This is a genomic window from Pseudomonas sp. PI1 (assembly GCF_000812405.1).
In the GTDB taxonomy this organism is placed as follows: domain Bacteria; phylum Pseudomonadota; class Gammaproteobacteria; order Pseudomonadales; family Pseudomonadaceae; genus Pseudomonas; species Pseudomonas citronellolis.
On sequence record NZ_JWMC01000041.1, the window covers coordinates 55,583 to 112,891 of the forward strand.

The following is a 57,309-nucleotide window of genomic DNA, read 5'->3' on the forward strand; positions in this document are numbered from 1 at the left end:
CGGCGAGCCTCAGCGACGCCGAGCTGCTGGCCATCTTCCTGCGCACCGGCGTGGTCGGCTGCAGCGCGGTGGAGCTGGCGCGGCGCCTGCTCCATGAGTTCGGCAGCCTGCGCGCGCTGCTGGAGGCGGACCAGGCCAGCTTCAGCAGCCACCTGGGCCTGGGCCGCGCCAAGTACGCCCAGCTGCAGGCGGTGCTGGAGATGGCCCGCCGCCACCTGGCCGAGCAGCTGCGCCGCGATTCCGCCCTGGAGAGCCCGCAGGCGGTGCGCGACTTCCTCAAGGCGCGGCTGCGCCACGAGGCCCACGAGGTGTTCGCCTGCCTGTTCCTCGACGGCCGCCACCGCGTCCTGGCCTTCGAGGTGTTGTTCCACGGCTCCATCGACAGCGCCAGCGTCTACCCGCGCCAGGTGGTCAAGCGCGCCCTGGCGCACAACGCCGCGGCGCTGATCCTCAGTCACAACCATCCCTCGGGCATCACTGAGCCGAGCCAGGCCGACCGCAGGCTGACGCAGCGCCTGAAGGACGCCCTGGCGTTGGTGGACGTGCGCGTGCTCGACCACTTCATCGTCGGCGACGGCGAGCCGCTGTCGATGGCGGAGATGGGCTGGGTGTGAGGCTCGCCGTGGGGCCGGTATCGCGCCGGCCCCACGTTGAACGACGCCTCAGAGGCTGACCTTGGAGAAATCCTGGCGGCCGAACGGGTTCACGGCGTAGCCCTTGACCTCCTTGCGCAGCAGCACCGAGGCCGTGGGGTGCGCCAGCGGCAGCCACAGGGCCTGGTCGTGGATCAGCTGCTGGGCGTCGTGGTAGAGCGCGCTGCGCTTGTCCTGCTCGCTCAGCGCCTTGCCCTGGCTGATCAGGCCGTCCAGCTTCGGGTCGCAGAAGCGCGCGAAGTTCAGCCCGGACTTCACGCTGGCGCAGGAAAACTGCGGGGTAAGGAAGTTGTCCGGGTCGCCGTTGTCGCCGGCCCAGCCCATGAACAACAGGTCGTGCTCGCCGGCCTTGGCGCGGCGGATCAGCTCGCCCCACTCGATCACGCGGATCCCGGCCTGGATGCCGACCTTGGCCAGGTCGGCCTGCAGCAGCTGTGCGCCCAGGCTCGGGTTGGGGTTGAGCAGGCTGCCGCTGGGGCGCGTCCAGATGGTGGTCTTGAAGCCGTCCTTCAGGCCGGCCTTTTCCAGCAGTGCCTTGGCCTGGGCGGGGTCGTGGGGGTAGCCGGGGATGTCCTTGGCATAGCTCCAGGTGTTCGGCGGGTAGACACCCTCGGCGGCAGTGGCGCTGCCCTCGAACACCGACTTCAGGTAGGTCTGGCGGTCGAAGGCGAGGTTGATCGCCTGGCGCACCTCGGGCTTGTCCAGCGGCGGGTGCTGGCTGTTCAGGGCGACGAAGGCGGTCATGAACGCCGGCGTCTGCTCAATGCGCAGGGCCGGGTCCTTGGCCGCGGCCTCGACGTCCAGCGGCTTGGGCGACAGGGCGATCTGGCATTCGCCGCGCTTCAGGCGCTGCAGGCGCACGTTGGCGTCTGGGGTGATGGCGAACAGCAGGTTGTCCACCGCCGGCTTGCCGGCGAAGTAGTCCGGGTTGGCGGTGTAGCGGATCTGCGCGTCCTTCTGGAAGCGCTTGAAGACGAAGGGGCCGCTGCCGATGGGCTGGGCGTTGAGCTTCTCCGGGGTGCCGGCCTTCATCAGCTGGTCGGCGTACTCGGCTGAATAGATGGAGGCGAAGCCCATGCTGAGCATGGGCAGGAAGGTGGCGTCGGGGTGGCTCAGGGTGAAGCGCACCTGGTGCTCGTCGACCTTCTCCACGGCTTTTATCAGGGCCGGCAGCTGCAGCGACTGGGCGTGGGGGAAGCCGCTCTGCGCCACCTTGTGCCAGGGGTTGGCGGGGTCGAGCATGCGCCGGAAGCTGAACAGCACGTCGTCGGCGCCCAGCTCGCGGCTGGGGCTGAAGTAGTCGGTGTGGTGGAACTTCACCCCGCCGCGCAGCTTGAAGTCGTAGGTCAGGCCGTCGGCGGAGACCGTCCAGCTCTCGGCCAGGCTCGGCACCACCTTGCCCTGCGCCGCATCGAACTCCACCAGGCGGTTCATCAGCACGTCGGCCGAGGCGTTGGTGGTGGTCAGGGCATTGAACTGCACGACGTCGAAGCCGTCGGGGCTGGCCTCGGTGCAGACACTGAGGGTGCTGGCGCCGGCCAGGGCGGGGGCCAGCAGCAGGGCGAGTGGAAGCAGACGCATGACGGACTCCGGAAATGGTGGGAAAATGCCCGTCCCGTGGGCTGGGCGCAGTCATGCAAGGCCGTTGTCGGCCTTGAACCGGCTACCCTAGACCAAGCCGCCGCCGGGGACAACGGTGAAAGTCGACGAACGGCAAGGGCGCCGGGCCGCGGCCGCGCTGCGCCGGCATGTGGATAAGCCGCTTGCTCCCTTGCGACACTAAGCGGCTTTCTGATATAAAGCTGCGCTCTTTTCTGGGGCCCTGCCCCGTCGACTCGGAATCGAGTGGCGGTCGGGCAGGTAAGACCCGGGTGGAAACCAAGTATCAACGAGTTCAAGCAGCCAACCCATGCCGGGTTTGGCATGTGGTTTATAGAGGGCTGAGCCATGTCGAGAGTTTGCCAAGTGACCGGTAAGGGTCCGGTTACCGGGAACAACATTTCCCACGCACACAACAAAACCCGCCGCCGTTTCCTGCCGAACCTGCAGCACCACCGTTTCTGGGTTGAGTCCGAGAAGCGCTTCGTACGCCTGCGCGTTTCCGCCAAGGGCATGCGTATCATCGACAAGCGTGGCATCGAGGCCGTCCTGAACGACCTGCGCGCCCGCGGCGAAAAATTCTAAGGAGCTGCAATCATGCGTGAACTGATCCGTCTGGTGTCCAGCGCCGGTACCGGCCACTTCTACACCACCGACAAGAACAAGCGCACCAAGCCTGAGAAGATCGAGATCAAGAAGTTCGATCCGGTCGTTCGCAAGCACGTGATCTACAAGGAAGCCAAGATCAAGTAATTGATCCCGGCCCTTGCGAAGAAACCCGCCAATTGGCGGGTTTTTTCATGTCTGCGCGGCGGGGCTGGTGGGGCCGTTCGTGCCACCGGGGCGTCCGGCGTGGCCGGCGAATCCCATCGCGGACGAAGCCCGCTCGCCGTCCGCGATTGGGTCCGCCGGACAATCCCCGGCAAAACACGGGCGCCACGCAGAAACAAAAACGCCGCTTCCCCTCACCGGAAAAGCGGCGTTTTTTCGTCAAACAGCTATCAAGCCTTCTGTTCGAAGATCACATAGACCTTGCGGCAAGGCTCCAGCACCTCCCAGGTGCCCTTGAAGCCGGCCGGGATGACGAAGCGGTCGCCGGTGCGCACGGTCTTGGCGCCGCCGTCGGCGTCGCGGATCACCGACACGCCCTGGAGGATCTCGCAGTATTCGTGCTCGGTGTAGTTGATGGTCCAGTGGCCGACCGCGCCTTCCCAGATGCCGACGTTGAACTGGCCGCAGGGGCTGGCGTAGTGGTTGCGCACGCTTTGCTCGGGATCGCCCTTGAGGACCTTCTCCGGCGCCGGGCGGTAGTGCTCGGCGGCGGTGCCGGCCTGGGCGAAGTCGACGATCTGCTCGATGTTCATGCTGACTCTCGTTTTATTGTGGGTTGTACGAGTGCTCCGCCACTGCGGGCGGGCCCGGACGGAGGCGGAATCGATGGAGTCTATGTTTAATAAAACGAACGTGACAAGGCGTTTTGGTGCCAAAGTGTCAAAAATATTGAAAATTCGCCCATCCCGGTTTAGGGTGGCGGACAGCGTGGCCCTCGCGCCGCCTTGCAGAATTTCTGACAGCGCGCCCATCCCCGGGGCGCCGGGACTTCGATAAGTAATTCAATAAGAGGACAAGTTGTCATGAGTACCCTCACTCGCGCCGACTGGGAAGCTCGCGCCCAGAACCTGAAGATCGAAGGCCGCGCCTTCGTCGACGGCCAGTACGTCGATGCCGCCGACGGCGCCACCTTCGACTGCATCAGCCCGGTGGATGGCCGCTTCCTGGCCAAGGTCGCCAGCTGCGACGCCGCCGACGCCGAGCGCGCCGTGCAGGTTGCCCGTGCCGCCTTCGAGTCCGGCGTGTGGTCGCGCCAGGCGCCGGCCAAGCGCAAGAAGGTCATGATCCGCTTCGCCGAGCTGATGATGCAGCACGCCGAAGAACTGGCCCTGCTGGAAACCCTGGACATGGGCAAGCCGATCAGCGACGCGCTGAACATCGACGTCGCCAGCGCCGCCAACAGCATCCGCTGGAATGCCGAAGCCATCGACAAGGTCTACGACGAAGTCGCCGCCACCCCGCATGATCAACTGGGCCTGGTCACCCGCGAAGCCGTGGGCGTGGTCGCCGCCATCGTGCCGTGGAACTTCCCTCTGCTGATGTCCTGCTGGAAGCTCGGCCCGGCCCTGGCCACCGGCAACTCGGTGATCCTCAAGCCGTCCGAGAAGTCGCCGCTGACCGCCATCCGCGTCGCCCAGCTGGCCGTCGAGGCCGGCATCCCGAAAGGCGTGCTGAACATCCTGCCGGGCTTCGGCCACACCGTGGGCAAGGCCCTGGCCCTGCACATGGACGTCGACACCCTGGTGTTCACCGGTTCGACCAAGATCGCCAAGCAGCTGATGGTCTACGCCGGCGAGTCGAACATGAAGCGCGTATGGCTGGAAGCCGGCGGCAAGAGCCCGAACATCGTCTTCGCCGACGCGCCTGACCTGAAGGCCGCCGCCGAATCCGCCGCCAGCGCCATCGCCTTCAACCAGGGCGAAGTGTGCACCGCCGGTTCCCGCCTGCTGGTGGAGAAATCCATCAAGGCCGAGTTCCTGCCGCTGGTGGTCGAAGCGCTGAAGGCCTGGAAGCCGGGCAACCCGCTGGACCCGGAAACCAACGTCGGCGCGCTGGTCGACACCACCCAGATGAACAACGTGCTGAGCTACATCCAGGCCGGCCACGACGACGGCGCCAAGCTGGTGGCCGGCGGCAAGCGCACCCTGGAAGAGACCGGCGGCACCTACGTCGAGCCGACCATCTTCGATGGCGTGACCAACGCCATGCGCATCGCCCGCGAGGAAATCTTCGGGCCGGTGCTGTCGGTGATCGAGTTCGAGGACGCCGAGGAAGCCGTGCGCATCGCCAACGACACCCCATACGGCCTGGCCGCCGCGGTCTGGACCAGCAACCTGTCCAAGGCCCACCTGATCGGCAGGGCCCTGCGCGCCGGCAGCGTGTGGATCAACCAGTACGACGGCGGCGACATGACCGCGCCCTTCGGTGGCTTCAAGCAGTCGGGCAACGGCCGCGACAAGTCGCTGCACGCCTTCGACAAGTACACCGAGCTGAAGGCTACCTGGATCAAGCTGTAATAACGTTCGGAGGGGCTGCGCGTCGGCCATGCTGCGTTGTGATCGGATTCGGCCTGCTCATTTACCGGAGTAAACTGCGCGTCCGAATCCGATCACGCTTTGCCTGGCTCTAGCTCGCGCCCTCCGTGGCGAAGTCCAGAGTCAAAGGCTTACAAGGTCGGCCCCCTCGCCGGGGCCGGCTCTGACAAAGAGCCATACCCGCGGCCGGGTTTCCCTTGGGGAGCCCGGCCGCTTTGCATTGCGCGCCGGGCTCGGCCTCTGGCCCGGAGTGCGCTCCGGATGGAACGGGAGAACGACAATGCGTTGGGGTGCCTATTTCGCTGTCTGCCTGTCGGTCATCAGCATCGGCCTGGCCCTCGGCCTGACCATGCCGCTGGTGTCCTTGCGCCTGGAAAGCTGGGGCTACGGCAGCTTCGCCATCGGCGTGATGGCCGCCACGCCAGCCGTCGGCGTACTGCTCGGCGCGCTCATTTCCGGGCGCCTGGCCGCCCGCCTGGGCACGCCGCGGTTGATGCGCTGGTGCCTGCTCAGCGGGGCCTTTTCCGTCGGCCTGCTGGCGCTGCTGCAGAACTACCCGGTGTGGCTGGTGCTGCGCCTGCTGATCGGCGTGCAACTGACCGTGGTGTTCATCCTCGGCGAAAGCTGGATCAACCAGCTGGCCGTGGAGAAATGGCGCGGCCGCCTGGTGGCCCTGTACGGCACCGGCTATGCGCTGAGCCAGCTGTCCGGCCCGGTGCTGCTGACCTTCATCGGCACCGCCGACGACCGCGGCTTCTGGCTGGGCGTCGGCCTGCTGGTGTGCGGTTCGCTGCTGCTCGTCGGTCGCGGCGGCGCGCCCAGGGTGGACCCGCACAGCGCCTCGGGGCGCGGCCTGTTCGCCTTCTGCGCCAAGCTGCCGGCCATCGCCTGGGCGGTGGTGCTGTTCGCCGGCTTCGAGGCGATGATCCTCACCCTGCTGCCGGTCTACGGCGTGCGCCAGGGCTTCACCCAGGCGGTGGCGCTGACCATGGTCACGGTAGTGGTGGTGGGCGACGCGCTGTTGCAGCTGCCCATCGGCTGGCTGGCCGACCGGGTGTCGCGGCAGACGCTGTTCAAGGGCTGCGGCATCGTCCTGCTGCTGAGCAGCCTGGGCATCCCCCCGCTGCTGCACGGGCCGGCGATCTGGCCGGTGCTGGTACTGTTCGGCGCGAGCGCCGGTGGGCTGTTCACCCTGTCGCTGATCCTCATCGGCGAGCGCTACCGCGACGATGCGCTGGTCCGCGCCAACGCGCACATCGCCCAACTGTGGGGCATCGGCTGCCTGATCGGGCCGCTGACCACCGGCGCGGTCAGCCAGTGGGTGAGTGGCCATGCGCTGCCGCTGATGATGGCCCTGGGCGCCTTCGGTTTCGTCGTGCTGGTATGGCGCAAGGGCTTGCCGCCGATGGAACTGGAGGGCGATGAGCTGCCGGAAGCGAGCGGGCGTTGAGGCCCGCTGCTCTTCGTAGGATGGGTTGAGCTTGCGATACCCATGCGGCCGCGGTGATGGGTATCGCTGCGCTCAACGCCATCCTACGGGGCGACTCCTGCCACGTAGCGGGACTCCGTCCGCGATGGGCCGAGCCCACGCACGGTGATCGCGGATAACGCCTATAACATCCTCTCCAGCCCGATGGCGCCGGCGATCCAGGCGTTGAAGCGGCGCCACAGGCTGCCCGGCTCGTGGTGCAGCACGTGCGGATGGCCGTCGCGCTCGTCCACCCAGGTCAGCCGCGGGCGGCTGCCGCTGTGGTCGATGCGTACCTGGTAGCTGACGCTGGGCGACATCCCGGCCAGCGCCAGCTTGCGCGTCTGCTCCGCCAGTTCCGGGCTGTCGACGATGATGCCGACCTCGGTGTTCCAGATGATCGAGCGCGGGTCGAAGTTGAAGGAGCCGATGAACACCTGGCGCCGGTCGAAGACGATGGCTTTGCTGTGCAGGCTGGCGCTGCTGGAGCCGCGCACCGTCCAGGGCGCGCCGGCCAGGCGCTGGTCCGGCTGGGCGCGCAGTTCGTGGAGCTGCACGCCGTGCTCCAGCAGGGCCATGCGGTAGGGCGCGTAGCCGGCATGCACGGCGGGCACGTCGGTGGCTTCCAGGGAGTTGGTCAGCAGGCGCACGCTGACGCCGTCGTCGGCGCGGCCGGTGAGGTAAGTGACGCCGCTGTCGGTGGGCACGAAGTAGGCCGAGACCAGGATCAGCTCCTTCGACACCTGGCGGAACAGCGGTTCGAGCTGGGTGCTCAGCTGTTGCTGCGGGCGGCTCTGGCCGCGGTCCAGGACCTTCAGCGGGTCGTCCCAGATGGCGCGGCCCGGGGCCCAGACCAGGTCGTCGAGCCAACTGTCCAGGTTCGACGAGGCGCCGCGCAGGTGCAGGCGCTGCAGGTAGGCGGAATGGCGCACCCGGCTCTTCTCCAGGTAGTGGTCCAGGCTGCGCCGGGCGCGTTCGAGGTCGGCGCGCTCGGGCTTGCCCCACAGGTAGTCCTCGATGGGGCGGCTGATGGCGCTGTTCCAGTACTGGTCGAAGCTCTGCCCCAGCTCCTTGGCCACCGGGCCGACGCCGAGCAGGTCGAGGTCGCTGAAGTTCATTTCCGCCTTGGCGCCGAAGTACTCGTCGCCCAGGTTGCGCCCGCCGACGATGGCCACGCTGTTGTCGGCCAGCCACAGCTTGTTGTGCATGCGCCGGTGCTGCTCGGCGAGGTTGAACAGGCGCCCGAGATTGCGCGTGATGCCGGTGCTGCGACCCAGGTGCAGCGGGTTGAACAGGCGCACCTGGATGTTCGGGTGGGCGGCCAGCACGCCGATCTCGTAATCCCAGCCGTCGCTGCTGGTGTCGTCGATCAGCACGCGCACGCGCACGCCGCGGTCGGCGGCCTTGAGCAGCTCGTGGATGAGCGCGCGGGTGGTGAGGCCGTCGTGGACTATGTAGTACTGGATGTCCAGGCTGCGCTGGGCGGCGCGGATCAGCTCGGCGCGGGCGAGGAAGGCGTCGCTGCTGGAGGCCAGCAGGCGGAAGCCGGAGGCGCCGGGGTGCGCCGCCGCGCGTTGCTGCACGGCGTCGCCGAGGGCCGTGCCGCCCGGCGACAGGGCGTGCGAGGGCGTGGGCAGGGGAACGCTGGCGCAGCCGCCGAGCAGCAGCAGCGCCAGCCACAGGAAGCGTGGTAGCAAGCGGGAGTCTCCAGGCCGCCCCGGTTGGCGGGACTGCGGAGATTCTAGCCGCTCAGCGCCTCCTTGAAGCGATACCAGGCCATGCCCAGCGCCAGCAGCGGCGAGCGCAGCAGCTTGCCGCCGGGGAAGGTGATGTGCGGGACCTTGGCGAACAGCTCGAAACCGCTGCCCTGCTGCCCGGCGATGGCCTCGGCGAGCAGCTTGCCGGCCAGGTGGGTGGCGTTCACCCCGTGGCCGGAGTAGGCCTGGGCGAAGTACACGTTGGGCTGGCCGGGCAGGCGGCCGATCTGCGGCAGGCGGTTGGCGCCGATGCCGATCATGCCGCCCCACTGGTAGTCGATGCGCACGTCGGCCAGGTGCGGGAACACCTTGAGCATCTTCGGCCGCATGTAGGCGGCGATGTCCGCCGGGTCGCGCCCGGAGTAGTGGCAGGCGCCGCCGAACAGCAGGCGGTTGTCGGCGGAGAGGCGGTAGTAGTCCAGGGCCACGCGCTGGTCGCATACCGCCATGTTCTGCGGCAGCAGCTCGTGGGCGAGGTCCGCCGGCAGCGGCTCGGTGGCGATGACGTAGCTGCCGGCCGGCAGCACCTTGCCGTCGAGGTAGTTGTTCAGGCCGTTCTGGTAGGCGTTGCAGCCGATCACCAGGGTCTTGGCGCGCACGCTGCCCTTGGCGGTGCGCACCCGCACTTCGGCGCCGTAGTCGATGTGGGTGACCCGCGAGTCCTCGAACAGGCGCACGCCCAGGGACTGCGCGGCGGCCGCCTCGCCCAGGGCCAGGTTGAGCGGGTGCAGGTGACCGGAGCCCATGTCCACCATGCCGCCGACGTAGCAGTCGGCGCCGACGATGCTGCGCATTTCCTCCTGCGGGACCAGGCGCAGCTCGTGGGTGTAGCCCAGGCTCTTGAGCTCCTCGTAGTCCTTGCGGAAGCCCTCGACGTCCGAGGCCTTGTTGGCCAGGTCGCAGTAGCCCCAGGTCAGGTCGCAGTCGATGCCGTACTTCTCCACGCGCTGGCGCACGATCTGCACCGCCTCAAGGCCCATCAGCTTGAGCTGGCGCACGCCGTCCTTGCCGATCACCGGCTCGAACTGCTCGACGCCATGGCCGACGCCGCGGATCAGCTGGCCGCCGTTGCGCCCGCTGGCGCCCCAGCCGATCTTGCGGGCCTCCAGCAGGACCACCGAGAGGCCGCGTTCGGCCAGTTCTATCGCGGTGTTCAGCCCGGAGAAGCCGCCGCCGATGATGCACACGTCGGCCACTTCCTCGCCGGCCAGGGGAGGGCACTGGATGCGACGGTTGAGGGTCGCGGCGTAGTAGGAAGGGGCGTGCTGGTCGGTGTGCACCGGGAGGCGAACGCGGGCGTTCATGTGCGATATCCTGATTATTGTGTTGTTAAAATTTTACGCAGGATAAACGCCGGCTTCCCGCCACGCCAAGGGGGGAAGCCGTAAAAACTCGACAAGCTGTTGCGATCAGTCGGGAATCGGCAGGGTCAGGCTCTCCTTGACCTCTTCCATCACGATGTAGCTCTTCGACTCGCGCACGTGGGGCAGCTTCAGCAGGATGTCGCCCAGCAGCTTGCGGTAGGAGGCCATTTCCGAGATGCGCGCCTTCACCAGGTAGTCGAAGTGGCCGGACACCAGGTGGCACTCCAGCACGTGGGGCAGCTTGAGCACGGCGCGGCGGAAGTCCTCGAAGGTGTCGCCGGACTTGTAGTCCAGGCTGATCTCGACGAACACCAGCAGGCTGGCCTTGAGGTACTGCGGGTTCAGCCGGGCGTTGTAGCCCATGATGATGCCTTCGCGCTCCAGGCGGCGCACCCGCTCGGTGCAGGGCGTGGTGGAGAGGCCGACGCGCTCGCCCAGCTCGGTGAAGGAAATGCGCCCTTCTTCCTGGAGGATGCGCAGGATGTTGCGGTCGATCTTGTCCAGTTCGCGGCGGCTTTGGTGCTGGGTTCTCATGGAGGCTGCTCGGGGGCGGTGCTTATGGTTGGTGATTGTCGCCAAATATAGACGTTAAGCCAGTGGATATCACTGCCCCTTGATCTTCTGCGGGCACGCCGCCAGCCTGTTCCCAGGTCCGCGCCGGATGCGCGGGCCTTCCACTTCGCCGCCGGAGCCTGGCATGCGCTCGACCCGTACCCGAATCCTGCTGTTGCTGGCGCTGCTCATCGCGCTGTTCGCCGTCTGGGCGGGGCAGGCCTGGCAGCGGCTGCTCGCGGAGCAGGGCATCACCGGCCTGGACTGGCAGGGGCCGGGCATTTCATTGGACGGTCTGACACTGCAACGGCTGGCCGTAACGCGGGAAAAGTCCGCTTCGCACCTGGAAATTCAGGCCGATCAGCTGCGCCTGGGCTGGCCGCGGCGTATCGACGGGCGCTGGCGCCTGGGTGGCCTGGAGCTACAGCGCTTGCGCGTGGGTTCCTGGCCCGCCGCCGCGACGACGGAAGAGGCGGGGGAATGGCCGACGCCCGACCAGGTGGGCCTGTGGCTCGGCCTGCTGCCGCAGCGGGCCGTCCTGCAGCGCGCCGAGTTCGAGCTGCCCTGCGCCGGGCAGCAGCGCTGCACCCTGGTCGGCAGCCTGCACTGGCAGCAGCTGCCCGGCAATGCCGCGTCCCTGGCCGCCGAACTGCAGCAGGGCGCTCAGCGCCTGGCCCTCGACGGCACCCTGCACCCGGAACAGGACGCCTGGCGGCTGGCATTGAAGGCCGATCTGGATGGCGAACGCCTGGCCGACCTCGACGCCAGCTGGGCGCCAGCCGAGCGCCACTGGCGCGGCAGCCTGGCCAGCCCTGGAGTGCCACCGCTGGACGCCGTGCGCGCCTGGCTGGCGCCCTGGTTGCCGACGCCGACCCTGCCTGTCTCCCTACCCGAGGCCGGGCGCCTGCGCCTGAGCTGGGACAGCACTCTCGGCGGCGACGGCCCCTGGCCGGACTGGCCCGCACTGCGCGACAGCCTGGGCGAACTGGAACTGGCCATGCAACTGCCGCAGCCCTGGCCGCTGCCGGGCCTGGGCACCTTGCAGGGCGACCTGCAACTGCAGGCGGCCGCGACTGCGCCGGGGCAGTGGCGGCCGCGGGTGCTGGACGGCGACCTCTACCTGGCCGACCTCTACGGCGACTGGCTGCAGGCGCTACCGGTGGGCCTGCGCCCGGCCAACCTGCGCCTGGGCCTGCAACCGGACGACAGCGCTCCCGGCGCGGTACGCCTGGACCTGCGCAGCAAGGGCGCCAGCGACCTGCGCCTGCAAGGCGTGCTGGCGCTGGTGGAGGGTGAAGCCTTGTCGCTGGCCCTGAGTCAGGCCCGCCTGCAGGCCCAGGTAGCGGACCTGCAACTGCCCGGCCTGCGCCTGGGCAAGGCGGCGCTCGACCTGCCGCTGGATGGCGAGATTGGCCAGGCCGCGGCCAGCCTGCGTCTGGGCAAGGGCGCCAAGCTGAGCCTGGGCAGCCTGGCCGGGTCCCAGGGGCTGAAGGCCGCCAAGCTCGGCGCGACGGCGGACAAGGCCAGCCTGGCGCTGGGCTACGCCGCCGGCCAGCCCTTCAGCCTGGGCTTCGACGGCGCCGTGCAACTGTCGGTTGGCGAGCTGCGCCAGGCGCACCTCAAGCCGCTCGCCTGGAGCTACCAGGGCCAGCTCGGCGCCGGTCTGGCGCAGCAACAGCTCAAGGGCCGGCTGCAGAATAGCGGCGGCCTGGCCGCCGACGTCGAGTTGCGCCACCAGGCCGACGGCAGCCTGGAACTGACGGCGCAGCTGCCGGAATTCTTCCTGCGCAGCGGCAATCCGCTGGCGGCCAGCCTGGCCGACTGGCCGGCGCTGCTCAGCCTGAACAACGGCCGCCTGCAGGCCCGCGCGCAGTGGCGCCTGCCACCGGGGCAGGGCGCCCAGCAGCTGGACCTGACGCTGAACGGCCGGGGCCTGGAAGGCGTCTACGACCGCAGCGAGATCCACGGCCTGGACGGCGAGGCGAAGCTGCAACTGCGCGGCTCGCAACTGACGCTGCAGTTGCCCGGCCTGCGCGTGGAACAGCTCAACCCCGGCGTGCTGCTCGGGCCCCTGCAGTTCCAGGGTGGCTACAGCGCCAGCCTGGACCAGCCGCTGGCCGGCCGCCTGGACTGGCGCCAGGCCGAGTTGAAGCTGTTCGGCGGCCGCGCCTGGCTGGACGGCGGCACGCTGCAACTGGCCCGCGAAAACCCCGCACAGAGCCTGCATCTGCAAGGCGTGCTGCTGGAGGAAATCCTCAAGGCCTATCCCGCCGAGGGCCTGGCCGGCAACGGCATTCTCGACGGCGAGCTGCCGCTGCTGCTCGGCCCGGGCGGGCTGCGCATCCAGGGCGGCCAGGTCGCCGCGCGGCTGCCGGGCACCCTGCAGTTCCGCTCGGAGAAGATCCGCGCCCTCGGCCAGAGCAACCCGGCCATGCAACTGGTGGCGACCATGCTCGACGACTTCCGCTACGAGCGCCTGGCCAGCCGCGTGGATTATGCTGAGGGCGGCCGCCTGCTCCTGGCCCTGGCCATCAGCGGCCGCAACCCGGCGCTGGAGCAGGGGCGGCCGGTGAACCTCAACGTCAACCTGGAGGAGAACATCCCGGACCTGCTGACCAGCCTGCAGCTGAGCGACCGGGTCAGCGACACCATCCGCAAGCGCGTGCAGGAACGCCTGCGCAACCAGCCACCTGCCGCGCCCTGATCGCAAGGAGAACACCGCATGCGCCCATGCGCACTCATCGCCGTCCTGGCCCTGCTCGGGCTCAGCCAGGGCTGTACGCCAACGGTACAGCTGGCGGCGCCCAAGGAGCCGATCAACATCAACCTCAACGTGAAGATCGAGCACGAGATCTACATCAAGGTCGACAAGGCCCTGGATGGCATCATCAACGAGAACAGTGGTCTGTTCTGAGGAGCTCTAGATGACACTGCGCAGCAAACTCGGCGTCGCCCTGCTGGCCCTTTGCGTCAGCCTGCCGGCCCTGGCCATGAGCCTGGAGCAGGCCATGTCGGCCCTGGGCGGGGCCAAGGCCCAGGGCCTGGTCGGCGAGCAGCCCGACGGCTACCTCGGGGTGGTCAGCAACAGCGGCCAGGCGGCGGACATCGCCGCCCAGATCAACGCCGCGCGCCGCGCCGAGTACCAGAAGGTGGCCGGCCAGAGCGGCGCCAAGCTCGGCGACGTGGAAGCCCTGGCCGGTAAGAAGGCCATGGACCGCACCCCGTCCGGGCAATACATCCAGCTCAATGGCAAGTGGGTACGCAAGTAAGGGGATTTCCCTGGCGCCGCCGCTTGTCGGGCGGCGCCTGCGACCTGCCGTCGCGGCAGCGCTTATTCCTGTCGGCACTGGCCCTGGCGGGAGTAAATCCCGCGTTCGCCAAAGCGCGCCGAATTAGTTGCTGAAAACCGCGATCCGACATACTTGCATGGCTATGGGTTTTTCAGGTGTTTTTGCTGGTTGTCTGGTGGATACGCCTCCGTGAAAGGCGTTTTCACCAAGAATTTTCTTCAATTACCGCTTGTTAAATAGTGATTATTTCTGCAGTCGAATTCCTATACTGCGCGCAACTGACGTTCAAAATAAGAAACGTCGCGTGCCCCACGCGACGTGGGAGGCAGCGATGCGCGTTCTGGTTCTCGGCAGCGGTGTGATCGGCACCGCCAGTGCTTACTATCTGGCCCGTTCCGGCTTCGAAGTGGTGGTGGTCGACCGCCAGCCCGGCCCGGCCCTGGAAACCAGCTTCGCCAACGCCGGCCAGGTTTCCCCCGGCTACGCCTCGCCCTGGGCCGCCCCGGGCATCCCGCTGAAGGCCATGAAGTGGCTGCTGGAGAAGCACGCGCCGCTGGCCATCAAGCTCACCGGCGACCCCAGCCAGTACGCCTGGATGTGGCAGATGCTGCGCAACTGCAACGCCGCCAGCTACGCGGTGAACAAGGAGCGCATGGTGCGCCTGTCCGAGTACAGCCGCGACTGCCTCGACGAACTGCGCGCCGAGACCGGCATCGCCTACGAAGGCCGCACCCTGGGCACCACCCAGCTGTTCCGCACCCAGGCCCAGCTCGACTCCGCCGCCAAGGACATCGCCGTGCTGGAAAGCTCCGGCGTGCCCTATGAAGTCCTCGACCGCGCCGGCATCGCCCGCGTCGAACCGGCCCTGGCCAAGGTGGCCGACAAGCTGGTCGGCGCCCTGCGCCTGCCCAACGACCAGACCGGCGACTGCCAGATGTTCACCACCAAGCTGGCCGAACTGGCCCAGGGCCTGGGCGTGGAGTTCCGCTTCAACCAGAACATCCAGCGCCTGGACTTCGCCGGCGACCGCATCAACGGCGTGTGGATCGACGGCCAACTGGTCACCGCCGACCACTACGTGCTGGCCCTGGGCAGCTACTCGCCGCAGATGCTCAAGCCGCTGGGCATCAACGCCCCGGTCTACCCGCTGAAGGGCTACTCGCTGACCGTGCCGATCACCAACCCGGACATGGCGCCGACCTCGACCATCCTCGATGAGACCTACAAGGTCGCCATCACCCGCTTCGACCAGCGCATCCGCGTCGGCGGCATGGCCGAGATCGCCGGCTTCGACCTGTCGCTGAACCCGCGCCGCCGCGAAACCCTGGAAATGATCACCACCGACCTCTACCCCGAGGGCGGCGACGTCAGCCAGGCGACCTTCTGGACCGGCCTGCGCCCGGCCACCCCGGACGGCACCCCGATCGTCGGCGGCACCCGCTACCGCAACCTGTACCTGAACACCGGCCACGGCACCCTGGGCTGGACCATGGCCTGCGGCTCGGGCCGCTACCTGGCCGACCTGATGGCGAAGAAGCGCCCGCAGATCAGCACCGACGGCCTGGACATTTCCCGCTACAGCAACGCCTCGGAGGCTCAGAATGGCCATCCAGCGCCTGCACACTAATGGCCGCATGAGCCAGATCGTCGTCCACAACGGCACCGTCTACCTGGCGGGCCAGGTGGGCGACGACATGGCCGCCGGCGTCGAACAGCAGACCCGCGAGGTCCTGGCCAGCATCGAGCGCCTGCTCGAAGAGGCCGGCACCGACAAGACGCGCATCCTCTCGGTGACCATCTACCTGAAGGACATCGACGCGCACTTCGCCGGCATGAACGCGGTCTGGGACCAGTGGCTGCCACAAGGCACCGCCCCGGCCCGGGCCACCGTGGAGGCCAAGCTCTGCGAGCCGGAGATCCTGGTGGAGATGTCGGTGGTCGCGGCCCTGCCGTAAACCCTTTGCGTGGGGCCTGGTCGGATTGCCAGGCCTTTTTTTGCTTCACGGCCTTCGTCGGCGCGGGTTCGCCCGTGGCTGCGCCGTACCCGAATAACAGAGAGTTCCCGCCATGCGTCCAGCCCGTGCCCTGATCGACCTCCAGGCCCTGCGCCACAACTACCGCCTGGCCCGCGAAGTCAGCGGCGCGCGTGCGCTGGCGGTGGTCAAGGCCGATGCCTACGGCCACGGCGCGGTGCGCTGCGCCAAGGCCCTGGAGGCGGAGGCCGACGGCTTCGCCGTGGCCTGCATCGAAGAGGCCCTGGAGCTGCGCGAAGCCGGCATCCGCGCGCCCATCCTGCTGCTGGAGGGCTTCTTCGAGGCCAGCGAACTGGAGCTGATCGAGCGCCATGACTTCTGGTGCGTGGTGCACTCGGCCTGGCAACTGGAGGCCATCGAGCGCGCCCGCCCGGCCAAGCCGCTGACGCTGTGGCTGAAGATGGACTCGGGCATGCACCGCGTCGGCTTCTTCCCGCAGGACTACGCCGCCGCCCTGGCGCGCCTGCAGGCCCTGCCGCACGTGGCCAAGGTGGTGCTGATGAGCCACTTCGCCCGCGCCGACGAGCTGGACTGCGCGCGCACCGAAGAGCAGGTCGCCGCCTTCGAGGCCGTGCGCGCCGGCCTGGGCCAACCCTATGAGGTCAGCCTGCGCAACTCCCCCGGCATCCTCGGCTGGCCGAGCGTGCCCAGCGACTGGGTGCGCCCGGGCATCATGCTCTACGGCGCCACTCCCTTCGAGCAGGCCCAGCCGCTGGCCGACCAGTTGCGCCCGGTGATGACCCTGGAATCGAAGATCATCGGCGTGCGCGAACTGCCGGCCGGCGAGCCGGTGGGCTACGGCGCGCGCTACGTCGCCGAGCGCCCGGTGCGTGTCGGCGTGGTCGCCATGGGTTACGCCGACGGCTACCCGCGCCATGCGCCGGACGGCACTCCGGTGTTCATCGACGGCCAGGCCAGCCGCATCATCGGCCGGGTGTCCATGGACATGCTCACCGTCGACCTCACCGACCTGCCCGGCGCCGGCCTGGGCAGCCGCGTCGAGCTGTGGGGGCCGAACGTCCCGGCCAGCCAGCTCGCCAGCCTGTGCGGCAGCATCCCCTATCAATTGTTCTGCAACCTCAAGCGCGTACCGCGGGTCTACAGCGGCGACTGAGCGACGAACTGCGTAAAGTTTGCGCAGTATCCGAGGCCGATCTGTTGTAAATACTGAACGGTGTTGCCATGATACGGGCACTTCGGAACCCGCTCGCCGCAAGGCGCAGGCGGGTTCCGCCCGTTAGAGCCTGGCAGAACAAGAAATAAGATAAGGAGGACCCCACCCTTGGACGTTGGCGCTCGCCTGCAAGCCATCCGTAAACTCAAAGGGCTGTCCCAGCGTGAACTCGCCAAGCGCGCGGGCGTCACCAACAGCACCATCTCGATGATCGAGAAGAACAGCGTGAGTCCGTCGATCAGCTCCCTGAAGAAGGTGCTGGGCGGCATCCCCATGTCCCTGGTGGAGTTCTTCTCCCTGGACATCGAGCAGGACAGCAACACCCAGGTGGTCTACAAGGCAGACGAACTCAGCGACCTGTCCGACGGCGACATCATCATGAAGCTGATCGGCAAGGCCTACCCCAGCCGCGCCATCACGCTGCTCGACGAGACCTACCCGCCAGGCGCCGACACCGGCGACGACATGTACTCCCATGAAGGCGAGGAGACCGGCGTGCTGGTCGAAGGCCGCCTGGAGCTGACCGTCGGCGACGAGGTGTACGTCCTCGAAAGCGGCGACAGCTACTATTTCGACAGCACCCGCCCGCATCGCTTCCGCAACCCCTTCGATGCGCCGGCGAGGCTCATAAGCGCGACCACTCCGGCAAATTTTTAGAGGCGGCTGAGCCGCCTGCGACCGTATGACGCAAGGCCCTCGCGGGCCCTGCAATTGTTTCAGACGCGCGCTCTTCCGTTATACTTGCGGCCGCCCGCGCTACCTAGACTGCGATGGAAACCGTGCCCGGGCGTACAAGCCACGATGAGGGTAAAAGGGTGAACCTGATAAAGAAAATCCTGGTGGCCCAGGCCGCCGTATTGGCCCTGATGGCCGCTGGCGCCCAAGCCACGACCAATGACGACATCGCCAAGCGCCTGGAACCGGTGGGCAAGGTCTGCGTCCAGGGCAAGGAGTGCGAAGGCGTCGGCGCTGTCGCTTCCGCCGGAGGTGGCGGTGCGCCGCGTTCGGGCGAAGAGATCGTCGGCAAGGTCTGCACCACCTGCCACGGCACCGGCCTGCTGGGGGCGCCCAAGGTCGGCGACAAGGGCGAGTGGGGCAAGCGCGCCAAGGAGCAGGGCGGCCTCGATGGCCTGCTGGCCAAGGCCATTTCCGGCATCAACGCCATGCCGCCGAAAGGCACCTGCGCCGATTGCTCGGACGACGAGCTGAAGGCAGCCATCAAGCACATGTCCGGCCTCTGAGCCACGGGCTGGCAGGAAAAGCCGATTACGGGCCGATGCTGTCCGCTCAAGAAAGAATGCCGTTTCTCTGGTTGGGGAAACGGCATTTTTCATAGGGGGTGGGGCTGGGGCTTGGCTTGCAGAGTGGGGCCTTGGCTCCGCGCGTCGATCCCCACCCCTCATGCTCGCGAACAGACTCCGCTGCGGGGCTCATTCGCGAGCAAGCTCGCTCCTACGCCACCCCACCCACGCCATTCCCCTGTAGGAGCGCGCCCTGCGCGCGAATCGCGGGCAGGGCCCGCTACGGTTCCAGGAAGCACGGTTTTTCGTAGGATGGCGTTGAGCGCAGCGATACCCATCAGCGCAACCGCATGGGTTTCGCAAGCTCAACCCATCCTACGAAGAGCACCTCGGCGCAAGACAGTTGCTCCTACGGTGCCAGGAAGCGCGGCTTTTCGTAGGATGGCGTTGAGCGAAGCGATACCCATCAGCGCAACCGCATGGGTTTCGCAAGCTCAACCCATCCTACGAAGAGCACCTCGGCGCAAGACAGTTACTCCTACGGTTCCAGGAAGCACGGCTTTTCGTAGGATGGCGTTGAGCGAAGCGATACCCATCAGCGCAACCGCATGGGTTTCGCAAGCTCAACCCATCCTACGAAAAACACCTCGACGCAGACAGTTGCTCCTACGGTTACAGGAAGCGCGGGCGTAGGAGCGGACTTTGTCCGCGATTGGATTTACCGGCCACGCCGGACGTCCCGGTTGCACGAACGGCCCCCTCCGCTGAACCACCGCGCCACTTGAATGAAAAGACGCCGGAGCCTCCCCGCCGGTTTCCGGTCCAAACTTGGACAGGCAACCACGGAGGATCGCACCTTGGCGCACCGCTGCACCCTCGACGAAGCCGTCGATCACCTGCTGGCCGGGCTCGATGGCCCGATTCGCCTGGGCCTGCCGTTGGGCCTGGGCAAGCCCAATCACCTGGTCAACCTTCTCTACCGGCGCCTGGGCAAGCAGCCGGCGCGCCAGTTGACGCTCTACACGGCGCTGTCGCTGGGCCGGCCCCAGGCCGGCAGCGAGCTGCAGCGGCGCTTTCTCGAACCCTTCGTCGAACGTCTGTACGGCGACTACCCGGAGCTCGACTACCTGCGCGACCTGCGCCAGGGCAGCCTGCCGCCGAACGTGCGCGTCGAGGAGTTCTACCTGCAGCCGGGCAGCCTGCTGGACAGCGCGCCGGCGCAGCAGAACTACATCAGCTGCAACTACAGCCACGTCGCCCGCGACCTCGACGCCAAGGGCATCAACGCTGTGGCCCAGCTGGTCGCCCGTGACCCGGCGCGGCCCGGCAGGCTGAGCCTGGCGTGCAATCCGGACATCACCCTCGACCTGCTGCCCATGCTGCGCCGCCGCCGCGCGGCCGGTGAGCGCATCCTCTGCATCGGCGTGGTGCACCGCGACCTGCCGTACATGCCGGGCGACGCCGAGGTCGACGAAGATATCTTCGACCTGCTGGTGGAGCAGCCGGCGGACACCAGCACGTTGTTCTCCACGCCCTACATGCCGGTGGGCTGGCAGGACCACTGCATCGGCCTGCACGCCAGCGCTTTGGTGCGCGACGGCGGCACCCTGCAGGTCGGCATCGGCGCCATGGGCGATGCGGTGACCTCGGCGCTGCTGCTGCGCCAGCGTGACAATACCGCGTACCGCGCGCTGCTCGCCGAACTGGAGATCGCCGAGCGCCACGCGGGGTTGATCGACCGCGAAGGCGGCTTGGGCGCCTTCACTCAGGGCCTCTACGGTTGCAGCGAGATGTTCGTGCCGGGCTTGCTGGACTTGGCCGAGGCCGGCGTGCTCAAGCGGCAGGTTTATCCACTGGCGCAGCAGCACCGCGCGGACGCCGACGGCGTCTGGTTGCACGCTGGCTTCTTCCTCGGCCCGCAGGCCTTCTACCAGCGCCTGCGCGAACTGCCGGCCGAGCGCCTGGCCGGCATCGCCATGACCGGCATCGGCTTCGTCAACAACCTCTACCGCGACGAGGAACTCAAGCGCCTGCAGCGCCGCGACGCGCGCTTCATCAACAGCGCCTTCACCGTCACCCTGCTCGGCGCCGGGGTGGCCGACCAACTGGAGGACGGTCGCGTAGTCAGCGGCGTCGGCGGCCAGTACAACTTCGTCGCCCAGGCCCACGAGCTGCACGGCGGGCGCTCCATCCTGCTGCTGCGCAGCTGGCGCGAGAGCGGCGGCGAGGTCAGCTCGAACATCGTCTGGAACTACGGCCACACCACCATCCCGCGGCACCTGCGCGACATGGTGGTGACCGAGTACGGCATCGCCGACCTGCGCGGGAAGAACGATGCCGAGGTGATCGAAGCGCTGCTGGCCATCGCCGACTCACGCTTCCAGGACGGCCTCATCGCCGAGGCCAAGGCGGCGGGCAAGCTGCCGGCGGATTTCGAGCTGGACCGGCGCCACCGCGACAACCTTCCCGAACGCCTGCAGACGCTGTGCGCACAACACCGCGAGGCCTTGCCGGAATACCCGCTGGGTTGCGATTTCACCCCGGAAGAGCGCGACCTGCTGCGGGCGCTGACCTGGCTGAAAAGCAAGCTCCGGCTCAGCGAGATCCTCGAACTGGGCAAGGCCACCCTGGACGCGCCGGAACCGGAGGCCTTCCCGGCGCACCTGCAGCGCATGGGCCTGGAGCAGCCGGACGGCTTGCGCGAAGAGCTCTACCAGCGTTTGATCCTGGCCGGCCTGCACGCCACCCGGGACGGCTTTATGTAGGCGCGAACGAAGGGCATGAAAAAGGCGGGAACCCTTGCCGGGCGCCCGCCTTTTTCACAGCGCAGCCGGATCAGTCGAGGAACTCGACCTCGCCGCCGGCCAGGGACTTCACCCGGGCCAGGGATTCGACGCGGTAGCCTTCGCTTTCCAGCAGCTTGCGGCCGTCCTGGAAGGACTTCTCGATGACGATGCCCAGGCCGGCGATGCTCGCCCCGGCCTGCTGGATCAGGTCGATCAGCGCCTTGGCGGCGTGGCCGTTGGCGAGGAAGTCGTCGATCACCAGCACGTGGTCGGCGGCGGTCAGGTGCCGCGCGGAGATGGCGATGGTGCTCTCGGTCTGCTTGGTGAAGGAGAACACCTTGGAGATCAGCAGGTCGTTCTTCAGCGTCAGCGACTGGAACTTGCGGGCGAAGATCACCGGGATGCCCAGCTCCAGGCCGGCCATGACCGCCGGGGCGATGCCCGAGGCCTCGATGGTGACGATCTTGGTGATGCCCTGGCCCTTGAAGCGTTCGGCGAACTCGTGGCCGATCTGCTTCATCAGCAGCGGGTCGATCTGGTGGTTGAGGAAGGCGTCTACCTTGAGGACCTGGTCGGAGAGGACGACGCCTTCGCTGCGGATTTTGTCTTTGAGGGTGTTCAATTGAGGGCTTCCTGGCGGAGCTGGGGCCGCTGATGAAGCGCGCAATTCTACCTCGTAAGCGCCGGCCTGCGCGACCTTCCGACAAAAGAAGAAGCTGATCGGGTGGACAGCTTCCGCTGGCCGTCGCCGTGGCATTCCATTGTAGGAGCGCGCCCTGCGCGCGAATCGCGGGCAGGGCCCGCTCCTACAGGTTGGTGGCGTATTTCCCGTCCGTGCCAGCATCGTAGGATGGGTTGAGCGAAGCGATACCCATCGCCACGACCGCATGGGTTTCGCAAGCTCAACCCATCCTACGAAGAGCGCGTCGGCGCGCAGGCTCAGCGCTTGAGCAGCGCGCGGATGTCCGCCAGGGCCGCGTTGCCCTTGGCCGCCTTGACCTCCACCGGGGCGTCTTCCTGGCCTTCCCAGACCAGGTCTTCCGGCGGCAACTCGTCGAGGAAGCGGCTCGGCGAGCAGTCGATGATCTCGCCGTACTGCTTGCGCTTGGCGGCGAAGGTCATGGCCAGGTTCTTCTTCGCCCGGGTGATGCCGACGTAGGCCAGGCGCCGCTCTTCCTCGATGCTGTCGGCCTCGATGCTGGAGCGGTGGGGGAGGATTTCCTCCTCCACGCCGAGAATGAACACATAGGGGAATTCCAGGCCCTTGGAGGCATGCAGGGTCATCATCTGCACGCCGTCGGCGCCTTCCTCTTCCTCCTGCTGGCGTTCGAGCATGTCGCGCAGCACCAGCTTGGCGATGGCCTGCTCGATGGTCATGTCGCCGTCCTCGTCGCGCTCCAGGGTGTTCTTCAGCGCCTCGATGAGGAACCAGACGTTGCCCATGCGGAAGTCGGCGACCTTGTCGCTGGAGGCGTTCTGCCGCAGCCAGTTCTCGTAGTCGATGTCCATCACCATGCTGCGCAGCGCGCCGATCGGGTCGGCGCCCGCGCACTGCTCGCGGACCTTGTCGATGAAGCGCTTGAAGCGCTGCAGGCGCTCGACGAAGCGTGCGTCCAGGTGCTCGGCCAGGCCCAGCTCGCCGCTGGCGGCGAACATCGAGCAGCCGCGCTCGGTGGCGTAGTTGCCGAGCTTCTCCAGGGTCGCCGAGCCGATCTCCCGGCGCGGCACGTTGATCACCCGCAGGAAGGCGTTGTCGTCGTCCGGGTTCACCAGCAGGCGGAAGTAGGACATCAGGTCCTTCACTTCCTGGCGGGCGAAGAAGCTGGTGCCGCCGGACAGGCGATAGGGAATCTGGTGGTGCTGCAGCTTCAGCTCGATCAGCTTGGCCTGGTAGTTGCCGCGGTAGAGGATGGCGAATTCGCTGTAGGGCCGCTGGGTCTTCAGGTGGATGGTGAGGATTTCCATGGCCACCCGCTCGGCCTCGGCCTCCTCGTTGCGGCAGCGGATCACCCGGATCGGGTCGCCTTCGCCCATCTCGCTCCACAGCTGCTTCTCGAACACGTGGGGGTTGTTGGCGATAAGGATGTTGGCGCACTTGAGGATGCGGCTGGTGGAGCGGTAGTTCTGCTCCAGCATCACCACCTTCAGCGAGGGGAAGTCGTCCTTGAGCTGCATCAGGTTTTCCGGGCGCGCGCCGCGCCAGGCGTAGATCGACTGGTCGTCGTCGCCCACCACGGTGAAGTGCGCGCGCTGCTGCACCAGCAGCTTCACCAGCAGGTACTGGCTGGCGTTGGTGTCCTGGTACTCGTCCACCAGCATGTAGCGCACGCGGTTGCGCCACTTCTCGAGGATGTCCGGGTTGTCCTGGAACAGCTTCACCGGCTGCAGGATCAGGTCGTCGAAGTCCACCGCGTTGTACGCGCGCAGGGTGCGCTGGTAGTGCAGGTAGACCATGGCGGCGGTCTGTTCCTTGGGGTTGCGCGCCTTGGCCAGGGCCTCCTCGGGCAGGATCAGGTCGTTCTTCCAGCCGCCGATCAGGTTCTTGATCTCGTCCAGGCCGTCGTCGCCGGAATACTCCTTCTGCATGATGTCCGTCATCAGCGCCTTCACGTCGCTCTCGTCGAAGATCGAGAAGCCGGGCTTGTAGCCCAGGGCGGCGTATTCCTTGCGGATGATGTTCAGGCCCAGGTTGTGGAAGGTGGAGACGGTCAGGCCCTTGCCTTCGCCGGGGCGCAGCAGGGTGCTGACGCGCTCCTTCATCTCGCGCGCGGCCTTGTTGGTGAAGGTGACGGCGACGATGTACTGGGCGCGGATGCCGCACTGCTGCACCAGGTAGGCGATCTTGCGGGTGATCACGCTGGTCTTGCCGGAGCCGGCGCCGGCCAGCACCAGCAGGGGGCCGCCGACGTAGTTCACGGCCTCTTGCTGCCGGGGGTTGAGTCGGGACATGGTTCGGGAAGGGTATCGATGGCGAAGCGGGCGGCCATTCTACCAGCCCCGCCCGGGGCTGCGGAAAAACGGCGATCTGTGACGCCGTCGCGCTTCGTCGTTTTGGATAAATTCATACTTGTATTAGGCTTGTGGCTGCATTAGTTGAAGAAAACTCTGAAGAGTTTCTTGGTTCTGCGCCGACAGACGGCCTCGTCCGGGCGCTGGAACGCCAATCCGGATGGCCGGGGCATGGGATGGCGCCCGGGGCATTCCTTTTCTTTTCATGGGGGTCGCTTGGCTGCGTCGGTCGAGTCCACGCGCCTGCTCCTGCTGGCTGAAACGCCGCAGTGGGCCCAGCTGCTGCGCGAGCATCTCGCCGCGCTGGGCAACGCTTATTCGCTGATCACCGCGCCTTCCTGGGAGTCCGCCCGCAGCCTGTTCGACGAGGACGAGGTCGGCCTGGTGCTGGCCACCCCCGGCAAGCTGCCCTCGCGGGACAACTGCCGGCTGCCGATCATCCTGCTGCTGGAGCGCGAGCCCGCGCAGACGCCCGCCGGCGTGGCCGACTGGCTGACGCCGCAACTGAGCAGCGAGGTGCTGCGCCGTTCCCTGCGCTACGCCCGCGAGCGCAGCGGCCTGGAGGCCACTTTGCAGCGCCTGGCCGAGCAGGACCCGCTGACCGGCATCGCCAACCGCCAGGGCTTCCAGACCTTGCTGGCCGCGCAGCTGGACGAGTTCCAGGGCCGCGGCCTGGCCCTCGGCCACCTCGACCTGGACAACTTCCGCCACGTCAACGACGCCCTCGGCCACCAGGCCGGCGACCGCCTGATCCTGCAGGTGGTGGCGCGTCTGCGCTCGCACCTGGAGCACGGCGACCGCCTGGCGCGCCTGGGCAGCGACGAGTTCGCCCTGCTGCTGGACACCCGCCGCGACCCACGGCGCGCCGAGCGCCTGGCCGAGCGCATCGTCGAAGTGCTGGGCGAGCCCTACTGGGTGGAAGGCGAGAGCCTGCTGCTGGGCTGCAGCCTTGGCCTGGCCCATGCCCGTTCCGGCGACAGCGCCGACGCCCTGATGTGGCACGCGCACATCGCCATGCAGCAGGCCAAGATGCGCCAGGGCTGCACCTTCCACCTCTTCGACGAGCGCATCAACCGCGGCGCGCGCAGCCTGGCCGAACTGGAGAGCGAGCTGCGCCGGGCCCTGCGCCGCGACGAACTGGAACTGCACTACCAGCCGCGCCTGGACCTGGAGAGCGACACCATCGTTGGCCTCGAGGCCTTGGTGCGCTGGCGCCACCCCAGCCGCGGGCTGCTCACCCCGGGGGACTTCGTGCCCCTGGCCGAGGAGAGCGGGCTGATCGTGCCGCTGGGCTACTGGGTGATCGCCCGCGCCCTGCGCGACATGCAGTGGCTGCTCGGGCGCGGCCTGCCGCCGCTGCACATGGCCATCAACCTGTCGTTCCGCCAGTTCCAGGACAGCCAGCTGCTGCCCACGCTGCAACGGCTGATCGCCGAGCGCGGCGTGGATGCGCGCTGGCTGGAGTTCGAACTCACCGAAACCGCCGTGATGCGCCGCAGCGAGCAGGTCCTGCAGACCATGCAGACGCTGGGGCAACTGGGCGTGCGCTTCTCCCTGGACGACTTCGGCACCGGCTTCTCCTCCTTCGTCCACCTCAACAGCCTGCCGATCACCCTGCTGAAGATCGACAAGAGCTTCGTCGGCGGCATGTCCGAGCGCGCGGAGAACCGCCAACTGGTGCGGGCCATGATCAACCTGGCGCACAACCTCAACCTGGAGGTGGTCGCCGAGGGCGTGGAAAGCGCCGACCAGCGCCAGCTGCTGCGCCAGTTCGGCTGCGACCAGGTGCAGGGCTACTGGATCAGCCGCCCGCTGCCGTTGCCCGAGCTGGCGCGCTTCCTGGTGTTCGGCGCCGGACGCGCGCTCAGGCAGCAGGACCCGGTCGGCAACTGAAGCCCGGTTCCGCCATCGGCTGCAGCAGCCGCGCGGTGCGCGCCTCGAAGGCCAGGCACAGGCCCAGCGCGGTGCACGCCAGCCCCGCCGCCAATCCCCACCAGACGCCGTGCGGGCCCCAGCCGAAGGGGAAGGCCAGCAGCCAGGCCAGCGGCACGCCCGCCAGCCAGTAGCCGGCCAGGCCCACCAGGAAGGTGGTGCGGGCATCCTTGAGGCCGCGGATGGCGCCCATGGCGATGCTCTGCAGGCCGTCGAACAGCTCGAACCAGGCGGCGATCGCCAGCAGGCTCACGGCCAGTTGCACCACCGCCTGGTTGGCCGGTTGCTCGAGATCGAGGAACAGGCCGATGACCTGGCGCGGCGCCAGCCAGAACAGCAGGGCGAAGGCGAACATGCACAGCGCGCCGAAGCCGATGCCCACCCGCCCGGCGCGGCGCGCCTCGAGCAGGCGCCCGGCGCCGTAGTGCTGGCCGATGCGGAAGGTCACCGCGTAGGAAATCCCCACCGGCACCATGAAGGCCAGGTACACCGACTGGATGGCGATCTGGTGCGCGGCCAGCGCGGTGGCGCCGATCGCCCCCATGCACAGGGTGGCCACGGTGAACATGCCCGACTCCACCGCATAGGTACCGCCGATCGGCAGGCCTAGGCGCAGCGTCTCGGCGATCTCCCGGCGCTGTGGCCGGCCCAGGCCGCGCAGCAGTGGGTAGCCGGCGTAGGCCGGGTGCCAGCGCAGGTACAGCGCGAGGATCAGCGGCAGCAGGTTCATGACGATGGCGGTGACCAGGCCGATGCCGGCCAGGCTCAGGCGCGGCAGGCCGAACCAGCCGTCGAGGAAGGCATAGTTCAGGCCCAGGTTGGCCAGCGCGCCGAGCGCGCTGATGGCCATCACCGGGCCGGGGCGCTCGATGGCGCTGGTGAAACCGCGCAGCACCATGAAGGCCAGGTAGCCGGGCAGGGCGAAGAGAATGCTGTGCAGAAAACTCATGGTGCCGTGCACCGTCTCCGGCGCCTGGCCGAGCGCCAGCAGCAGCGCTTCCAGGTGCCACAGCAGGGCGCCGGCGAGCAGCGCCAGGCCCAGGCCGACCCACAGCCCCGCCTGGGTGGCGGCGGCCGCACCGGCGCTGTCGCGCGCGCCATGGCGGATCGCCACCAGGTTGCCGGTGGCCGCCACCACGCCGCTGCACACGGTGGAGACGAAGGCGTAGGTGGAGGCGCCCAGGCCCCCGGCGGCCAGGGCGTCGGGGCCGAGCTTGCCCATCATCAGGGTGTCGGTGAAGACCATGGCGACATAGGCCAGCTGGGCGGCGATCAGCGGCCCGGCCAGGCGCAGGATGGCCTGCAGTTCGGTGCGGTAGGGGGTGGGCATGGCATGAGTCTGGTTTGGGCGGCGCCTGGCGCCTACCGGGTTCATCGATTCGCCCATTCTGGTGGGCCGCCAGGCCTTCCCACAAAAGGAAAAAAGCGATGCAATGCATGAGTCAGACTCATGCCTGAAGGCCCGCCATGCCCCGTCGCCTGCCCCCGCTCTATGCCCTGCGCGCCTTCGAGGCGGCCGCCCGGCACGCCTCCTTCACCCGCGCCGCCGAGGAACTGGCCATCACCCAGAGCGCGGTAAGCCGCCACGTGCGCACCCTGGAGGAGCACTTCGACTGCCAGTTGTTCCAGCGCCAGGGCCGCCAGCTGCGCCTGACCGAGCCGGCGCGCCTGCTGTTGCCGGGCCTGCGCGATGGCTTCGACGCCCTGGAGCGCGCCTGCGCAAGCCTGCACAGCGACGAGGACGTGCTGCGCCTGAAGGCGCCCTCGACCCTGACCATGCGCTGGCTGCTGCCGCGCCTGAGCATCTTCCGCATGGCCAACAGCGATATCGAGGTGCAGCTGACCAGCGCCTGGATGGACGTCGATGAGGTGGACTTCGCCCGCGAGCCCTTCGACTGCGCGGTGCTGCTCGGCGCCGGGCGCTTCCCGGCGGAATGGGAGAGCTGCCTGCTGTTCCCCGAGTGGCTGATCCCGGTCGGCGCCCCGCAACTGCTGGACGATGGCCCCTGGGACGTCGAGCGGCTGGCCGCCGCGGAGCTGCTGCACCCCACGCCGGACCGCCGCGACTGGCGCCGCTGGCTGCAGCGCGTGGGCCTGGAGGAGCAGGTGTCGCTCAAGGGCGGCCAGGTCTTCGACACCCTGGAGCTGGGCATAGTCGCGGCCACCCGGGGCTACGGCCTGTCCATCGGCGACCTGGTGATGGTCGCCGAGGACGCCGCCGCCGGCCGCCTGGCCCTGCCCTGGCCCTGTGCAGTGGCCAGCGGCGAGAGCTACTACCTGGTCTGGCCCAAGGCGCGGCGGCAGCAGGAGCGCCTGCGCCGTCTGAGGGATTTTCTTCTGGCCGAAGTCAGCGCAATGCGACTGCCGCAGGTTGAAATGCTGGAGTAGGTTGTAGGGCGTTTCCACTGCCCCTGCGACTGGAGCGCGCATGCGACGCCCGACCGTCTGTCTGGCCCTTTGCCCCCTTGCTACGGTCGTGGCGGAGGGGAAACGCCCGGCCATCAACGATGGGCCAAAGCCCGTGTCGCCGCGCCTTCCCCGCCATTCGCAACCGGGGGAACATTCGATGAAAACCTATGGACTACTGTTCGGCATCCTGCTGCTCGGCGGCCTGGCCAACGACGCCGTGGCCGCCACCGAGCTCAAGCACTGGCCGGAGCCCGCGGCGAAGCAGCTCGACGCGCTGATCGCGGCCAACGCCAACAAGGGCGCCTACGCCGTCTTCGACATGGACAACACCAGCTACCGCTACGACGTCGCCGAGGCGTTGCTGCCGTACCTGGAGAACAAGGGCGTGCTGACCCGCGACAAGCTCGACCCTTCGCTGAAGCTGATCCCCTTCAAGGACCTCAAGGGCAAGAAGGAGAGCCTCAACAGCTACTACACGCGGCTCTGCGAATTCGACCACCGCGTCTGCTACCCCTGGGCCGCACAGGCGCTTTCCGGCCTGACCCTGCGCGAACTCAAGGGCCACCTCGACGCCATGATGGCGAGCGGCAAGCCGGTCAAGAGCGACTACTACGACGGCGACACCCTGCGCACCGTCGAGGTGCAGCCGCCGCAGCTGTTCACCGGCCAGCAGGAACTGTTCAAGCGGATGATGGAGAACGGCATCGAGGTGTACATCCTCACCGCCTCCCACGAGGAACTGGTGCGCATGGTCGCCAGCGACCCGAAGTACGGCTACAACGTCAAGCCGGAGAACGTCATCGGCGTCAGCACCCTGCTCAAGGACCGCAAGACCGGCGCGGTGACCACCGCGCGCCGGCAGATCAGCGAAGGCAAGTACGATCCCGAGGCCAACCTGGACCTCGAGTTCACCCCCTACCTGTGGACCCCGGGCACCTGGATGGCCGGCAAGACGGCGGCCATCCAGACCTACATCGATCCGTGGAAGAAGCCCATCCTGGTCGGCGGCGACTCGCCCAGCAATGACGGCCACATGCTGTTCCACAGCACGGCGGACGACGGCATGCGCCTGTGGGTGAACCGCAAGGCCAAGTACATGGACCAGCTCGAAGGCATGATCAAGAAGAACGCCGAGGCCCAGGCCAAGCTGGGGCAGCCGGTGCGCGCCGACAAGAACTGGCTGGTGGTCACGCCCGAGGAGATTCTCTGAGCCAGCGGCGGGCGGCGCCCCCTGCGCTGCCCGCCGCTTCCAGGCATGCCCTGTCGCTCCTGGCCAAGTCCTGGCGCGCAGGCAACGCCCGAGGTCGCGTTCATCGCAGGACTGCAACACGGCTTTGCTAGGGTGAATGCTGGACTAGTCCAGGGAACGGCCCGCGCCGGGTCCTTCCACCCACAAGACCACCTCGGGGGAAACCAGATGAAACCCATGCGCACCCTGCTCGCCGCGCTGCTGCTCGGCGGCCTGGCCAGCAGCGTCTTCGCCGCCACCGAACTCAAGCACTGGCCGGAACCGGCCGCCAGGCAGCTGGACGCGCTGATCGCGGCCAACGCCAACAAGGGCGCCTTCGCCGTCTTCGACATGGACAACACCAGCTACCGCTACGACCTGGAAGAGTCGCTGCTGCCCTTCCTGGAAATGAAAGGCGTGCTGACCCGCGAGAAGCTGGACCCGTCGCTGAAGCTGATCCCCTTCAAGGACGTGGGCGGCCACAAGGAAAGCCTGAACAGCTACTACTACCGCCTCTGCGAGGTCGACGACCTGGTCTGCTATCCCTGGGTCGCCCAGGTGTTCTCCGGCTTCACCCTCAAGGAACTCAAGGGCTACGTCGACGAACTGATGGCCTACGGCAAGCCGATCCCCAGCACCTACTACGAGGGCGATGCGGTGAAGACCATCGAGATCAACCCGCCGAAGGTCTTCACCGGCCAGCAGGAGCTGTACAACAAGCTGATGGAGAACGGCATCGAGGTCTACGTGATGACCGCCGCCCACGAGGAACTGGTGCGCATGGTCGCCAGCGATCCGAAGTACGGCTACAACGTGAAGCCGCAGAACGTCATCGGCGTCACCACCCTGCTCAAGGACCGCAAGACCGGCGCGCTGACCACCGCGCGCAAGCAGATCGGCGAGGGCAAATACGATCCCAAGGCCAACCTGGACCTGGAGATCACCCCCTACCTGTGGACCCCGGCGACCTGGATGGCCGGCAAGCAGGCCGCCATCCTCACCTACATCGACCAGTGGAAGCGGCCCATCCTGGTCGGCGGCGACACCCCCAGCAGCGACGGCTACATGCTGTTTAACGGCACCGCCGAGAACGGCGTCCACCTGTGGATAAACCGCAAGGCCAAGTACATGGACCAGCTCGACGGCATGATCAAAAAGAACGCCGAGGCCCAAGCCAAGCTGGGGCAGCCGGTCACCGCGGACAAGAACTGGGTGATAGTGACGCCGGAGCAGATCCAGTGACCGGCCGGATACCGGCCTGCCGGGTGCGCGCTTGAAGTTCCTAAGGGTAATCCGTTCGTTGTTGCGGATTTGTCCGATCCATAACGTGGGAATTTCTTCGGGGCACTGCTTGTAGCTTCACCTGAATGAGACCGGGCGGGTCGTCCGCCCGGTCTGCACTTCAGGAGAAAGCCCATGTTCGCCGGTTCACCAGCCGTTCGTGCCCTGGCCATGGCCGCCATGCTCGGGCCGATCGGCTCTCTGGCTGCCAGCGAGGATTTCAACGCTGCGGCAGTCGGCTCGTATCAGGAGCCCGGCTTCAACAGCAACCGGCAGTTCGCCGACGGCGAGCAGGTGGACAGCATCGACCCCTTCAGCGGGGCGCTGAAGATAGTGACCAGGGACCTGCTCATTCCAGGCAACGGCGGCCTGGATATCGTGGTGCTGCGCAACTACCAGAGCGTTACCAATCCAGTGGGGCCCTACAGCAACGGCCATATCGAGAGGACGCCGTTCGGTACGGGATGGGACCTGCACTTCGGGCGCCTGTGGGTTTCGGATACCTACAATCGCCTTGTCCAGGCCGACAACAATCGCGGCTGCCAGATCGGTCAGGTGGCCTCCAATCTCAACCCGATACTCGAACTGCCCGATGGCTCACGCCACGTCCTGGCCAATGGCGATGGCAGCGATCACGCGTTCATCAGCAAGGCGCGCTGGATCGGTCGCTGCCTTCCCATCAAGCAGAACAAGGGAGATGGCGGCCTGCTGGTGTTCTCCCCCGACGGCCGCAAGTACGTCTTCGATCTCCTTGGCACGGTCTCGCCTGACAAGCAATTGCGCAGCTACTTCGTCACGCGTATCGAAGATGCCGACGGAAATGCCCTCGACTTCAGCTACAACATTTCGAAATCCAACAAACTGGCCCGGCATCACCTGCTCAAGCGCATTACGGCGACGGATGGGCGCGTAGTCGACTTCAGCTATCACGATGAGAATGGCCCGAGAGCCGTGCTGACGGGCGTTTCCAGCAACGGCGTCAGCATCGGTTATGGCTATGCCGATGCCAACTGGAAGGTCGGGGCCAAGCCCCACTACCTGACCAGCGTGAATTACCCCGACGGCACGCGTTGGACGTACGCCTACAACAACGCGAACTCTTTGGTGGGTACCGTGCCCGGCCGTTTCTCGATGACCGGCATGACCAGCCCGCTTGGCCTGCGTGTCGGCTATGAATACGGCTTTCAGCAGATGGGCATCGATCCTGCGGAAAAGCTCAATGTCGTACAGCGTCGGACTCTCTCCAATATCCTCGGAGTACAGCCCCGTGACCTGGCCTGGGAGTACCAGTACATCAAGGGCTTCGCTCCCAGGAACGACCAGACCCTCGAGCGGGGGCCACTGCAGTGCATTACCTACGAGCACATAGGTACCAATACCATCGCCAACGGCGCCTCGGGTGTCGACCAGGGCTTGTGGAAAGTTGGCAGCCTGGTGCGCAAGGTCGTTGCTGGCCGGGCTGGAGCTGGTTGCGGGCCGACATTGCGTGAGGAGACCTATATCTGGGACCGCCAGGAGATTGCCCCGCAGAAGGAAATGCGTCGCTACAACCTGCTCGTCGAGAACAGGACCCGGGCCCCCGTATTGGTCCAGCGTTCTATCACCCAGGACGGCGCCACCTATCTGACCCGCTATACCCATGATGCCTACGGCCAGCCGTCGACCGTGGCCGAACAGGGGCAAGGCAGCAGGACGGTCCAGTTCCGCTATACCCGTCCAGGTGGGCGCTGGATGCTCGGCAAGGTTTCCCAGCAGTCCATTTCGGGTATTCCCGGCGAGATAGCCAACAGCTACACCGGTAGTGGCCGGCTGGCGCAGAAATCGGTGTTCGGTGTGGTGACGCGCTATGCCTATAGCGCCAATGGCGATCTGACTAGCGAGACCGATGCCAACGGCCAGGTCACCAGTCACGCCGACTACTTCCGAGGGATACCCAGACTGACTCGTCAAGCCGATGGTGGGCTGATCCGTCGCACGGTGAACCCCGCCGGCACCCTGGCGTCGTTGACCGACCCGCTGGGGCGGGTTACCAGCTATGCCTACGATGCGATGAACCGGGTAACCCGCATCCAGTTGCCGAAAAGCAGCTATACCCGCTATGACATCAGCTATTCCTTCGGCCCCACGGGCGTCATGCAAACGGCCGTTCGCGCCGGCTATGCGCTGAACAGGCAATACAACTCTCTGGGCCAGTTCATCGCCCAGATCGAGTCCGGTGGTGCATCGACCATCGAGTCCGCCGCCATCTACCGGGCAGATGGTCAGAAACTCACCCTCTCGCTGCCCGGATACGGTGGGCTGAGTCCCCATGCCCAGCACTACGAGTACGACAGCCTCGGGCGACTTACGCGAGTACGCCACGCCGACGGTAGCGTCGCCACGACCGCCTACGGTACGGGCAACGTCCAGACGCAGTGGGACGAGAATGGCAACGCGACCACCAGCCACTATCTGGCCTATGGCGATCCCGACCAACGCCAACGGGTACGCATCGAACAGCCGGGTGGCGTCGTCACCCATATCGGCCGTGATCCCCTGGGGCGTGTCACTGTGCTCGAACAAGGTGGCCTGCGGCGTACCTATGCCTATGACAGCCGTGGTTTCCTGGCGAGCGAATTCAACCCGGAAACCCTGACGACCCAGTACGGATACGATGCTGTAGGCAACCGTACCAGCCGCAAGGTCGGAGCGGCGGCCATGGACCATTTCATCTATGACGCCATGAACCGCCAGGTGTCGAGCAGTTATGGCGGCGTACAGACGTTCACCCGCAGCTACGATCCGGGCGGCCGGCTGGTACGCCAGACGTCTTATCAGGGCACGGTTTGGGACTTCACCTACAACGCCCATGACCAGATCATCCGCGAAACGCTCACCGAACCCGGCGCGGCGCGCGCGCTGACCATGGGGTATGGCTACAACTCACGGGACCAGTTGCACACCATCACCTACCCCAGCGGTCTGGAGGTCTTCTACAACCCCGATGTCTATGGACGCCCGACCCAGGTGGGCGCTTTTGCCCATAGTGTCAGCTTCCATGCCAATGGCGCGCTGCGTTCGCTGATCTACGCCAACGGCCGGACCCTGAGCATTGGCCAGGACTCCCGGCGCCTGCGCCCGACCGACAGGCGTATCGGCGGACTACCGCAGTTCAATGTGCCCATGGCGTTGCGCTACGGCTACGACGCCGCCGGCAACCTGACCCAACTGGTCGACGAGGTGGACGGCCGTCACAACCAGTCGATGCGTTACGACGGCCTGAATCGCCTCGTGTCCACCAATGGCGCCTGGGGTGAAGCGAGCTATGGCTATAACGGTCGTGGCGATTTGACCTTCCAGCAGATCGGCGGCCGCCGACTCGACTACGCCTACGATGGCCAGGGGCGCCTCGCCGCGCTCAATGGCTCCCTGAACATCGGCTTCACCTACAACAACCGGGGCAATGTCACCCAGGGGCGTTCGCGCTACACCTATAACGGCGCCAGCCAGATGTTGTTGTACTGCGCCAGCCCGCAATGGGACTGCCCTTTCCCCAGCGAAACCTACCGCTACGACCCACGTGGCTACCGCAGTGCGACCGCGTTCGCCAACGGCACCCAGGTGTTCTCCCTGTATGGCCAGGAGGGGCGCCTGCTGCGCGAGGACTTCCCCGCCGACGGCGGATTCGTCGAACACGTCTACCTGGCAGGTGAGCGCATCGCTTCCCGCATGCAGTGCGAGTTCGTAGACGACAACGCCAATGGGGTCTCCAACTGCAAGGAAAAGCGCTTCCCGGTGAATGGTCACCAGGGCACCGTTTTCTGACTACCGGCCAGGGAGAACGATCATGCACCAATGGATGAAGCTGGCCGGCCTTGGCCTGCTGCTGCTCTGTGGAATGGCCAGCGCCAGTGAGGTCTTCGTCACCTACTACCACAACGACCATCTGGGCTCGCCGGTGGCCGCCACCGACGAGAGCGGAAACCTGCTCTGGCGCGAGCATTACCGCCCCTTTGGAGAACGCCAGGACCGCCCTGGCTACCAGGGCTACGGGACGCTCGGTTTCACCGGCCATGCGCAGAGCCAGGACAGCGGCCTGGTTTACGCCGGAGCTCGTTACTACGACCCCTTGATTGGGCGATTCCTGTCGGTGGATCCGAAGGAGGCCAGTGAGGAAACACCGGGAAGTTTCAATCGCTATGCCTATTCCCTGAACAATCCCTACAGCTACAGCGATCCGGATGGACATTGGGTGGCTGCCGCGTTGGGCGTGCTGGATGCCGGCTTGACGATCCATGGCATCCATTCCGAGTACCGCAGCGGAGGCATAGAGGCCGCGCAGGCAGAGGTGGGGAAGGCTGTGGCGGCCCACTTGGTGGGAGGCTTGGCCGGGAATGTGCTCAGGCGGGGGTATATTCTGGCAAAGGAAGGATCCATTGCTGCAAAAGGGATACTTACACCCAAAGACTTTCCAGAGGTTTCCGGTCAAATCAGTCGCCAGAAGCAACTAAGACATCTAGAGGGAACACCTCAGTTGGCAGAGCGAGGTAAAGGGGGGTATTTGAACGATATCTCTGATGCGCAGAAGGTTCTGGACGCATATCGTTCTGGTAATGCGGTTATTCTAGGTAAGAATGCTCAAGGGTTTCCTGTCGTTCGAGTTGATGGGATCACTGGAACTAACGTAAATATTGGTGCTGGGATAAACAGTCAGCCAACGAACGTTTTCATTATTAAGGGAACGAAAAGTCCAAGTATTGTCCCTACTAGTCCTACGCCCAAGCTGGTGGAATGATATGAATTTAATAGTTAGGAATAAAATAATTATTGCATTGGTGCAGGCTTTGTTGGGGGCGATTTCCCCAAATTTCAGAGCCGTACTGATTGATTTTTCTCAAGGGGTAGATGTTAGGTTTTTCTTGGTGGAGGATCTGGCTGAGGATAGGGAGGAAATCGATGATGTAATTACTGAGTTTGACTCATTGGTTATGGGGGTTGAGTCAGTATCAATAACATATAGTGTTGCAGTGGGTGAAGTTTGGATAGATTTCTCTGGTGATAGTGTGGTTCCGGTTTATATTAGGCGCGAATAGTTGGTGCAAAAGCAACAATAGCAATTCTTTAGAAAGGCTGAAGGACATATACCCGATACTCCCGCCAATCGAGAGTTACTTACAAGCTTGGCGAATTACAATAAGTCAGTGCTAGGGGGGGATCGCCACGGAACCATCTGGTCTGTGAAGATATTGCCGGATGGTAGCCAGGCATGGGTGCAAACAAGCGGAGGTCAGGTGATCAATGGCAGAATTAATAAAGCGTCCAGGCCATATGACCCTAAAAGAGGATTGGCATCGCTTAAGCCAAGAGGAAGTAAAGATGGAAAATGATGAAAGATTGACTCCAGAGCAAGCTTTTTGTGCGATGTTTTACTTTCTTGAACGTGAATATGAGCTAACAAAATCTGAGGACATAGCGATAATACTTAGTTCCCTTGATTGGACAGTTTTGTCTGATAACTCGGGACCGCCAGACCCTGCAGCATGGGACGATTGGCTTGAAGCAGTAGAGAAAGCCAAAAAAGACAACCTTGCCTGGTAGTTGAGTTGCTGCTTGCGCGGGTAATTGGTAGATATAAGAAATATCTAGTTTTTATGCCTTTCGCGTATTTCCTCTCATATTGAAGATTTTACTAGTAGTCCAGGCTCTTTTCTGCAGTTGAGTGACGGGTTGGCGGCTTGTTAAATAGAGTGGCTTTTATTCGGGAATTTAAATTTTCCAACCTGAATCAAGGTGGATTGTAGGCTCGAGTGCCATATTGAACGAGGTCGCACTACAATAGCGCTGGATCTTTTTCTGGGTTCTAGACGTCAAGGTACGACATGAAGCTTGAAATTGACAAGGACTTCGAGCTACTAGGATATAGCGATTGTCGCTATAAAAAACTGACCATCGAGGTCCAATATAAAGGAGAGCCTGTCGCTCAGATTAATCAAGATATGGGGGTGGACAGGTTAGAGATTGGAAATCTTTGTCGAGTTAGGTAGTTCAAGCCCGAAGGTTCCGTTGTCTGGATTTGTAGATGCTTTGATTCTGGCCAGGGACTCAATTTCGAAAGAAATTGAATGCTGAACGTATTCCAGAAATATTCGATTTTTAGAACAGGTGCACGTGGAAACCCGGTTGTGGAGCTCGGATGGCCAGTAGGTGTTTACGGAAGAGTTAGCCAAAGTGTTACAAGAGGGTGTATCCACTATGCTGGAAACGCTTCTCGCATTGTATCTGATGTGAGGAGTTAATAATGGAATTTATAGCTAATTTACCTTGCTGGATAGTGGTATGTTCTCGAGTCAGCGATGCTGAGTGAGATATATGAAGATATAGGGGCTGTAACTGTTTTATATAGTAGTAATGGTGAGTTATTGATCGGTTATTGTCTCGATCGTGAATTGATCGATTATTGATAATAAGGTTGATGTGGGGGTGTAACCTACAGGTGTTTTATCCCTGACGGTAAAATTACTGGCTTGCCTAACCGGACTCCGAAGAGATAGGGGGAGTAATGTCTCCGCTCAGTGTTCTGTTTGATTTTGGGTTGATCTGTTGGTCAACCGTTTACTTGGGATTTAGAAGGCGCTGGGTAAAGCGAGATGATGTTTTTGAATATGCTATTAGCCTGCTCGTAAATGGCTCTGAGTGTGAGATGGTTGCTATCATTGCAGGGGGTGAATACTTAAGTGATGAAGAGCTTCTTGAGCTTATTTCAATGCAGGTGGATAAGACGGATTGCGATGCCGATATAGATAAGTGGCGTTTAGCTTTTCTGCTCTATATTGAGACGTCAGGTGACAGTGATGAAAACAAAATAAATAGCCTTCAGGAGGTCTATGCAGACTTTGGTTATCCGGAGGACATGGCTTCGTGCAGCATATACTCTCAAGATGATGACTGCCCGCTTGTAGCCATGAACCAGGTTATAGAGAAATTAAAGGAAAGGTTTCTATCTGGATAATTTTGTGCTGAAAAATGGATGCCTATACCAAAAGATCTTCTTGGTATCTCCACAAAAATAATCCTGAAACAGCCTCGTCATGTTGTTGTGAGGCCAGCTGAGACGAGGATAAGGTGGTTTCCTGAATAGTGTGCCCGATGCTCAAAAAGTCCTTGATGCTTACCATGCAGGCCAAGTGAAAGTTCTAGGAAAAATGCTCAAGGTTTCCTGGTGGGTTAAGTTTTAGGGAGTTGCTGGTATAGCGTTGATCTCGGTTTTGATATAAGCGCGTTCATTGTAAAGGAAGAAGAGCCCAAGCATTATTCCTGCAAGCCAAGATTGGAGTCCTGAATGATTGACCAACCCGGACTGGAGGATTGGAACTACCAAGTGCTAATGCTGATTCAAGCATTGGTAGGGAAAATCTCGACCAATTTTAGAATGGTCACATTGCTATGGGATGGTGATGAGTGGGTATTGAAGTTCTATCTTGAGGAAAACCTCGAAGAGGACGTTGAGGAAATCGAAGATGTCGTTTGCCAATACACAGCATATCAGGATTCTAGCTTGAGATGCAGGTCTGAGTTGATTGTAGGGAGCGGGAGCCTTCCGGGGTTTTCCGGAGTTGGCAGAGTTGTCTTTCGCCGCAAAGAGCCTGTCAGTGGTTAGCTTGTGCAAAAGAGCCAACCCGCTTCATCGATTGCCTTGGGTGAAATAGGAGGGAAGAGTGAAAGTTGGACCTCCCCGCTGAAAATTCCATTGGCACCCAAGCTCGCGAGAGAGGAAGGGAAATGATTTTTCGTAAATTTACCCTGTGGCTGTGTTTGCTTTCAGCTCTTACGTGTTTTTTGAACTCTCTACTTGCTCTTATGGGAGGGGTGGTTTATTTGTTTTCTCCTGCTTGGGAAGATGTGATAAATGACTTCTCTGGCCTTGTTGTATGGCCACTATTGTGTGCGGGATTGATATTTGTTTTCCTGGCTTTTCAGATCAGATGTTTAAATTGTGGAAGTCGATTAATCGCTATCGAAAGTGGGCGCCCGTGGCGCCATAACTGGATGAGTGCTCTATATAAAGCTCTGCGGAAGCAACCTCTCATCTGCGGCGAGTGTGGATATGAGAATTACTTCAATAGAGGCTAATCAAGTGGCTAATGGTCTAGTGCCTGGGGGCTTGTTTCTAGAAGAGTATATTGATCAATACGTAATGGACTACAGATTTGCGGTTTGGCAATAGCCAGATTTTTTCGATGTCTCCTGGATGTGCTGGATGCCGGCTTGGCGGTCCATAGCATCTATTCCGAGTACCGTAGGGGGGGACGTCGTGCAGGTTATAGATAAAGTTGGAGTAGATGTCCATATTCACATCGTGCCTGCGAGGCCATGAAGGGTGATTGCTATTGATAATTCAGTTTTGACGGCCCGTCTGAATATTCAAAGAGCCCTTCTGGGTGAGGTGTCAGCAAGAGTTCGTGCGATAACATTTTCAATGTCTGAATCATCTTTGGATATAAGGCTCTATTTTGATGGCCCTATAAGCGAAGATGATATTGAACATGCCTCTTGTGTCGAGTCTGAGGTCATGGCCGATTATGACGAGCGCTATCGGGTCTCGGTGCATTGCATTAGATTGGACGTGCCAAACCCTATTGGAGATGATGGCGTATGGATATTTATGCGGCGTGAAGACTAACTAGTTGCAGTAAGCCGGAGTCGAAGTTTTCCTAGGGCTGCTTCTGAATGTTTTGGCGTAATGCTAAATATAGGGGCAAGCATCAGCTAAAACCCAATGACCGGGATTCGGTTAAATAGCTAAAAGAGTTTGGCGTTTTTGGTTGGCTGGTGTGAAATGAATTAGCATAATAGGATTTGCGATTTGGTAGAAAGAGATAGCTCTCTCCAGTCATTCGACTATCTGCTCATCCTGCGAGGGGTTTGCGCCTTTGCCGTGGTGTTGAGACATTATCCGTTTGAGTTCTATACGGCTCTAGGTACCTCTCATCTGGAGTGGCTGTTGAGGCCCTTCGGCTACATACCGGTCCTTGTTTTCTTCTGTTTGAGTGGGTTTCTGATTACCCAGAATTTTATACTTGGTCGTTATGAGCCGGGTTCTATTTTAGGTGTTTGCGGGTACTACAGAAATAGAGCGTTGAGAGTGTTGCCGTTGTATTATTTTTCTATTCTCGCCTGTGTCTTGATTTATTGGCCCGAGTCATTCTATCGCTGGGATGAGGTTCTGGCTTTGTTTGGGTTCTTTGGTGCATATAAGATCGATGGTGGCATAATTTTCAATCATGTTTACTGGAGCCTTCCTGTCGAGGTGGCTTTCTTCGTCCTGGCGCCAGTCTTGTTCCTTTTCATGCGTTGGCTCTGCTTGAGCCTTGGTGTGTTTGTAGCCTTGCTCTTCATTATTCTTGCGTACTTTATATACAGCGCAATTGTATTCTGGGATATTCCTTATGACGATGGCTTTGTAATGAGCCGCGTAATATGGAACCGACTGGCCCACCATGATGTGATTTACAATTTTGAAGTGTTTCTTCTGGGCGGAATTGCGGCCTTTTATGTCAATGGTCAATCTCGGAGTGGTATTGTGCGTAGCCAGTTGTTTTTCAAGGTTTCACTGGCATCGTTGATTCTACTGATGCTCGCGAGAACTGGAGTTGTAGGAGATACTCTGTTTCAGAAAGGCAAGGTTGATGCCTTCACTCTCTACCTTCTCTTGCCATTGCTTGGACTCTGGTTCGTGGGATTTACGATGCTTTACGCCAAGCCGCAGCTTATTCGTGTGTCGCGGATTGGTTTGTTTGTCCGACGGGCTCTTGAGGCACTAGGGCATTGGTCATATGGAGTTTATCTCTTTCATATGCCTATTCTTTCAGTCGTCGAGAAATTCGATATCCTGTCCGGTAGTGCATACCAGAACTCTGTCATGAGTTTCCTGGCGTTGATTTGCGTAATTGCCTTTTCGGCGATGACTTATCGTCTAATAGAAAAGCCTGTAATGAGGTTCAGGATGCGCTCTGGTCATCTGGCATCGAGTTCGGCATGAGTTTGGTCGGTTATCACATCCCGGCTCAGCGCCGGGGCTCGGCCAACTGGTGCAGGCCGTGCTCCAGGCTGGCGGCGGACAGTTCGCCCATGTGGCTGTGGCGCAGGCGGCCGTCGGCGGCGTAGAAGAAGGTGGTCGGCATGCCGTAGGCGCCGGTGGCCTGGCCGAGCTGGTTGCCGAGGTCGAGCAGGACTTCCCTGGGCTTCAGGTTCTGGCTGGCGAGGAAGCTGGTGACGGCCTCGGCCGGTTCGCCCTGGTTGACCAGCACGAAGCGCACGTCCGGGCGCGCCTTCTGGGCGGCTTCCAGCACCGGCATCTCGCGGCGGCAGGGCGGGCACCAGGTGGCCCAGAGGTTGACCACCAGCGGGCGGCCGTCCAGTTGGCCGAGGTTCACCGGGCGGCCCTGCAGGTCGCTCAGCGCCAGGGCCGGCAGTTGCTGGCCGCGGTCCAGGGCGGAGACTACGGCGTTGCCGCTACCCCAGACGCAGAGGCCGCTCACCAGGGCGATGGCCAGCGGCCGGCGCAGGCTGTTGCGGCGCCAGGCCAGCCAGGCGCCGAGCAGGGCCGCGGCGAGGGCGCCCGGCCAGGCGAGGAAACCGCCGTCGCGGATGTCCAGCATGCTCCAGGGTGCCGCTGCGTATTGCCCGGCGTAGCGCGCGACGAAGGCCAGCCAGCCGCCCAGCAGCGCGGCGAGGAAGCCCAGGTAGAGCAGGGCCTGGGGCATGGGAATGGCGAGCGGGCCGAGGATCAGGCTGGTCATGGCGGTCTCCGGAAGGCAGGCCGCGAGTATCGCAGCCCCGTGCCGGTGGGCGGGAGCTGTGCGGTGGATAAATGTTTCGATTGTGCCTTGTCGCCCGGCACGGTATTTCCCTGTAGGAGCGCGCCCTGCGCGCGAATCGCGGGCAGGGCCCGCTCCTACCCCCGCCGGCAAACCACCCCGTAGGATGGTGTTGAGCGAAGCGATACCCATCACCGCGGCCGCATGGGTTTCGCAGGCTCAACCCATCCGTTGAGGCGCACCTTGGTGCAGCCGGCAAGACAGCCACTCCTACGACCGTGCCTCCCCAACACCGTCGCCCAGGCGCTATGCCCCTTCACGCCAGGGCGACATCCTCCCCGGCCTCGGCGTGCAGTTCCTCCACCAGCCGCGTGGCGCAGGCGCCGACCTTGCGCACGGCTTCTTCGATGCGCGGCAGGTCGCGGTTTGAGTAGTTCATGCGCAGGCAATTGCGGTACTTGCCGGCGGCCGAGAAGATGCTGCCGGCCGCCACCTGCACGCGCTCGGCCTGCAGTTCGCGGTTCAGCCGCACGCTGTCGAACTGCGGGTGCAGCTCCACCCAGAGCATGAAGCCGCCCTGCGGCCGGGTGGCGCGGGTGCCTTCGGGGAAGTAGCGGGCGATCCAGTCGGTCATCTGGTCGCGGTGGCGCTGGTACTGGGCGCGCATGCGGCGGATGTGCGGCTCGTAGTGGCCGCCGCCGACGAATTCGGCCAGGGCCATCTGCGGCTGCGGCGCGCAGGTGCCGCTGGCGATGTACTTGAGGTGGAGGATGCGGTCCAGGTAGCGCCCCGGCACCACCCAGCCGGTGCGCAGGCCCGGCGCCACGGTCTTGGAGAAGGAGCTGGCCAGCAGCACGCGGTCGTCGCTGTCGAAGGACTTGATGCTGCGCGGCCGCGGGTAGGCATAGGCCAGCTCGCCGTAGACGTCGTCCTCCAGGATGGGCACGTCGTAGCGCTGGGCCAGGCTGAGCAGGGCGCGCTTGCGCGCGTCGGGCATGATGTAGCCCAGCGGGTTGTTGCAGTTGGGGGTGAGCAGGATCAGCTTCACCGGCCATTGCTCCATGGCCAGTTCCAGGGCCTCCAGGCTCACCCCGTTGGTCGGGTCGGTGGGGATTTCCAGGGCCTTCAGGCCTTGGGCCTTGAGCGTCTGCATGGCGCCGTGGAAGCTCGGCGAATCGATGGCGACGATGTCGCCCGGCTGGCAGACGGCGCGCAGGGTGATGGCCAGGGCCTCCTGGCAGCCGGTGGTGATGATCGTTTCGCTGGGCGGCACCTGACAGCCGGAGTCCAGCATCAGCCGGGAAATCTGTTCGCGCAGCGCCAGCGAGCCCTGGATGCCTTCGTAGCCCAGGGCCTGCAGGTCGGTGCGCCGCGCGGCGTTGGCCATGGCGCGCTGCAGCGGCTTGAGCGAGGGACTGGCGATGTCCGGGGTGCCGCGGCCGAGCTGGACGAAGTCGCCGCCGGGGGCGTGGCGCACCTGCTCCAGCACCTGGTCCCACTGCGATACGTCCACCGGCCGTTGCGCCGGCCGGGTCATCGCCGGCATGGCCGGCTGCGGGCGCCGTTCGGGGACGAAGAAGCCGGACTTGGGCCTCGGCTCGACCAGCCCGGCATCCTCCAGCACCCGGTAGGCCTGCTGCACGGTGCTGATGCTGACGCCGTGCTCCTCGCTCAGTGAGCGCACCGAGGGCAGGCGGTCGCCGGGGCGGTACAGCCCCTGCTCGATGCGCTCGCCGAGGGTGGCGGCCAATTGTGCGTAGCGTTTCATGACAGATGCCCCGTGCCGCATCGTGGCGGCAAAGACCAGTACAGATCGGGCAAAAGTACGCCATTCAGTTGGTTTTTTCCGCTGTCTGTATGGAAAAAATTCCATTTCTTTGAATCTGTAATGCAGCCTGTCCTTTCGCCACTCTATCCATAGGCTCGGAGGAGGAGTGACGACATGAACGGCATGACAGACGTGCGCCTGACCCTGTATCAGCGCGAACTGCTCGGCATCGACGACGGCAGCCTGGCTCCGCGCGGCCCGGCGGAAAGCCGCTGGCGCCAGTTCTGGCGGCGGGTGCGCACGCGCAGGCAACTGCTGGAGCTCGGCGACGAGCAACTGCGTGACATCGGCATTTCCCGCGAGCAGGCGCGCATCGAGGCGCTGCGGCCGTTCTGGCGCTGCTGAGGCTCAGTGCCCGGCGCGGTATTGCAGGGCCTCGGCCAGGTGCGAGCGGGCGATGCGTTCGGCGCCTTCCAGGTCGGCCAGGGTGCGGGCGACCTTGAGGATGCGGTGCAGGGCGCGCAGGGACAGGTCCAGGCGCTCGCCGGCGGTTTCCAGCCAGGCCTGGTCCTGATCGTCCAGTGCGCAGTTTTGGTGCATCGACTTGAGGTCGAGGACGGCGTTCGCGCAACCCTGCCGCGCCAGTTGCCGCTCGCGGGCGCTGGCCACCTGCGCGGCGACCTCGGCGCTGCCCAGGCTGCCATTCTGAGGGACGAGACGCGTGGTTTCGCGGCCCACTGTCAGGTGCAGGTCGATGCGGTCCAGCAGCGGGCCGGAGAGCTTGGCGCGGTAGCGCTGGATCTGCTCCGGGGTGCAACGGCAGCGGCCGCTGGGGTCGCCCAGGTAGCCGCAGGGGCAGGGGTTCATCGCCGCCACCAGTTGGAAGCGCGCCGGGAAGCGCACCCGGCCGTTGGCCCGGGCGATCACGATTTCTCCCCCTTCCAGGGGCTCGCGGAGGACCTCCAGGACCTTGCGATCGAACTCCGGCAGCTCGTCGAGAAATAGCACGCCTTCGTGGGCCAGGGTGATCTCCCCGGGTTGCGGCCGACTGCCGCCACCCACCAGCGCGGCGGCCGAGGCGCTGTGGTGCGGCTGGCGGAACGGGCGCTGCGGCCAGTGCGTCAGCGGCCCGCGCCCGGACACGGAGTGGATGGCCGCCACCTGCAATGCCTCGTCTTCACTCAGCGGCGGCAGCAACCCCGGCAGGCGGCTGGCCAGCAGCGTCTTGCCGGTGCCCGGCGGGCCGCTCAGCAACAGGTTGTGCGACCCGGCCGCGGCCACCAGCAGGGCGCGCTTGGCCGCGGCCTGGCCCTGGACCTCGGCGAGGTCGGGGTAGGGCGGGGTTTCCCGCAGCAGGCCGCGGGCCTGGTAGGGCGCCAGGGGCGTCTGGCCGGTCAGGTGCGCGGCCAGCTCCAGCAGGTGGCCGACGGCGTAGACGGTCAGGCCGCTGGCCAGGCTGGCTTCCTCGGCATTCTCCTTCGGCACCACCAGGGCGCGGCCGGCGGCGCGCGCCGCCAGGGCGGCCGGTAGCACGCCCTGCACCGGGCGCAGGGCGCCGGACAGGGCCAGTTCACCGAGGCATTCGAGGCCGTCCAGGCTGGCGCCGGCCAACTGGCCGTTGGCGGCGAGCAGGCCCAGGGCGATGGCCAGGTCGAAGCGTCCGCCGTCCTTGGGCAGGTCGGCCGGGGCGAGGTTGAGGGTGATGCGTCGGGCGGGGAATTCGAAGCCGGAGTTGAGGATGGCGCTGCGCACGCGGTCCTTGCTTTCCTTGACCGCGGTTTCCGGCAGGCCGACCAGGGTCAGCGACGGCAGGCCGTTGGCCAGGTGCGCCTCGACGGTGACGCCGGGAGCCTCGACGCCGACCTGGGCGCGGCTGTGGACGATGGCCAGGGACATGGATGGGGGCAGCCTCTTCCCTCACAAACCGCCAGTCTAGGAGGTCAGGGAAGCCGGGACCATGCTCGGAGTCGCTGTAATGCTGCCGATGTCCTGTGGGAAGTTTCTTGTTGGCCCGGGTTGGTGAACACGAGCGGGAAAAAGGCGGGAGAGGAATCGCTCTCCTTTCCCAACCCCTGCGGCTTATTCGGCCTCGGCGGGCGGCGTGAGCCTGGCTTCCAGTTCGGCGACCTTGGCTTCCAGCGCCTCCAGGCGGGCGCGGGTGCGGGCGAGCACCACCATCTGGCTGTCGAACTCATCGCGGCTGACCAGGTCGAGCTTGCCGAAGGCGCTCTGCAGCAGGACCTTGAATTGCGCCTCCAGCTCGGCGCGGGGCAGCGGCGATTCACCGCCGAAGAGGCGGCTGGCCTGTTGGCCGAGGGCGTCGAGGAAGGCTTTGGGCGGCAGCATGGCGAGGGTTTCCGGTTGGGACTGGGTGGGAAGTCTATCACGCTGCCCGGTGCCGCTGGCGCGGACCGGGCAGCCGCCGCAGGTTCTGCGCGCTAGCGCGGGGGATCGGCCTGGGCCGTGGACAGGTCCGCGAAGACCTCGGCGAACATGGGCGCCAGGAGCCGGCTGCCCGCCGCGTTGAGGTGGTTGTCGTCGGCGTAGTAGGCCTGCCCTTCCCGGCCGCCGTAGCATTGCCCTTCGTCGCACAGGTAGGGAAGCGGATCGAGAATCTGCACGCCGCAGGCTTCCCGGGCGCGGTCCTGCACGCTCCAGACGAAGCCGTTGCGCGCCTCGTAGTCGGCCCGGCTGAGGGTGACTTGCGGCGCCTTCCCCTGGAGCATCTTCCGGCTCATCACATCCGGTACGTCGACGCGCATTTCCGGTATCGGCCGCACCAGGTAGACCGGGCGCTGCCGCGCCAGGGCGCAGGCGTGGTCGATGTAGAGCCGGGCGAACGCTTCGAGCCATTCGCTGCTGAGCTCGTCTACGGGCGAGCTGATGTAGGCCTGCGGCCGGTTCTTGCGGTTCTGGTCGATGCCGTTGTAGCCCAGCGGGTAGACGGAAGTGCGGGTGACGATGATCAGCGGCACCCGGCCGGGCGCGTCGCCGAGTTCGGCCGGCAGCTGCCGGCGCAGGCGGTTGCAGGTGTCCTCCGGGTTGTCGCGCGGGTGCTCGCGGATGTGCAGCCCGGGAACCGGCAGGCAGGCTGGCGCGGCCCGCAGGTAGATGCCCTGGCCGGCGTCGGGCAGCGCGAGTTGTGCGGCGGTGACCACGGAGGCGGCATGGCTGTCGCCGATGAGCATGGCCTGGATGTCCGGCCCGCCATACACGCAGCCCGCGCCCTTGCTCAGGCACTCCTCGTTGCGCGGCGTGCCCTGCAGGGCCTGTTCGCGCATCGCCAGGATGTCCGCGGGCATCCGTTGCGGGAAGCCTTTCGCCCTGACCACCACCTGCGCCAGGTAGCCGGCGAGGATCATCAGGCCGGCCAGTCCGGCCACGGCGAACGCCCGCCTGCCCGTGCCCAGCCAGCGCCGCGTCGGTCGTTCCACCAGTCGGTAGGAAAGCTCGCCCAGTATCAGCGTCAGCAATAGGGCTGCGGCGATCCACAGGGGCGTTTGCCGGTGGCCGGCATGGAACAGCCAGGCCACCAGCGGCCAGTGCCACAGGTACAGGGAGTAGGAGCGCGTGCCCAGCCACTGCACGGCGCCATGGGTGCACCACGGCGAGGTTTCCCGCCAGGCCGCCAGCACCATGGCGGTTCCCAGGGTCGGCAGCAGCGCCAGTGCGCCGGGCCAGGCGGCGGATTCGTCGAGCAGGAACACCGACGCCCCTATCAGCGCCAGGCCGCCGGCTTCCAGCAGGCGCCGCGCCGTCGCCGGGAGCCCGAGGTTCGAGCAGAGCAGGAAGCACAACCCGCCCAGGAGCATTTCCCAGGCGCGGGCGGGCAGGAGGTAGAAAGCCTTTTGCGGATGGCTGGCGGTCAGCGCGATGCACAGCGCCAGCGAGCAGGAGAACAGCGCCAGGTGCACGCCCACGAGCGTGCCGCGCCGGGGCAACAGCTTCCAGGCGAGGGCGAGGATGAGCGGCAACGCCAGGTAGAACTGCCATTCGACGGACAGCGACCAGGTGTGCAGCAGCCATTTCGCCTGGCTGGCGCTGTCGAAGTAGCCGGCTTCCTTCAGATACAGGTGATTGGACAGGAAGGCCAGGGACTGTCGGGCGTGCCGGCCGAGGGTCTTGTAGTCGTTCGGCGCCAGCAGCAGCCAGCCGACGGCCAGCACGACCGCGCAGACCACCAGCAACGCCGGAAGGATGCGCCTGGCCCGGGCCCAGTAGAACGCCAGGACGGAGAAGTCGTTGCGTTGCAGGCCCGTGCCGATGATCCCCGCCATGAGGTAGCCGGAGAGCACGAAGAACACGTCCACGCCGGCGAATCCGCCGGCCAGTCCGCCGACGTCGAAGTGATAGAGGATGACCGCGACCACCGCCAGGGCGCGCAGGCCGTTGATGTCCTGCCTGAAGTGGTTGGCGGGCGTGGAGGTCGCCTGGCCGGGCCAGGCGCGGCGGCTGGGGAGAAGGCTCATCGCTGGTTTTCCGCAAATCGGCGAAAGATAGGTCTTTCGACTCCTGCGGCGACGCCCGCTCGGATACTGAGGAACTTGCCTTCAGGCTTTCGGAAAATCCCTTCGGATAGATGGCCCTGGTCCAGCGCTGGTCGAGCCTCTTCCCTATGGCGCCGCCCGGATGGCCCTGGTCGGCCCCCGCATTGGCCGGAAAAAGCAGGGCGCTGCACGATTTTTGCGCAGGCATGGCGGCAGTACTGCCCGCTTCTGGTGCGCGACATGGCACCCGGCCATCGCCCGGCGCCCGGTGTTTTTCGCTAAGCGGCTGAATCGCCGGGCTTTTCGCCGAGCTGGCAAGCTTCCTGCTTTGGGGCTGGCATAGCGTGCACCGATGCAGGTCCGGTGCGGCTGGCGGAGCTGACGAGCGCTTCGCGGGAAGCGGCTGGAGGAGTCGGAGTGCTGAGGTAGGGCGGCCGGCGCGTTACAAAGCCAGACACTGCGCTTAGACTTGTCCCCGGGTTCGTTTTCCTGGGGCGAGTCCACCAAAACACGGGAGAGAGTTTCATGAAGCTAGTCACAGCCATCATCAAGCCGTTCAAGCTCGACGACGTGCGCGAGTCGCTGTCCGAGATCGGCGTGCAGGGCATCACTGTGACCGAAGTCAAGGGCTTCGGCCGGCAGAAGGGGCACACCGAGCTGTACCGTGGTGCGGAGTACGTCGTCGACTTCCTGCCCAAGGTGAAGATCGACGTGGCCATCGCCGACGACCAGCTGGACCGCGTCATCGAAGCCATCACCAAGGCCGCCAACACCGGCAAGATCGGCGACGGCAAGATTTTCGTCGTGAATCTGGAACAGGCGATCCGCATCCGTACCGGCGAGACCGGTACCGACGCCATCTAAGCCAACCGAACCCCACCGCCCCAGGAGAAACAACAATGACTCTGCGCAAGTTCGCAGGGCTAGGAGCCCTTTTGTCCCTCGCAATGCCTGGCCTGGCCATGGCGGACGAAGCTGCGGCCCCGGTCCTGAACAGTGGCGACACCGCCTGGATGCTGATTTCCAGCGCCCTGGTGCTGATGATGACCATCCCCGGCCTGGCCCTGTTCTACGGCGGCATGGTGCGCGCCAAGAACGTCCTGTCGATCATGATGCAGTGCTTCGCCATCACCGCGCTGATCAGCATCCTGTGGGTCGTCTACGGCTACAGCCTGGCCTTCGACACCGTCGGCATGGAGAAGGGCGTGATCAACTTCGCCTCCTTCGTCGGCGGCTTCGACAAGGCCTTCCTCAGCGGCCTGACCAGCACCGGCCTGACCTCCGCCGCCGCGCTGTTCCCGGAAAGCGTCTTCGTGATGTTCCAGATGACCTTCGCGATCATCACCCCGGCGCTGATCGTCGGCGCCTTCGCCGAGCGCATGAAGTTCTCCGCGCTGCTGATCTTCACCGGCCTGTGGTTCACCCTGGTCTACGCCCCCATCGCACACATGGTCTGGAGCGGCGACGGCGGCCTGCTGTGGGACTGGGGCGTGCTGGACTTCGCCGGCGGCACCGTGGTGCACATCAACGCCGGTGTGGCCGGCCTGGTGGCCTGCCTGGTGATGGGCAAGCGCAAGGGCTACCCGACCGCCGCCATGGCCCCGCACAACCTGGGCTACACCCTGGTCGGCGCGGCCCTGCTGTGGATCGGCTGGTTCGGCTTCAACGCCGGTTCCGCCGCCGCCGCCAACGGCACCGCCGGCATGGCCATGCTGGTGACCCAGATCGCCACCGCCGCTGCGGCCCTGGGCTGGATGTTCGCCGAGTGGATCACCCACGGCAAGCCGAGCGCCCTGGGCATCGCTTCGGGCGTGGTCGCCGGCCTCGTGGCCGTGACCCCGGCCGCCGGCACCTGCGGTCCGATGGGCGCCATCATCCTCGGCCTGGCCGCCGGCGTGATCTGCTTCTTCGCCGCCACCAGCCTGAAGCGCGCCATCGGCTACGACGACTCCCTGGACGCCTTCGGCGTGCATGCCGTCGGCGGCATCGTCGGCGCCCTGCTGACCGGCGTGTTCGCAGCGCCGGCCCTGGGTGGCTTCGGCACCGTTACCGACATCGGCGCCCAGCTGTTCATCCAGTTCAAGGGCGTGGCCTTCACCATCGTCTACACCGGGATCGTCAGCTTCGTGATCCTCAAGGTGCTGGACCTGGTCATCGGCCTGCGCGTCACCGAAGAAGAAGAAACCGTGGGCCTGGACCTGGCCCTGCACAACGAGCGCGGCTACAACCTGTAAGGTTCGCGCGAGTTCGACGAAGGGCGCCTACGGGCGCCCTTTGTTTTTTTCTGCGCTTCGCTAGAATGCGCCCGCATCGGTAGCCAATCGGAGGCCTCGCCATGTGGCAGCAGACCCTGATCACCCTGCGCCCGCGGTCGCGCGGTTTCCACCTGGTCACCGACGAGGTGCTGGCGGCATTGCCGGACCTGGCGCGTTGCCGGGTCGGCCTGCTGCACCTGCTGTTGCAGCACACCTCGGCGTCGCTGACGCTGAACGAGAATGCCGACTCCTCGGTGCGGCGGGACTTCGAGCGATTCTTCAATCGCCTGGTGCCGCAGGGCGAGGGTGGCTACGAGCACGATTACGAAGGGCCGGACGACTTGCCCGCGCACTTCAAGGCCAGCCTGCTGGGCTGCCAGCTGACCCTGCCGGTCAGTGCCGGGCGCCTGGCGCTGGGCACCTGGCAGGGCATCTACCTGGGCGAACACCGCGATCACGGCGGGCCGCGCAAGGTGCTGGCGACCCTGCAGGGCGAGGCTCTGTGAATTTTTTCCGGCAGCGTTCGTCAAAGCGCGCGGCTGGGCTATAACTAACCTGCTTTGCAGCACCACGAGGTTGAACAATGAGCGACGAAGAACTGGAACAAGACGAGCTGGAAAGTGGCGACGAGGACGACGGCGAAGAGCTGGCCGCGGCTGACGATGGCGACGCCGATGGCGAAGCCGACGAGGCCCCGGCTTCCTCTGGTGGCGGCAAGAAAGCCAAGGCAGCCGTAGAGGAAGAGGAACTGCCCTCGGTGGAGGCCAAGCAGAAGGAGCGCGACGCCCTGGCCAGGGCCATGGAAGAGTTCCTCTCCCGTGGCGGCAAGGTCCAGGAGATCGAGCCCAACGTGGTCGCCGATCCGCCGAAGAAGCCGGACAGCAAATACGGCAGCCGCCCCATCTAAGGGCGACGTCGTGAAAAGGCCCGCCCTCCCCGGAAGGGGAGCGGCGGGCTTTTTCTTTGTGGTGGCCCGTGGGCGCAGTGCTCTTCGTAGGATGGGTTGAGCCTTGCGAAACCCATGCGGTTGGGGTGATGGGTATCGCTTCGCTCAACGCCATCCTACGGGTCTTGTGTTTGCCGGAGGGCGTAGGAGCGGACCTTGTCCGCGATAGCCGGAGGTATCGGCGCGGATCGCGGATGAGATCCGCTCCTACGCTGCCCCAGCCACGCGGCTCCCCTGTAGGAGCGCGCCCTGCGCGCGAATCGCGGGCAGGGCCCGCAGTTGGGAAATCGCGGTGTTCCCCCCTGTAGGACTCCGTCCGCGATGCGGCGGATAACGCCGTAGGCGTTATGCGCCCTACGATGAACCATCGGCGCTCCCACGAGGAGCGTTTCGATTACAGCCGCGCCAGCACCCCGGGCAGCTCCGCGAGGCTGTGGATGATCGCGCTGGGCGCTTCCTCGCCCTCCCAGGCCTTGCGCGCCGGGTTGAACCAGATGGCCTGCAGGCCGGCGCGGCGGGCGCCGGCTATGTCGTCGCTGGGGTGGTCGCCGATGTGCACCGCCTGCTGCGGCTCAACGCCGGCGCGCTTGAGCGCTTCCCGGAAGGGTTTCGGATCGGGCTTGCCGATGCCCAGCTCCTCGGCGCACAGGGCGAACTGGAAGTAGTCGGCCAGCCCCAGGCGGCGCACGTCGGCGTTGCCATTGGTGAGCACGCCGAGGATGAAGCGGTTGGCCAGGGCCTCCAGGGTCGGGTGCACCTCGGGGAACAGGCTGACCTGGTGGCGCGCATGGAGGAAGACCTGGAAACCGGCCTCGGCCAGGTCCGCCGCTTCCGCCTGTGGATAACCGGCGTCGAGCAGGGCGTGCAGGAGGATGCGCCGGCGCAGCTCGCTCAGGCGGTGCCTGAGCATTGGGTCCTGCTGCATCAGCCGCGCACGGATCGCCCACAGATGCTCGATGGGCACCGGACCCAGTTGCGCGGCGTTCGCCGCCAGCCATTCGCGCAGGGTGGCCTCGGCGCTGTTCATCACCGGGGCGACGTCCCAGAGGGTGTCGTCGAGGTCGAAGGTGACCAGCCGGATGTTCATTCCTCGGCTCCTGTATCGGTATCGCGTTTGACGCGCCTGGCCCGCGGGTGGGCGTTGTCGTAGACCTTGGCCAGGTGCTGGAAGTCCAGGTGGGTGTAGATCTGCGTGGTGGCGATGTCGGCATGGCCGAGCAGCTCCTGCACCGCGCGCAGGTCCTGGGAGGATTCCAGGATATGGCTGGCGAAGGAATGCCGCAGCATGTGCGGGTGCAGGTGCTGGCCCAGCTCGCGCACGCCGGCCTGGCGCACCCGCAGTTGCACGGCGCGCGGCGTCAGGCGCTTGCCGCTGTGGCCGACGAACAGCGCGCGGTCGGCCGGGCGGACCATCTCGCGCAGCGGCAGCCAGTCCTCGATGGCCTTGCGCGCGGCGCGCCCCACCGGCAGTTCGCGGATCTTGTTGCCCTTGCCGAGTACCCGCACCAGGCCGGCGGACAGGTCCAGGCCGTCGAGGTCCAGGCCGACCAGCTCGGACAGGCGCAGGCCGGAGGAATAGAACAGCTCCAGCATGGCCTGGTCGCGGCGGGCGATGAAGTCGTCCTCCAGGGCGCCGTCGAGCAGTTGCCCGGCGCGGTCGGCGTCGAGGGTGCGCGGCAGCTTGCGCGCGGCCTTGGGCGCGGCCAGGCCGTCGGCGGGGTTGTGCCGGCAGCGGCCCTCGCGGATCAGGTACTGGTAGAGCCCGCGCACCGCCGAGAGCAGCCGCGCCAGGCTGCGGCTGGCCAGGCCCTGGGCGTGCAGGCGGGCGACCTGCGCGCGCAGCTCGCGCACCTGCAGGTCGGCCCAGTCGGCGATGCCGTTCTTCTCGCACAGCGCGACGACCTTGAGCAGGTCGCGCCGGTAGCCGGCGAGGGTATGCGCGGACACCTGGCGCTCGCTGCGCAGGTGTTCGAGGAAGGCATCGAGGTCAGCTACAAGCTTCAAGCTTCAAGCTCCAAGTGAAAAGCCCGGCTTCCACCGCGTTGCCTTGCTTGCGGCTTGCAACTCGAGGCTTGCCGCTGCCTGGCTAGCGTACCGACCGCAGCGGCGTGGAGAAGCGCGGCAGGACGCGGGCCAGGACCTCGGCCACGTAGCCGAGGAACAGGGTGCCGAGGGAGCTCTTGTAGTGCTGCGGATCCGGGCTGCCGATGGCGAGCACGCCGTGCAGGCCCTGGAAGGTCAGCGAGACCACTGCCGCCGAGCCGACGCCGTCGCGTTCGGTTTCGCCGAACAGGAAGGCCAGCTCATGGGGGCGCAGCACGCCGCATACGGTCTTGCCGCCGGAAAGCAGCCCGCCGATGGCCTGGTGCGCCTCGGCGCTGCTCACCGAGCGGCCCACCGGCAGGTTGTTGTCGCTGAACAGGATCAGGCTGACGTAGGGCACCTGGAACTCGTGGCGCAGGCTGTCTTCCACGGTGCTGACCACGTCCTCCAGGCTGGTGGCGTCGAGCAGGTCGAGCACCAGGCGGCGGGTCTTGTCGAACAGCCGGTCGTTGTCGCGGGCCACGTCCATCAGCTGCGCCAGGCGATGGCGCATCTCGATGTTGCGCTCGCGCAGCAGGCGCACCTGGCGTTCCACCAGCGAGACGGCGTTGCCGCTCTCGTGGGGGATGCGCATCTCCGGGATCAGCTCGTCGTGCTCGACGAAGAATTCGGGATGCTCGCGCAGGTACTCGGCGACCTGTTCGGCATCCAGCGGCGGGCGGTGTTCCGGGCTGTTCTCGGTCATGGGCGTCTCGGCTTGGCGTCTCGGGTTACAGGCGGACCTGGCCTTCGTACACCCGCACGGCGGGCCCGGTCATCATAACCGGCTGGCCGGGGCCTGCCCACTCGATGTTCAGGCGGCCGCCCGGCAGGTCGATCTGCACCGGCGAGCGCAGCCAGCCCTGGCGGATGCCGGCCACCGCGGCGGCGCAGGCGCCGGTGCCGCAGGCCAGGGTCTCGCCGACGCCGCGCTCCCACACGCGCAGGCGCGCATGGTTGGCGTCGAGCACCTGGAGGAAGCCGATGTTGGCCTTGGCCGGGAAACGCGGATGCACTTCCAGTTTCGGGCCGAGGGTGCGCACCGGGGCGCTGTCGACGTCGTCCACCCGCAGCACGCCATGGGGGTTGCCCATGGAGACGGCGGCCAGCTCGACGCTCTGCCCGTCGACTTCCACGGCGTAGCTGGCGGCTTCGGCGTCGGCGACGAAGGGCACCTGTTCCGGCGCCAGGCGCGGCGCGCCCATGTCCACGGTGACCTGGCCGTCGTTGGCGACGCTGAGCTCGATGATGCCGCCCTTGGTCTCGACGCGGATGGTCTTCTTCATGGTCAGGCGCTTGTCCAGCACGAAGCGGGCGAAGCAGCGCGCGCCGTTGCCGCACTGTTCCACTTCGCTGCCGTCGGCGTTGAAGATGCGGTAGCGGAAGTCGACCTCGGGGCTGCCCGGCGGCTCGACGATCAGCAACTGGTCGAAGCCGACGCCGGTGTTGCGGTCGCCCCAGCTCTTGACGTGGCGGGGCAGCACGTGGGCGTGCTGGCTGACCAGGTCGAGAACCATGAAGTCATTGCCCAGCCCGTGCATCTTGGTGAAGCGCAGTAGCATGGTTTCGGCCTCACTCCGGCAGCAGGCTTTCGCCGGCGTAAAGCTCCTGGACGGTCTCGCGGCGGCGCACCTCGAAGGCCCGCTCGCCATCCACCAGCACCTCGGCGGCGCGGCCGCGGGTGTTGTAGTTGGAACTCATGACGAAACCATAGGCGCCGGCCGAGCGGATCGCCAGCAGGTCGCCTTCTTCCAGGGCCAGCTCGCGGCCCTTGGCGAGGAAGTCGCCGGTCTCGCAGATGGGGCCGACCAGGTCGTAGGTACGTTTCTGGCCCGCGCGCGCGATGACCGGGGTGACCTCCATCCAGGCCTGGTACAGCGCCGGGCGGATCAGGTCGTTCATCGCCGCGTCGATGATGGCGAAGTCCTTGTGCGCGGTGTGCTTGAGGTACTCCACGCGGGTCAGCAGCAGGCCGGCGTTGGCCACGATGTAGCGGCCCGGCTCGAACACCAGGGTCAGCTGGCGGCTGCCCAGGCGCTCGCGGATGGCGCGGATGTAGTCGCTGGCCGGCGGCGGGGTTTCGTCGCGGTAGCGCACGCCGAGGCCGCCGCCCAGGTCCAGGTGGCGGATCAGGATGCCGCGCGCGGCCAGGCGGTCGACCAGCGCCAGCAGGCGGTCGAGGGCGTCGAGGAAGGGCTCCAACTGGGTCAGCTGCGAGCCGATGTGGCAGTCCACGCCTTTCACTTCCAGGTTCGGCAGCTCGGCGGCGCGGGCGTAGATGGCCTCGGCCTCGTCGATGTCGATGCCGAACTTGTTCTCTTTCAGCCCGGTGGAGATGTAGGGGTGGGTCTGGGCGTCCACGTCCGGGTTCACCCGCAGCGACACCGGCGCCTTCACGCCCAGTTCCGCGGCCACTTCCTGCAGGCGCTCCAGCTCCACGGCGGATTCGACGTTGAAGCAGTGCACGCCCACTTGCAGGGCGCGGCGCATGTCGTCGCGGCTCTTGCCGACGCCGGAGAACACCACCTTGGCCGGGTCGCCGCCGGCGGCCAGCACGCGTTCCAGCTCGCCGCGCGAGACGATGTCGAAGCCCGAGCCCAGGCGCGCCAGGACGTTCAGCACGGCCAGGTTGGAGTTGGCCTTGACCGCGAAGCAGACCAGGTGCGGCAGGCCCTGCAGGGCGTCGGTATAGGAACGGAACTGCTGCTCGATGTGAGCGCGCGAGTAGACGTAGGTGGGCGTGCCGAAGCGCTCGGCCAGCGCCGACAACGCCACGCCTTCCGCGAACAGTTGCCCGTCACGGACGTTGAATGCCTCCATGTGCTGCTCCCTTACAGACCGTAGCGGTCCTTGCTGTGCTTGCTTTGGGCTTGCTGGTCGTCCGGCAGGTACAGCGGGCCTTTCTGGCCGCAGCCGGCGAGCGCGGCGCTGAGCACGGCGAGCGCGACGAAGGGAAGAAGCAGTCGCTTCATGGCGGAATCCTTGTGATCAAAGCGTAATTGGACCGGAGTATACCGGCCCCCCGGCGCCTTGCCTATGCAAGCGGACTCCCGCCCGGCGGGGCTTCCAAAGGGGCTGGCGGGGGCCGCTCGCAGCAACGCGGTTTGCGATCAGCCCCCGCCAGCCCCTAGGATCTGACAGAAAAAACGGAGGATCCATGCAAGCCCCCGTCCCACTCGCCGGTTCCATTTCCATCGCCTACGTGCAGGGCCTGGTGGACCACCTCGAGCGTCGCGGCGTCGCGCCGCAACGGCTGCTGGCCGGTGTCCAGCTCGAGCCGTCGATCCTCGACCAGCGCGAGGCGCGCATCGCCGCCAGCGTTTATGTCGACCTGCTGGAACTGGGCCTGGCGCTGAGCGGCGACGCCGACCTCGGCCTGCACCTGGGCGAGGCCGTGCGCCCCGGCCACTTCGGCGTGCTCGGCTACCTGCTGATGAGCTGCGCGACCCTCGGCGACGCCCTGCACCGCCAGGCGCGCTACGCCGAGCTGGTGGGCAGCCTGGGCCGCGTCGAGCTGGCCGACGAGCCGCCGCGCGCCGGCCACGAGCCGCTGGTGCGGCACAGCTGGGAGCCTTTGCTGCCACGCCAGCAGCGCCAACTGGCGGAAGAAACGCTGGCCTGCTGGCTGCGCTTCGGCCACTGGATCAGCGGCCTGGAGCAGGCGCCGCTGGAAGTGCGCTTCCGCCACCCGGCGCCGGCCGACACCACCGAGCACCGGCGCATCTTCCGCTGCCCGGTGCTGTTCGGCCAGGCGGACAACGCCCTGGTCTTCCCCCGGCGCCTGCTGGCGCTGCCCCTGGGCCAGGCCGACAGCCAGATCCAGCGCACCCTCGACGCCTACGCCGGGCGCCTGCTGGAGAGCATCCGCCGCGGCGAGGGCGTGCTCGAACGGGCCCGCCAGTGCCTGGCCGAGCGCCTGCCGGAGCAGGCCGTGGACCTGGAGGCCCTGGCCGGCGAGCTGGCCCTGAGCCCGCGCACCCTGCAGCGCCGCCTGCGCGACAGCGGCCTGTCGTTCAGCCGCCTGGTGGACGAGACGCGCCAGCAACTGGTGCT

At 65.4% G+C, this 57,309-nt stretch carries 49 protein-coding genes and 1 pseudogene (2 of these 50 only partly in view); 31 read left to right on the forward strand and 19 right to left on the reverse strand.

All coding sequences use genetic code 11. The features are described 5' to 3' along the window. Positions 1 to 614: the 3' portion of a RadC family protein gene (gene radC / locus RN02_RS14030; RefSeq protein WP_009614120.1), read on the forward strand. Its footprint begins 61 nt before the window's first position; 614 of the gene's 675 nt are visible here — the last part of the coding sequence; the start codon falls outside the window, past its left edge; it ends in the stop codon at positions 612 to 614. Positions 615 to 662: 48 nt separating this feature from the next. Here radC and RN02_RS14035 read toward each other — a convergent pair whose 3' ends face one another. Next, positions 663 to 2,234 carry an ABC transporter substrate-binding protein gene (locus RN02_RS14035; protein WP_043315011.1) on the reverse strand — a complete coding sequence of 524 codons (1,572 nt, stop codon included), beginning with the start codon at positions 2,232 to 2,234 and terminating at the stop codon, positions 663 to 665. A gap of 366 nt (positions 2,235 to 2,600) precedes the next feature. On the opposite strand from RN02_RS14035, the gene rpmB reads away from it, so the two are divergent. After that, on the forward strand, positions 2,601 to 2,837 hold the full coding sequence (rpmB, locus tag RN02_RS14040) for a 50S ribosomal protein L28 (RefSeq protein WP_009614118.1): 237 nt from the start codon (positions 2,601 to 2,603) through the stop codon (positions 2,835 to 2,837). Positions 2,838 to 2,849: 12 nt separating this feature from the next. Next, on the forward strand, positions 2,850 to 3,005 hold the full coding sequence (gene rpmG, locus RN02_RS14045) for a 50S ribosomal protein L33 (protein WP_009614117.1): 156 nt from the start codon (positions 2,850 to 2,852) through the stop codon (positions 3,003 to 3,005). Positions 3,006 to 3,253: 248 nt separating this feature from the next. Here the strand turns inward: rpmG and RN02_RS14050 are convergent, their stop codons facing one another. Further along, entirely contained in the window at positions 3,254 to 3,616 is a 363-nt protein-coding gene (locus RN02_RS14050; protein ID WP_009614116.1) for a cupin domain-containing protein, read from the reverse strand. A 270-nt stretch (positions 3,617 to 3,886) separates the two neighbouring features. Between RN02_RS14050 and RN02_RS14055 the strand changes: the two genes are divergently transcribed. Both RN02_RS14055 and RN02_RS14060 read left to right on the forward strand, forming a co-directional pair. Then, positions 3,887 to 5,380, forward strand: coding sequence for an aldehyde dehydrogenase (locus RN02_RS14055; protein ID WP_009614115.1), 1,494 nt, complete (start codon positions 3,887 to 3,889; stop codon positions 5,378 to 5,380). Positions 5,381 to 5,678: 298 nt separating this feature from the next. Further along, positions 5,679 to 6,848, forward strand: a complete 1,170-nt coding sequence (locus RN02_RS14060) for an MFS transporter (protein WP_043315012.1) — start codon at positions 5,679 to 5,681, stop codon at positions 6,846 to 6,848. A 161-nt stretch (positions 6,849 to 7,009) separates the two neighbouring features. On the opposite strand, the gene RN02_RS14065 is transcribed toward RN02_RS14060, so the two are convergent. The 3 genes from RN02_RS14065 to dadR all read right to left on the reverse strand — a co-directional run bounded on the left by RN02_RS14065 (position 7,010) and on the right by dadR (position 10,521). Beyond that, complete coding sequence (locus RN02_RS14065) at positions 7,010 to 8,563, reverse strand: phospholipase D family protein (RefSeq protein ID WP_043315013.1); 1,554 nt, start codon at positions 8,561 to 8,563, stop codon at positions 7,010 to 7,012. A gap of 44 nt (positions 8,564 to 8,607) precedes the next feature. Next, positions 8,608 to 9,927, reverse strand: coding sequence for an NAD(P)/FAD-dependent oxidoreductase (locus RN02_RS14070; RefSeq protein ID WP_043315014.1), 1,320 nt, complete (start codon positions 9,925 to 9,927; stop codon positions 8,608 to 8,610). Between the two features lie 105 nt (positions 9,928 to 10,032). Further along, complete coding sequence (gene dadR / locus RN02_RS14075) at positions 10,033 to 10,521, reverse strand: transcriptional regulator DadR (protein ID WP_009614106.1); 489 nt, start codon at positions 10,519 to 10,521, stop codon at positions 10,033 to 10,035. Positions 10,522 to 10,684: 163 nt separating this feature from the next. On the opposite strand from dadR, the gene RN02_RS14080 reads away from it, so the two are divergent. From RN02_RS14080 to RN02_RS14120, 9 genes are all read left to right on the forward strand, one after another. Further along, positions 10,685 to 13,243 (forward strand): YdbH domain-containing protein, encoded by a 2,559-nt coding sequence (locus RN02_RS14080; RefSeq protein WP_043315015.1) that lies wholly within the window; start codon positions 10,685 to 10,687, stop codon positions 13,241 to 13,243. 18 nt (positions 13,244 to 13,261) lie between these two features. Beyond that, positions 13,262 to 13,453, forward strand: coding sequence for a YnbE family lipoprotein (locus tag RN02_RS14085; RefSeq protein WP_009614103.1), 192 nt, complete (start codon positions 13,262 to 13,264; stop codon positions 13,451 to 13,453). A gap of 10 nt (positions 13,454 to 13,463) precedes the next feature. Next, positions 13,464 to 13,808, forward strand: coding sequence for a YdbL family protein (locus RN02_RS14090; protein ID WP_009614101.1), 345 nt, complete (start codon positions 13,464 to 13,466; stop codon positions 13,806 to 13,808). A 352-nt stretch (positions 13,809 to 14,160) separates the two neighbouring features. Continuing rightward, on the forward strand, positions 14,161 to 15,456 hold the full coding sequence (dadA, locus tag RN02_RS14095) for a D-amino acid dehydrogenase (RefSeq protein WP_043268135.1): 1,296 nt from the start codon (positions 14,161 to 14,163) through the stop codon (positions 15,454 to 15,456). After that, positions 15,431 to 15,784 (forward strand): RidA family protein, encoded by a 354-nt coding sequence (locus RN02_RS14100; protein ID WP_009614098.1) that lies wholly within the window; start codon positions 15,431 to 15,433, stop codon positions 15,782 to 15,784. Before dadA ends, RN02_RS14100 begins: the two co-directional genes overlap by 26 nt. Before the next feature lie 112 nt (positions 15,785 to 15,896). After that, positions 15,897 to 16,976: an alanine racemase gene (gene alr / locus RN02_RS14105; protein ID WP_043315016.1), complete on the forward strand. Its 1,080-nt coding sequence runs from the start codon at positions 15,897 to 15,899 to the stop codon at positions 16,974 to 16,976. Positions 16,977 to 17,144: 168 nt separating this feature from the next. After that, positions 17,145 to 17,693, forward strand: a complete 549-nt coding sequence (locus RN02_RS14110; protein WP_009614094.1) for a cupin domain-containing protein — start codon at positions 17,145 to 17,147, stop codon at positions 17,691 to 17,693. A gap of 158 nt (positions 17,694 to 17,851) precedes the next feature. Further along, positions 17,852 to 18,277 carry a c-type cytochrome gene (locus RN02_RS14115; protein ID WP_009614092.1) on the forward strand — a complete coding sequence of 142 codons (426 nt, stop codon included), beginning with the start codon at positions 17,852 to 17,854 and terminating at the stop codon, positions 18,275 to 18,277. A 926-nt stretch (positions 18,278 to 19,203) separates the two neighbouring features. Next, a complete protein-coding gene (locus RN02_RS14120) occupies positions 19,204 to 21,042 on the forward strand; it encodes an acetyl-CoA hydrolase/transferase C-terminal domain-containing protein (RefSeq protein ID WP_152623762.1) in 1,839 nt (612 codons plus the stop codon). A 70-nt stretch (positions 21,043 to 21,112) separates the two neighbouring features. Here the strand turns inward: RN02_RS14120 and RN02_RS14125 are convergent, their stop codons facing one another. Together RN02_RS14125 and rep are read right to left on the reverse strand one after the other, a co-directional pair. Beyond that, the gene (locus RN02_RS14125; protein ID WP_009614088.1) at positions 21,113 to 21,685 is read right to left on the reverse strand and encodes a xanthine phosphoribosyltransferase; all 573 of its coding nucleotides are present in this window, start codon (positions 21,683 to 21,685) and stop codon (positions 21,113 to 21,115) included. Positions 21,686 to 22,002: 317 nt separating this feature from the next. Further along, complete coding sequence (rep, locus tag RN02_RS14130) at positions 22,003 to 24,012, reverse strand: DNA helicase Rep (protein ID WP_043315018.1); 2,010 nt, start codon at positions 24,010 to 24,012, stop codon at positions 22,003 to 22,005. A gap of 231 nt (positions 24,013 to 24,243) precedes the next feature. On the opposite strand from rep, the gene RN02_RS14135 reads away from it, so the two are divergent. Next, on the forward strand, positions 24,244 to 25,965 hold the full coding sequence (locus RN02_RS14135) for a putative bifunctional diguanylate cyclase/phosphodiesterase (protein WP_009614084.1): 1,722 nt from the start codon (positions 24,244 to 24,246) through the stop codon (positions 25,963 to 25,965). Here the strand turns inward: RN02_RS14135 and RN02_RS14140 are convergent. Next, positions 25,866 to 27,334 (reverse strand): annotated as a pseudogene (locus RN02_RS14140) (NorM family multidrug efflux MATE transporter). The gene RN02_RS14135 and the pseudogene RN02_RS14140 sit on opposite strands and share 100 nt — an antisense overlap. Before the next feature lie 137 nt (positions 27,335 to 27,471). Between RN02_RS14140 and RN02_RS14145 the strand changes: the two are divergent. From RN02_RS14145 to RN02_RS14170, 10 genes are all read left to right on the forward strand, one after another. After that, positions 27,472 to 28,392, forward strand: coding sequence for a LysR substrate-binding domain-containing protein (locus tag RN02_RS14145; RefSeq protein ID WP_043315021.1), 921 nt, complete (start codon positions 27,472 to 27,474; stop codon positions 28,390 to 28,392). A gap of 178 nt (positions 28,393 to 28,570) precedes the next feature. Continuing rightward, entirely contained in the window at positions 28,571 to 29,623 is a 1,053-nt protein-coding gene (locus RN02_RS14150) for a phosphorylcholine phosphatase (protein WP_043315022.1), read from the forward strand. Between the two features lie 207 nt (positions 29,624 to 29,830). Next, complete coding sequence (locus RN02_RS14155) at positions 29,831 to 30,883, forward strand: hypothetical protein (protein ID WP_009614078.1); 1,053 nt, start codon at positions 29,831 to 29,833, stop codon at positions 30,881 to 30,883. Between the two features lie 174 nt (positions 30,884 to 31,057). Then, positions 31,058 to 34,726, forward strand: a complete 3,669-nt coding sequence (locus RN02_RS14160; RefSeq protein WP_043315023.1) for an RHS repeat protein — start codon at positions 31,058 to 31,060, stop codon at positions 34,724 to 34,726. A gap of 22 nt (positions 34,727 to 34,748) precedes the next feature. Next, the gene (locus RN02_RS31680; RefSeq protein WP_052267736.1) at positions 34,749 to 35,696 is read left to right on the forward strand and encodes an RHS repeat domain-containing protein; all 948 of its coding nucleotides are present in this window, start codon (positions 34,749 to 34,751) and stop codon (positions 35,694 to 35,696) included. Between the two features lies 1 nt (position 35,697). Then, positions 35,698 to 35,994, forward strand: coding sequence for a hypothetical protein (locus RN02_RS32320; protein ID WP_236695187.1), 297 nt, complete (start codon positions 35,698 to 35,700; stop codon positions 35,992 to 35,994). Positions 35,995 to 36,199: 205 nt separating this feature from the next. After that, on the forward strand, positions 36,200 to 36,499 hold the full coding sequence (locus RN02_RS32325; RefSeq protein WP_201773768.1) for a hypothetical protein: 300 nt from the start codon (positions 36,200 to 36,202) through the stop codon (positions 36,497 to 36,499). Positions 36,500 to 37,460: 961 nt separating this feature from the next. Further along, the gene (locus RN02_RS32330; RefSeq protein WP_082033798.1) at positions 37,461 to 37,910 is read left to right on the forward strand and encodes a DUF2247 family protein; all 450 of its coding nucleotides are present in this window, start codon (positions 37,461 to 37,463) and stop codon (positions 37,908 to 37,910) included. A gap of 330 nt (positions 37,911 to 38,240) precedes the next feature. After that, positions 38,241 to 38,558, forward strand: coding sequence for a hypothetical protein (locus RN02_RS32335; RefSeq protein WP_082033799.1), 318 nt, complete (start codon positions 38,241 to 38,243; stop codon positions 38,556 to 38,558). Between the two features lie 1,206 nt (positions 38,559 to 39,764). Next, the gene (locus RN02_RS14170; RefSeq protein ID WP_161796247.1) at positions 39,765 to 40,940 is read left to right on the forward strand and encodes an acyltransferase family protein; all 1,176 of its coding nucleotides are present in this window, start codon (positions 39,765 to 39,767) and stop codon (positions 40,938 to 40,940) included. A gap of 25 nt (positions 40,941 to 40,965) precedes the next feature. Here RN02_RS14170 and RN02_RS14175 read toward each other — a convergent pair whose 3' ends face one another. Both RN02_RS14175 and RN02_RS14180 read right to left on the reverse strand, forming a co-directional pair. After that, complete coding sequence (locus RN02_RS14175; RefSeq protein WP_043315025.1) at positions 40,966 to 41,700, reverse strand: TlpA family protein disulfide reductase; 735 nt, start codon at positions 41,698 to 41,700, stop codon at positions 40,966 to 40,968. 334 nt (positions 41,701 to 42,034) lie between these two features. Further along, positions 42,035 to 43,486, reverse strand: coding sequence for an aminotransferase-like domain-containing protein (locus RN02_RS14180; RefSeq protein ID WP_043315027.1), 1,452 nt, complete (start codon positions 43,484 to 43,486; stop codon positions 42,035 to 42,037). Between the two features lie 174 nt (positions 43,487 to 43,660). On the opposite strand from RN02_RS14180, the gene RN02_RS14185 reads away from it, so the two are divergent. Beyond that, complete coding sequence (locus tag RN02_RS14185; protein WP_009614075.1) at positions 43,661 to 43,891, forward strand: DUF1127 domain-containing protein; 231 nt, start codon at positions 43,661 to 43,663, stop codon at positions 43,889 to 43,891. A 3-nt stretch (positions 43,892 to 43,894) separates the two neighbouring features. Here the strand turns inward: RN02_RS14185 and RN02_RS14190 are convergent, their stop codons facing one another. The 3 genes from RN02_RS14190 to RN02_RS14200 form a co-directional block, all read right to left on the reverse strand. Then, positions 43,895 to 45,382: a YifB family Mg chelatase-like AAA ATPase gene (locus RN02_RS14190; RefSeq protein ID WP_009614072.1), complete on the reverse strand. Its 1,488-nt coding sequence runs from the start codon at positions 45,380 to 45,382 to the stop codon at positions 43,895 to 43,897. Positions 45,383 to 45,565: 183 nt separating this feature from the next. Then, positions 45,566 to 45,832, reverse strand: a complete 267-nt coding sequence (locus RN02_RS14195; protein ID WP_009614069.1) for an accessory factor UbiK family protein — start codon at positions 45,830 to 45,832, stop codon at positions 45,566 to 45,568. Between the two features lie 92 nt (positions 45,833 to 45,924). Continuing rightward, on the reverse strand, positions 45,925 to 47,955 hold the full coding sequence (locus tag RN02_RS14200; RefSeq protein WP_052267737.1) for an acyltransferase family protein: 2,031 nt from the start codon (positions 47,953 to 47,955) through the stop codon (positions 45,925 to 45,927). Between the two features lie 543 nt (positions 47,956 to 48,498). Between RN02_RS14200 and glnK the strand changes: the two genes are divergently transcribed. The 4 genes from glnK to sutA all read left to right on the forward strand — a co-directional run bounded on the left by glnK (position 48,499) and on the right by sutA (position 51,135). Then, positions 48,499 to 48,837, forward strand: a complete 339-nt coding sequence (gene glnK, locus RN02_RS14205; RefSeq protein WP_003457590.1) for a P-II family nitrogen regulator — start codon at positions 48,499 to 48,501, stop codon at positions 48,835 to 48,837. A 35-nt stretch (positions 48,838 to 48,872) separates the two neighbouring features. Further along, the gene (locus tag RN02_RS14210; protein WP_043315028.1) at positions 48,873 to 50,207 is read left to right on the forward strand and encodes an ammonium transporter; all 1,335 of its coding nucleotides are present in this window, start codon (positions 48,873 to 48,875) and stop codon (positions 50,205 to 50,207) included. 101 nt (positions 50,208 to 50,308) lie between these two features. Further along, positions 50,309 to 50,734 (forward strand): secondary thiamine-phosphate synthase enzyme YjbQ, encoded by a 426-nt coding sequence (locus RN02_RS14215; RefSeq protein ID WP_043315029.1) that lies wholly within the window; start codon positions 50,309 to 50,311, stop codon positions 50,732 to 50,734. Positions 50,735 to 50,811: 77 nt separating this feature from the next. Further along, positions 50,812 to 51,135, forward strand: coding sequence for a transcriptional regulator SutA (sutA, locus tag RN02_RS14220; protein WP_043315030.1), 324 nt, complete (start codon positions 50,812 to 50,814; stop codon positions 51,133 to 51,135). Positions 51,136 to 51,568: 433 nt separating this feature from the next. Here the strand turns inward: sutA and RN02_RS14225 are convergent, their stop codons facing one another. The 6 genes from RN02_RS14225 to lptM form a co-directional block, all read right to left on the reverse strand. Then, positions 51,569 to 52,261 (reverse strand): HAD family hydrolase, encoded by a 693-nt coding sequence (locus tag RN02_RS14225; protein ID WP_043315031.1) that lies wholly within the window; start codon positions 52,259 to 52,261, stop codon positions 51,569 to 51,571. Beyond that, positions 52,258 to 53,178 carry a tyrosine recombinase XerC gene (gene xerC / locus RN02_RS14230; protein WP_043315032.1) on the reverse strand — a complete coding sequence of 307 codons (921 nt, stop codon included), beginning with the start codon at positions 53,176 to 53,178 and terminating at the stop codon, positions 52,258 to 52,260. Before xerC ends, RN02_RS14225 begins: the two co-directional genes overlap by 4 nt. 82 nt (positions 53,179 to 53,260) lie before the next feature. Then, positions 53,261 to 53,962, reverse strand: a complete 702-nt coding sequence (locus tag RN02_RS14235) for a DUF484 family protein (RefSeq protein WP_009614058.1) — start codon at positions 53,960 to 53,962, stop codon at positions 53,261 to 53,263. 25 nt (positions 53,963 to 53,987) lie between these two features. Then, the gene (gene dapF / locus RN02_RS14240) at positions 53,988 to 54,818 is read right to left on the reverse strand and encodes a diaminopimelate epimerase (protein WP_043315033.1); all 831 of its coding nucleotides are present in this window, start codon (positions 54,816 to 54,818) and stop codon (positions 53,988 to 53,990) included. A 10-nt stretch (positions 54,819 to 54,828) separates the two neighbouring features. Then, positions 54,829 to 56,076 (reverse strand): diaminopimelate decarboxylase, encoded by a 1,248-nt coding sequence (gene lysA / locus RN02_RS14245; RefSeq protein ID WP_009614054.1) that lies wholly within the window; start codon positions 56,074 to 56,076, stop codon positions 54,829 to 54,831. A gap of 11 nt (positions 56,077 to 56,087) precedes the next feature. Next, positions 56,088 to 56,228, reverse strand: coding sequence for an LPS translocon maturation chaperone LptM (gene lptM, locus RN02_RS14250; protein WP_009614052.1), 141 nt, complete (start codon positions 56,226 to 56,228; stop codon positions 56,088 to 56,090). 185 nt (positions 56,229 to 56,413) lie between these two features. Between lptM and RN02_RS14255 the strand changes: the two genes are divergently transcribed. Further along, positions 56,414 to 57,309: the 5' portion of an AraC family transcriptional regulator gene (locus tag RN02_RS14255; protein WP_043315034.1), read on the forward strand. The gene runs 154 nt beyond the window's last position; the window shows 896 of its 1,050 coding nt (coding positions 1-896); its start codon is at positions 56,414 to 56,416; the stop codon falls past the right edge of the window.

Coding starts and splice junctions, on each gene's coding strand:
- RN02_RS14035 (WP_043315011.1), bottom strand. CDS start 2,234: ATGCGTCTGCTTCCACTCGCCCTGCTGCTGGCCCCCGCCCTGGCCGGC.
- rpmB (WP_009614118.1), top strand. CDS start 2,601: ATGTCGAGAGTTTGCCAAGTGACCGGTAAGGGTCCGGTTACCGGGAAC.
- rpmG (WP_009614117.1), top strand. CDS start 2,850: ATGCGTGAACTGATCCGTCTGGTGTCCAGCGCCGGTACCGGCCACTTC.
- RN02_RS14050 (WP_009614116.1), bottom strand. CDS start 3,616: ATGAACATCGAGCAGATCGTCGACTTCGCCCAGGCCGGCACCGCCGCC.
- RN02_RS14055 (WP_009614115.1), top strand. CDS start 3,887: ATGAGTACCCTCACTCGCGCCGACTGGGAAGCTCGCGCCCAGAACCTG.
- RN02_RS14060 (WP_043315012.1), top strand. CDS start 5,679: ATGCGTTGGGGTGCCTATTTCGCTGTCTGCCTGTCGGTCATCAGCATC.
- RN02_RS14070 (WP_043315014.1), bottom strand. CDS start 9,927: ATGAACGCCCGCGTTCGCCTCCCGGTGCACACCGACCAGCACGCCCCT.
- dadR (WP_009614106.1), bottom strand. CDS start 10,521: ATGAGAACCCAGCACCAAAGCCGCCGCGAACTGGACAAGATCGACCGC.
- RN02_RS14080 (WP_043315015.1), top strand. CDS start 10,685: ATGCGCTCGACCCGTACCCGAATCCTGCTGTTGCTGGCGCTGCTCATC.
- RN02_RS14085 (WP_009614103.1), top strand. CDS start 13,262: ATGCGCCCATGCGCACTCATCGCCGTCCTGGCCCTGCTCGGGCTCAGC.
- RN02_RS14090 (WP_009614101.1), top strand. CDS start 13,464: ATGACACTGCGCAGCAAACTCGGCGTCGCCCTGCTGGCCCTTTGCGTC.
- dadA (WP_043268135.1), top strand. CDS start 14,161: ATGCGCGTTCTGGTTCTCGGCAGCGGTGTGATCGGCACCGCCAGTGCT.
- RN02_RS14100 (WP_009614098.1), top strand. CDS start 15,431: ATGGCCATCCAGCGCCTGCACACTAATGGCCGCATGAGCCAGATCGTC.
- alr (WP_043315016.1), top strand. CDS start 15,897: ATGCGTCCAGCCCGTGCCCTGATCGACCTCCAGGCCCTGCGCCACAAC.
- rep (WP_043315018.1), bottom strand. CDS start 24,012: ATGTCCCGACTCAACCCCCGGCAGCAAGAGGCCGTGAACTACGTCGGC.
- RN02_RS14135 (WP_009614084.1), top strand. CDS start 24,244: ATGGGATGGCGCCCGGGGCATTCCTTTTCTTTTCATGGGGGTCGCTTG.
- RN02_RS14145 (WP_043315021.1), top strand. CDS start 27,472: ATGCCCCGTCGCCTGCCCCCGCTCTATGCCCTGCGCGCCTTCGAGGCG.
- RN02_RS14150 (WP_043315022.1), top strand. CDS start 28,571: ATGAAAACCTATGGACTACTGTTCGGCATCCTGCTGCTCGGCGGCCTG.
- RN02_RS14155 (WP_009614078.1), top strand. CDS start 29,831: ATGAAACCCATGCGCACCCTGCTCGCCGCGCTGCTGCTCGGCGGCCTG.
- RN02_RS14160 (WP_043315023.1), top strand. CDS start 31,058: ATGTTCGCCGGTTCACCAGCCGTTCGTGCCCTGGCCATGGCCGCCATG.
- RN02_RS31680 (WP_052267736.1), top strand. CDS start 34,749: ATGCACCAATGGATGAAGCTGGCCGGCCTTGGCCTGCTGCTGCTCTGT.
- RN02_RS32320 (WP_236695187.1), top strand. CDS start 35,698: ATGAATTTAATAGTTAGGAATAAAATAATTATTGCATTGGTGCAGGCT.
- RN02_RS32325 (WP_201773768.1), top strand. CDS start 36,200: ATGGCAGAATTAATAAAGCGTCCAGGCCATATGACCCTAAAAGAGGAT.
- RN02_RS32330 (WP_082033798.1), top strand. CDS start 37,461: ATGTCTCCGCTCAGTGTTCTGTTTGATTTTGGGTTGATCTGTTGGTCA.
- RN02_RS32335 (WP_082033799.1), top strand. CDS start 38,241: ATGATTGACCAACCCGGACTGGAGGATTGGAACTACCAAGTGCTAATG.
- RN02_RS14175 (WP_043315025.1), bottom strand. CDS start 41,700: ATGACCAGCCTGATCCTCGGCCCGCTCGCCATTCCCATGCCCCAGGCC.
- RN02_RS14180 (WP_043315027.1), bottom strand. CDS start 43,486: ATGAAACGCTACGCACAATTGGCCGCCACCCTCGGCGAGCGCATCGAG.
- RN02_RS14185 (WP_009614075.1), top strand. CDS start 43,661: ATGAACGGCATGACAGACGTGCGCCTGACCCTGTATCAGCGCGAACTG.
- RN02_RS14190 (WP_009614072.1), bottom strand. CDS start 45,382: ATGTCCCTGGCCATCGTCCACAGCCGCGCCCAGGTCGGCGTCGAGGCT.
- RN02_RS14195 (WP_009614069.1), bottom strand. CDS start 45,832: ATGCTGCCGCCCAAAGCCTTCCTCGACGCCCTCGGCCAACAGGCCAGC.
- RN02_RS14200 (WP_052267737.1), bottom strand. CDS start 47,955: ATGAGCCTTCTCCCCAGCCGCCGCGCCTGGCCCGGCCAGGCGACCTCC.
- glnK (WP_003457590.1), top strand. CDS start 48,499: ATGAAGCTAGTCACAGCCATCATCAAGCCGTTCAAGCTCGACGACGTG.
- RN02_RS14210 (WP_043315028.1), top strand. CDS start 48,873: ATGACTCTGCGCAAGTTCGCAGGGCTAGGAGCCCTTTTGTCCCTCGCA.
- RN02_RS14215 (WP_043315029.1), top strand. CDS start 50,309: ATGTGGCAGCAGACCCTGATCACCCTGCGCCCGCGGTCGCGCGGTTTC.
- sutA (WP_043315030.1), top strand. CDS start 50,812: ATGAGCGACGAAGAACTGGAACAAGACGAGCTGGAAAGTGGCGACGAG.
- RN02_RS14225 (WP_043315031.1), bottom strand. CDS start 52,261: ATGAACATCCGGCTGGTCACCTTCGACCTCGACGACACCCTCTGGGAC.
- RN02_RS14235 (WP_009614058.1), bottom strand. CDS start 53,962: ATGACCGAGAACAGCCCGGAACACCGCCCGCCGCTGGATGCCGAACAG.
- dapF (WP_043315033.1), bottom strand. CDS start 54,818: ATGCTACTGCGCTTCACCAAGATGCACGGGCTGGGCAATGACTTCATG.
- lysA (WP_009614054.1), bottom strand. CDS start 56,076: ATGGAGGCATTCAACGTCCGTGACGGGCAACTGTTCGCGGAAGGCGTG.
- lptM (WP_009614052.1), bottom strand. CDS start 56,228: ATGAAGCGACTGCTTCTTCCCTTCGTCGCGCTCGCCGTGCTCAGCGCC.